The sequence below is a fragment of the Bradyrhizobium sp. genome, from assembly GCF_035935975.1.
Lineage (GTDB): Bacteria > Pseudomonadota > Alphaproteobacteria > Rhizobiales > Xanthobacteraceae > Bradyrhizobium.
This window is the reverse complement of the sequence record NZ_DASYWN010000030.1, coordinates 171,063-228,733: the sequence shown is the minus strand read 5'-3', so window position 1 is coordinate 228,733 and position 57,671 is coordinate 171,063. Positions and strand designations below refer to the sequence as shown.

General features: G+C 65.6%; 46 protein-coding genes and 2 pseudogenes (2 of these 48 cut by a window edge). 21 read left to right on the top strand and 27 right to left on the bottom strand.

All coding sequences use genetic code 11. The annotated features are described in order from the left end of the window. The 3 genes in view from fdhF to VGR99_RS16935 are tightly spaced (at most 4 nt apart) and all read left to right on the top strand, a layout consistent with a single transcriptional unit that may run on beyond the window. On the top strand, nt 1-2,802 hold the 3' portion of the coding sequence (fdhF, locus tag VGR99_RS16945; protein WP_326899762.1) for a formate dehydrogenase subunit alpha. 72 nt of this gene lie to the left of the window's left edge; 2,802 of the gene's 2,874 nt are visible here — the last part of the coding sequence; the start codon falls outside the window, past its left edge; it ends in the stop codon at nt 2,800-2,802. A gap of 4 nt (nt 2,803-2,806) precedes the next feature. Continuing rightward, nucleotides 2,807-3,637 (top strand): formate dehydrogenase accessory sulfurtransferase FdhD, encoded by an 831-nt coding sequence (fdhD, locus tag VGR99_RS16940; protein ID WP_326899761.1) that lies wholly within the window; start codon nt 2,807-2,809, stop codon nt 3,635-3,637. Next, complete coding sequence (locus tag VGR99_RS16935; RefSeq protein ID WP_326899760.1) at nt 3,624-3,860, top strand: formate dehydrogenase subunit delta; 237 nt, start codon at nt 3,624-3,626, stop codon at nt 3,858-3,860. Before fdhD ends, VGR99_RS16935 begins: the two co-directional genes overlap by 14 nt. On the opposite strand, the gene VGR99_RS16930 is transcribed toward VGR99_RS16935, so the two are convergent. Both VGR99_RS16930 and VGR99_RS16925 read right to left on the bottom strand, forming a co-directional pair. Next, nucleotides 3,835-6,804 carry a bifunctional [glutamine synthetase] adenylyltransferase/[glutamine synthetase]-adenylyl-L-tyrosine phosphorylase gene (locus VGR99_RS16930; RefSeq protein ID WP_326899759.1) on the bottom strand — a complete coding sequence of 990 codons (2,970 nt, stop codon included), beginning with the start codon at nt 6,802-6,804 and terminating at the stop codon, nt 3,835-3,837. The genes VGR99_RS16935 and VGR99_RS16930 overlap by 26 nt on opposite strands. Continuing rightward, nucleotides 6,801-8,261 carry a sensor histidine kinase gene (locus VGR99_RS16925; protein ID WP_326899758.1) on the bottom strand — a complete coding sequence of 487 codons (1,461 nt, stop codon included), beginning with the start codon at nt 8,259-8,261 and terminating at the stop codon, nt 6,801-6,803. The genes VGR99_RS16930 and VGR99_RS16925 overlap by 4 nt, the downstream gene beginning before the upstream one ends. A 413-nt stretch (nt 8,262-8,674) precedes the next feature. Between VGR99_RS16925 and VGR99_RS16920 the strand changes: the two genes are divergently transcribed. Both VGR99_RS16920 and VGR99_RS16915 read left to right on the top strand, forming a co-directional pair. Next, the gene (locus tag VGR99_RS16920) at nt 8,675-11,215 is read left to right on the top strand and encodes an arylsulfatase (protein ID WP_326899757.1); all 2,541 of its coding nucleotides are present in this window, start codon (nt 8,675-8,677) and stop codon (nt 11,213-11,215) included. Then, entirely contained in the window at nt 11,212-11,565 is a 354-nt protein-coding gene (locus VGR99_RS16915) for a hypothetical protein (protein WP_326899756.1), read from the top strand. The genes VGR99_RS16920 and VGR99_RS16915 overlap by 4 nt, the downstream gene beginning before the upstream one ends. Before the next feature lie 71 nt (nt 11,566-11,636). On the opposite strand, the gene VGR99_RS16910 is transcribed toward VGR99_RS16915, so the two are convergent. From VGR99_RS16910 to VGR99_RS16855, 12 genes are all read right to left on the bottom strand, one after another. Beyond that, the gene (locus tag VGR99_RS16910; protein WP_326899755.1) at nt 11,637-12,317 is read right to left on the bottom strand and encodes a response regulator transcription factor; all 681 of its coding nucleotides are present in this window, start codon (nt 12,315-12,317) and stop codon (nt 11,637-11,639) included. A gap of 288 nt (nt 12,318-12,605) precedes the next feature. Continuing rightward, nucleotides 12,606-14,186, bottom strand: a complete 1,581-nt coding sequence (locus tag VGR99_RS16905; RefSeq protein ID WP_326899753.1) for a Do family serine endopeptidase — start codon at nt 14,184-14,186, stop codon at nt 12,606-12,608. A gap of 222 nt (nt 14,187-14,408) precedes the next feature. Then, nucleotides 14,409-15,752, bottom strand: a complete 1,344-nt coding sequence (locus VGR99_RS16900; RefSeq protein ID WP_326899751.1) for a methyl-accepting chemotaxis protein — start codon at nt 15,750-15,752, stop codon at nt 14,409-14,411. Between the two features lie 105 nt (nt 15,753-15,857). Beyond that, nucleotides 15,858-16,340: a cytochrome c-type biogenesis protein gene (locus VGR99_RS16895; RefSeq protein WP_326899750.1), complete on the bottom strand. Its 483-nt coding sequence runs from the start codon at nt 16,338-16,340 to the stop codon at nt 15,858-15,860. A gap of 4 nt (nt 16,341-16,344) precedes the next feature. Next, nucleotides 16,345-18,327 (bottom strand): heme lyase CcmF/NrfE family subunit, encoded by a 1,983-nt coding sequence (locus VGR99_RS16890; RefSeq protein WP_326899748.1) that lies wholly within the window; start codon nt 18,325-18,327, stop codon nt 16,345-16,347. Further along, complete coding sequence (gene ccmE / locus VGR99_RS16885; protein WP_326899746.1) at nt 18,324-18,851, bottom strand: cytochrome c maturation protein CcmE; 528 nt, start codon at nt 18,849-18,851, stop codon at nt 18,324-18,326. Before ccmE ends, VGR99_RS16890 begins: the two co-directional genes overlap by 4 nt. A 37-nt stretch (nt 18,852-18,888) precedes the next feature. Next, nucleotides 18,889-20,004, bottom strand: a complete 1,116-nt coding sequence (gene ccmI, locus VGR99_RS16880; protein ID WP_326899745.1) for a c-type cytochrome biogenesis protein CcmI — start codon at nt 20,002-20,004, stop codon at nt 18,889-18,891. Nucleotides 20,005-20,135: 131 nt separating this feature from the next. After that, nucleotides 20,136-20,405: a hypothetical protein gene (locus VGR99_RS16875; protein ID WP_326899743.1), complete on the bottom strand. Its 270-nt coding sequence runs from the start codon at nt 20,403-20,405 to the stop codon at nt 20,136-20,138. 100 nt (nt 20,406-20,505) lie between these two features. Next, nucleotides 20,506-21,906: a hypothetical protein gene (locus VGR99_RS16870; RefSeq protein ID WP_326899742.1), complete on the bottom strand. Its 1,401-nt coding sequence runs from the start codon at nt 21,904-21,906 to the stop codon at nt 20,506-20,508. Between the two features lie 161 nt (nt 21,907-22,067). After that, the gene (locus tag VGR99_RS16865) at nt 22,068-23,444 is read right to left on the bottom strand and encodes a sensor histidine kinase (RefSeq protein WP_326899741.1); all 1,377 of its coding nucleotides are present in this window, start codon (nt 23,442-23,444) and stop codon (nt 22,068-22,070) included. Nucleotides 23,445-23,538: 94 nt separating this feature from the next. Continuing rightward, complete coding sequence (locus VGR99_RS16860; protein ID WP_211387494.1) at nt 23,539-24,213, bottom strand: response regulator transcription factor; 675 nt, start codon at nt 24,211-24,213, stop codon at nt 23,539-23,541. A 229-nt stretch (nt 24,214-24,442) separates the two neighbouring features. After that, nucleotides 24,443-24,598: a hypothetical protein gene (locus tag VGR99_RS16855; RefSeq protein WP_254117740.1), complete on the bottom strand. Its 156-nt coding sequence runs from the start codon at nt 24,596-24,598 to the stop codon at nt 24,443-24,445. A 234-nt stretch (nt 24,599-24,832) separates the two neighbouring features. Between VGR99_RS16855 and VGR99_RS16850 the strand changes: the two genes are divergently transcribed. The 8 genes from VGR99_RS16850 (at nt 24,833) to VGR99_RS16815 (ending at nt 31,504) form a co-directional block, all read left to right on the top strand. Further along, entirely contained in the window at nt 24,833-25,804 is a 972-nt protein-coding gene (locus tag VGR99_RS16850) for a Ku protein (protein ID WP_326899735.1), read from the top strand. Nucleotides 25,805-25,862: 58 nt separating this feature from the next. Continuing rightward, nucleotides 25,863-26,099 carry a hypothetical protein gene (locus tag VGR99_RS16845; RefSeq protein WP_326899733.1) on the top strand — a complete coding sequence of 79 codons (237 nt, stop codon included), beginning with the start codon at nt 25,863-25,865 and terminating at the stop codon, nt 26,097-26,099. A 195-nt stretch (nt 26,100-26,294) separates the two neighbouring features. Further along, entirely contained in the window at nt 26,295-26,471 is a 177-nt protein-coding gene (locus VGR99_RS16840) for a hypothetical protein (protein WP_326899732.1), read from the top strand. 192 nt (nt 26,472-26,663) lie between these two features. After that, entirely contained in the window at nt 26,664-26,831 is a 168-nt protein-coding gene (locus VGR99_RS16835) for a Flp family type IVb pilin (protein ID WP_326899731.1), read from the top strand. Between the two features lie 114 nt (nt 26,832-26,945). Next, on the top strand, nt 26,946-28,487 hold the full coding sequence (locus VGR99_RS16830; protein ID WP_326899730.1) for a thymidine phosphorylase family protein: 1,542 nt from the start codon (nt 26,946-26,948) through the stop codon (nt 28,485-28,487). Continuing rightward, nucleotides 28,484-29,404: a ribose-phosphate pyrophosphokinase gene (locus tag VGR99_RS16825; RefSeq protein WP_326899729.1), complete on the top strand. Its 921-nt coding sequence runs from the start codon at nt 28,484-28,486 to the stop codon at nt 29,402-29,404. The genes VGR99_RS16830 and VGR99_RS16825 overlap by 4 nt, the downstream gene beginning before the upstream one ends. Then, nucleotides 29,401-30,996 (top strand): MBL fold metallo-hydrolase, encoded by a 1,596-nt coding sequence (locus VGR99_RS16820; RefSeq protein ID WP_326899728.1) that lies wholly within the window; start codon nt 29,401-29,403, stop codon nt 30,994-30,996. The genes VGR99_RS16825 and VGR99_RS16820 overlap by 4 nt, the downstream gene beginning before the upstream one ends. Before the next feature lie 97 nt (nt 30,997-31,093). Next, nucleotides 31,094-31,504 (top strand): hypothetical protein, encoded by a 411-nt coding sequence (locus VGR99_RS16815; protein ID WP_326899727.1) that lies wholly within the window; start codon nt 31,094-31,096, stop codon nt 31,502-31,504. A 143-nt stretch (nt 31,505-31,647) separates the two neighbouring features. On the opposite strand, the gene VGR99_RS16810 is transcribed toward VGR99_RS16815, so the two are convergent. After that, a complete protein-coding gene (locus tag VGR99_RS16810) occupies nt 31,648-32,055 on the bottom strand; it encodes a nuclear transport factor 2 family protein (RefSeq protein ID WP_326899726.1) in 408 nt (135 codons plus the stop codon). A gap of 215 nt (nt 32,056-32,270) precedes the next feature. After that, nucleotides 32,271-34,784 (bottom strand): cation-translocating P-type ATPase, encoded by a 2,514-nt coding sequence (locus VGR99_RS16805; protein WP_326899725.1) that lies wholly within the window; start codon nt 34,782-34,784, stop codon nt 32,271-32,273. Nucleotides 34,785-35,130: 346 nt separating this feature from the next. On the opposite strand from VGR99_RS16805, the pseudogene VGR99_RS16800 reads away from it, so the two are divergent. The 3 genes and pseudogenes from VGR99_RS16800 to VGR99_RS16790 form a co-directional block, all read left to right on the top strand. Continuing rightward, a pseudogene (locus tag VGR99_RS16800) lies at nt 35,131-36,774 on the top strand (thiamine pyrophosphate-requiring protein); the annotation flags it as partial. Nucleotides 36,775-36,869: 95 nt separating this feature from the next. Next, nucleotides 36,870-39,356, top strand: a complete 2,487-nt coding sequence (locus tag VGR99_RS16795) for a GAF domain-containing sensor histidine kinase (RefSeq protein WP_326899724.1) — start codon at nt 36,870-36,872, stop codon at nt 39,354-39,356. Between the two features lie 78 nt (nt 39,357-39,434). Continuing rightward, nucleotides 39,435-41,084 (top strand): alpha/beta hydrolase, encoded by a 1,650-nt coding sequence (locus VGR99_RS16790; RefSeq protein ID WP_326899783.1) that lies wholly within the window; start codon nt 39,435-39,437, stop codon nt 41,082-41,084. 4 nt (nt 41,085-41,088) lie between these two features. Here the strand turns inward: VGR99_RS16790 and VGR99_RS16785 are convergent, their stop codons facing one another. Then, complete coding sequence (locus tag VGR99_RS16785) at nt 41,089-42,669, bottom strand: MDR family MFS transporter (protein WP_326899722.1); 1,581 nt, start codon at nt 42,667-42,669, stop codon at nt 41,089-41,091. 156 nt (nt 42,670-42,825) lie between these two features. After that, entirely contained in the window at nt 42,826-43,341 is a 516-nt protein-coding gene (locus VGR99_RS16780; protein ID WP_326899720.1) for a YcgN family cysteine cluster protein, read from the bottom strand. Between the two features lie 294 nt (nt 43,342-43,635). On the opposite strand from VGR99_RS16780, the gene VGR99_RS16775 reads away from it, so the two are divergent. From VGR99_RS16775 to VGR99_RS16765, 3 genes are read left to right on the top strand one after another with little or no spacing between them, the layout of a single operon-like run. Further along, on the top strand, nt 43,636-45,924 hold the full coding sequence (locus VGR99_RS16775; protein WP_326899718.1) for a PBP1A family penicillin-binding protein: 2,289 nt from the start codon (nt 43,636-43,638) through the stop codon (nt 45,922-45,924). A 23-nt stretch (nt 45,925-45,947) separates the two neighbouring features. Continuing rightward, a complete protein-coding gene (locus VGR99_RS16770) occupies nt 45,948-46,526 on the top strand; it encodes a DUF1214 domain-containing protein (RefSeq protein ID WP_326899717.1) in 579 nt (192 codons plus the stop codon). Next, nucleotides 46,523-47,107 (top strand): DUF1254 domain-containing protein, encoded by a 585-nt coding sequence (locus VGR99_RS16765; protein ID WP_326899716.1) that lies wholly within the window; start codon nt 46,523-46,525, stop codon nt 47,105-47,107. Before VGR99_RS16770 ends, VGR99_RS16765 begins: the two co-directional genes overlap by 4 nt. A gap of 273 nt (nt 47,108-47,380) precedes the next feature. Here the strand turns inward: VGR99_RS16765 and VGR99_RS16760 are convergent, their stop codons facing one another. The 5 genes from VGR99_RS16760 to VGR99_RS16740 all read right to left on the bottom strand — a co-directional run bounded on the left by VGR99_RS16760 (nt 47,381) and on the right by VGR99_RS16740 (nt 51,670). After that, the gene (locus VGR99_RS16760; protein WP_326899715.1) at nt 47,381-47,998 is read right to left on the bottom strand and encodes a class I SAM-dependent methyltransferase; all 618 of its coding nucleotides are present in this window, start codon (nt 47,996-47,998) and stop codon (nt 47,381-47,383) included. Between the two features lie 63 nt (nt 47,999-48,061). Next, nucleotides 48,062-48,910: an SDR family NAD(P)-dependent oxidoreductase gene (locus VGR99_RS16755; RefSeq protein ID WP_326899714.1), complete on the bottom strand. Its 849-nt coding sequence runs from the start codon at nt 48,908-48,910 to the stop codon at nt 48,062-48,064. Nucleotides 48,911-49,156: 246 nt separating this feature from the next. Beyond that, the gene (locus tag VGR99_RS16750; protein WP_326899712.1) at nt 49,157-50,173 is read right to left on the bottom strand and encodes an AraC family transcriptional regulator; all 1,017 of its coding nucleotides are present in this window, start codon (nt 50,171-50,173) and stop codon (nt 49,157-49,159) included. An 8-nt stretch (nt 50,174-50,181) separates the two neighbouring features. Next, a complete protein-coding gene (locus VGR99_RS16745) occupies nt 50,182-51,012 on the bottom strand; it encodes an oxidoreductase (RefSeq protein ID WP_326899709.1) in 831 nt (276 codons plus the stop codon). Between the two features lie 187 nt (nt 51,013-51,199). Then, nucleotides 51,200-51,670, bottom strand: a complete 471-nt coding sequence (locus VGR99_RS16740; protein WP_326899708.1) for a DUF2147 domain-containing protein — start codon at nt 51,668-51,670, stop codon at nt 51,200-51,202. Nucleotides 51,671-51,810: 140 nt separating this feature from the next. Here VGR99_RS16740 and VGR99_RS16735 point away from each other — a divergent pair. Together VGR99_RS16735 and VGR99_RS16730 are read left to right on the top strand one after the other, a co-directional pair. Further along, nucleotides 51,811-51,969: pseudogene (locus tag VGR99_RS16735) on the top strand (DUF1254 domain-containing protein); the annotation flags it as partial. 973 nt (nt 51,970-52,942) lie between these two features. Next, entirely contained in the window at nt 52,943-53,722 is a 780-nt protein-coding gene (locus VGR99_RS16730) for a sulfite exporter TauE/SafE family protein (RefSeq protein WP_326899782.1), read from the top strand. 7 nt (nt 53,723-53,729) lie between these two features. On the opposite strand, the gene VGR99_RS16725 is transcribed toward VGR99_RS16730, so the two are convergent. The 4 genes in view from VGR99_RS16725 to VGR99_RS16710 are tightly spaced (at most 49 nt apart) and all read right to left on the bottom strand, a layout consistent with a single transcriptional unit that may run on beyond the window. Then, nucleotides 53,730-54,902 (bottom strand): MFS transporter, encoded by a 1,173-nt coding sequence (locus VGR99_RS16725; protein ID WP_326899707.1) that lies wholly within the window; start codon nt 54,900-54,902, stop codon nt 53,730-53,732. A 28-nt stretch (nt 54,903-54,930) separates the two neighbouring features. Continuing rightward, nucleotides 54,931-56,151, bottom strand: a complete 1,221-nt coding sequence (locus tag VGR99_RS16720; protein WP_326899706.1) for an MFS transporter — start codon at nt 56,149-56,151, stop codon at nt 54,931-54,933. After that, nucleotides 56,148-57,512, bottom strand: coding sequence for an NAD(P)-binding domain-containing protein (locus VGR99_RS16715; protein ID WP_326899705.1), 1,365 nt, complete (start codon nt 57,510-57,512; stop codon nt 56,148-56,150). Before VGR99_RS16715 ends, VGR99_RS16720 begins: the two co-directional genes overlap by 4 nt. 49 nt (nt 57,513-57,561) lie before the next feature. Further along, nucleotides 57,562-57,671 carry the final stretch of a metalloregulator ArsR/SmtB family transcription factor gene (locus VGR99_RS16710; RefSeq protein ID WP_326899703.1) on the bottom strand. 208 nt of this gene lie beyond the right edge of the window, so the window shows 110 of its 318 coding nt (coding positions 209-318); its start codon lies beyond the right edge, outside the window — the gene reads right to left on this strand; it ends in the stop codon at nt 57,562-57,564.

The window sequence follows — 57,671 nt, the reverse complement described above, 5'->3', positions numbered from 1 at the left end:
GACGGCAACCAGGTCACGGTGCCCGAGGGCACCTCGATCATGCGCGCCGCGATGGATGCCGGCCACCAGATCCCGAAACTGTGCGCGACCGACATGGTCGACGCCTACGGCTCCTGCCGCCTCTGCCTCGTCGAGATCGAGGGCCGCGCCGGCACGCCCGCCTCGTGCACCACGCCTGTGATGAACGGCCTCGTCGTCCGCACCCAGACCGAGCGGCTCAAGAAGCTGCGCAAGGGTGTGATGGAGCTCTACATCTCCGACCACCCGCTCGACTGTCTCACCTGCGGCGCCAACGGCGATTGCGAATTGCAGGATATGGCGGGTGCCGTCGGCCTGCGCGACGTCCGCTACGGCTACGAGGGCGAGAACCACGTCTTCGCCAAGACGGACGGCTGCACCAACGACAACTGGATGCCGAAGGACGAGTCCAACCCGTACTTCACCTACGATCCCTCCAAGTGCATCGTCTGCTCGCGCTGCGTCCGCGCCTGCGAGGAGGTGCAAGGCACCTTCGCGCTGACGATCTCCGGCCGCGGCTTCGACAGCCGCGTCTCGCCCGGCATGAGCGAGAGCTTCCTCGGCTCCGAATGCGTCTCCTGCGGCGCCTGCGTGCAGGCCTGCCCGACCGCGACGCTGACGGAAAAGTCGGTGATCGAGATCGGCCAGCCCGAGCATTCCGTCGTCACCACCTGCGCCTATTGCGGCGTCGGCTGCGCCTTCAAGGCCGAGATGCGCGGCGAGGAAGTCGTGCGTATGGTGCCCTACAAGGACGGCAAGGCCAATCGCGGCCATTCCTGCGTCAAGGGCCGCTTCGCCTGGGGCTATACCAATCACAAGGAACGCATTCTCAAGCCGATGATCCGCGACCGGATCGAGGATCCCTGGAAGGAAGTCTCCTGGGATGAGGCGTTCTCTTTCGCTGCCGCCAAGATGCGCGGCATCCAGAAGAAATACGGCCGCGACGCCATCGGCGGCATCACTTCGTCCCGCTGCACCAATGAAGAAACCTATCTGGTGCAGAAGCTGATCCGCGCCGGCTTCGGCAACAACAATGTCGACACCTGCGCCCGCGTCTGCCACTCGCCGACCGGCTATGGCCTGTCGCAGACCTTCGGCACGTCGGCCGGCACGCAGGATTTCGACTCGGTGGAGAACACCGACGTCGCCGTCATCATCGGCGCCAATCCGGCCTCGGCCCACCCCGTCTTCGCCTCGCGCCTGAAGAAGCGGCTGCGCCAGGGCGCAAAACTGATCGTGATCGATCCGCGCCGCACCGAGATGGTGGAATCGCCGCATGTGAAGGCGCTGCACCTGCCCTTGATGCCCGGCACCAACGTTGCCGTCGTGACCGCGCTGGCGCATGTCATCGTCACCGAAGGCCTCGTCAACGAAGCCTTCGTGCGCGAGCGCTGCGACTGGAGCGAGTTCGAGGAATGGGCGGCCTTCGTCGCCCAGCCCAAGCACAGCCCGGAAGCGACCGCCATCCTCACCGGCGTCGATCCCAAGGTGCTGCGCGAAGCCGCCCGAATCTACGCCACCGGCGGCAACGGCGCGATCTATTACGGCCTCGGCGTCACCGAGCACAGCCAGGGCTCAACCACCGTGATCGCGATCGCCAACCTCGCGATGGCGACCGGCAATATCGGCCGTCCCGGCGTCGGCGTGAACCCGCTGCGCGGCCAGAACAACGTGCAGGGCTCCTGCGACATGGGCTCGTTCCCGCACGAGCTGCCGGGCTATCGCCACATCTCGGGCGATGCGGTGCGCGACCAGTTCGAGGCGCTGTGGAACGTCAAGCTCAACCCCGAGCCGGGCCTGCGCATTCCCAACATGTTCGACGCCGCGATCGAAGGCACGTTCATGGGCATCTACGTGCAGGGTGAGGACATCCTGCAGTCCGATCCCAACACTTCGCACGTGGTCGCCGCGCTGTCGGCGATGGAATGCGTCATCGTCCACGACCTCTTCCTGAACGAGACCGCGAACTACGCCCATGTCTTCCTGCCGGGCTCGAGCTTCCTCGAGAAGGACGGCACCTTCACCAACGCCGAGCGCCGCATCCAGCGCGTCCGCAAGGTGATGACGCCGAAGAACGGCATGGCCGACTGGGAAGTCACGATCGCGCTTGCCAAGGCGATGGGCTTCGAGATGAACTACAGCCATCCGTCCGAGATCATGGACGAGATCGCGGCGCTGACGCCGACCTTCACCGGCGTCTCCTACGCCAAGCTCGACGAGCTCGGCTCGGTGCAGTGGCCCTGCAATGAGAAGGCGCCGGAAGGCACGCCGGTGATGCATATCGGCGGCTTCGTCCGCGGCAAGGGCAAGTTCATCGTCACCGAATATGTCGCGACCGACGAACGCACCGGCCCCCGCTTCCCGCTGCTGCTCACCACCGGCCGCATCCTCAGCCAGTACAATGTCGGCGCGCAGACACGGCGCACCGACAACGTGGTCTGGCATGCCGAGGACCGGCTCGAGATCCATCCGCACGACGCCGAGCAGCGCGGCGTGCGCGACGGCGACTGGGTGCGGCTGGCGAGCCGCGCCGGCGAGACCACGCTGCGCGCGGAGATCACCGACCGCGTGTCGCCGGGCGTCGTCTACACCACCTTCCACCACCCGGACACGCAGGCCAACGTGATCACGACCGACTATTCGGACTGGGCGACCAACTGTCCGGAGTACAAGGTCACGGCGGTGCAGATCTCGCCGTCGAACGGGCCGTCCGACTGGCAGAAGTCCTACGACGAGCAGGCGCGGCACTCCCGCCGCATCGCCCCCGCCGAAGCCGCGGAGTAACCGCATGCACGTGCCGGTCCAGGCGATCGACCGCGAGATCTGGCGCGACGGTGTCGCGTCAGACGGCACTCGGCTGATCCCCGAGGAGACGCCGCTGGCGCTGACCTATAATGGCGGCACCTACGCCGTCATGATGGGGACGCCGCAGAACCTCGAAGATTTCGCGGTGGGCTTCAGCCTGGACGAAGGCATCATCAAGTCGGTCGACGACATCAAGTCGCTCGATGTGGTCCGCCTCGACGACGGCATCGAACTGCGGATGTGGCTGGCGTCGGAAGATGCCGCGCGCATCAGCGAGCGGCGGCGGCACATCGCAGGTCCAACCGGCTGCGGCATCTGCGGCATCGACTCGATTGCGGAGGCAATACGCCCGGCCGCCATCGTGCCCCAAGGCACCAGTTTCACGCCGCAGCAGATCATGACCGCGATGCAGGCGATCGCCCCCCTGCAGGCGATCAACATGCAGACCCGCGCCGTCCATGCCGCGGCGTTCTGGTCACCGACGAACGGCATGGCCGCGCTGCGCGAGGACGTCGGCCGCCACAATGCGCTCGACAAGCTGGCCGGCGCGCTCGCGCGCAGCCGCACCGACGCCAGCGGCGGCATGGTGCTGCTGACGAGCCGCGTCTCGATCGAGATGGTGCAGAAGACGGCTGCGATCGGCGCGCCCGTGATGGTCGCGGTCTCCGCCCCCACCGCGCTCGCGGTCCGCACCGCCGCCGCCGCCGGCATCACGCTGATTGCAATCGCCCGCAGCGACGGGTTTGAAGTGTTCACGCACCAGGGCCGCATCACGGCCCTCCGTGCCCAGGAGATCGTCGATGTCGTCGCCTGACCGCCTCGTCTACATGGCCAACCAGATCGGCACCTTCTTCCGCAGCCAGGGCCACGACAAGGCCGTGCCGGGCATAGCCGACCACATCAAGAAGTTCTGGGATCCAAGGATGAAGAAGGCCATCTTCGCCCATCTCGATGCCGGCGGCGCGGGCCTCGAGCCGAACGTGCGCGAAGCCCTGACCTCGTTGAAGCCGACTACTTCGCTTCCAACAACGCCGTAAACACGCGCCGCACCTCGCCCTGCGTCTCCTTCACACGCGCCTCCAGCGACGAGAAGTCCGGCGCATCGCCGGCGCGGGCCATGACGCGCAGGAGATCGGTGCCGGCGGTATCAGGCTTGAAGCCGTCGCTGACACAGAGCCGCAGGATCTGCGTCAGATCGTGATAGAGCCGCGCCGCGGCGCGCAGGATCTCCGCCTCCGACTGCGGCAAGACACCGAGCTTGGCGGCATTGTCCAGCACTTGCAGGGTACTGACATCGAGAATCTCGGGCTTGTCATGGGCATGCACGAGCTGGAGATATTGCGCGATGAAGTCGATGTCGATCATGCCGCCGGCGGCGTATTTGAGATCCCAATGATCGGTCTCGCCCTTCTCCTGCGCGATCGCGCCGCGCATGTCGGCGACGTCATTGGCGATGATCGCGCGGTCGCGGCGGCGGGTCAGGACTTCGCGAATGACGCGCTCGATCCGCTCGCGGAATTCGGCTGAGGACGACACCACCCGCGCACGCGTCAGCGCCATGTGCTCCCAGGTCCAGGCTTCATTGGCCTGATAATCGGCGAAGGAGGCAAGGCTGGACGCCACGGGACCGGCGCGCCCCGACGGACGCAGCCGCATGTCGATCTCATAGAGCACGCCGTAATTGGTGCGCGTCGTGAAGGCGCTGATCAGGCGCTGGGTGAAGCGGGCGAAATAATGCGCACCTTGCAGCGACTTCGACCCATCCGAGTCCGGATTCTCGCCGTCGAAATCGTAGAGCAGGATCAGGTCGAGATCGGACGAGGCCGTCATCTCGCGGCTGCCGAGCCGGCCCATCGCGACGATCGCGGTCTCTTGCCCCCGGATGCGGCCGTGCTGGGCGGCAAAGCGGTCGGCAACGAGGCCATGCACGGTGTGGACGACGCCCTCGGCGACGTCCGCGAAGGCCGTGCTCGCCTGCTGCGCCGAGACGGTCCCGGAGAGGATACGCGTGCCGATCAGGAACAGGCTCTCCTGCCCGAACAGGCGCAGGCGATCGAGGAATTCTTCGTAGGAGGCCGCGTCCTGCACCGTAGCGGCAAGCCGCGCCGACAATTCCTGCCGGTCGGGCATCGCTCCGAAGAAGCGCGGATCGATCAGGCCGTCCATGAGTTGCGGCTGGCGCGCCAGCATCTCGCCGAGCCGCGGGGCCGCGCCCAGCACCAGCGCCACCAGCGCGACGAGGTCGCGGTTCTGGCCGAGCAGCGTGATCAGCCGGCCGCCGCGCTGGAGCGCGCCGAGGAAATGGTCGAATGCCACGACGGCGCGGTCGGGCTCCTCGGCATGCGCGAGGCCGTCGATCAGGGCCGGCACGAATTCGATGAAGGCGTTTCGCGTCGCCTCGTTGCGGAAGACGCGGTAGTCGCCGGTGATCCAGTCGCGCACGGTCTGCGCCACGGCGGCCGGCTTCTTGAAGCCGAGCGTCGCGATGTGCTGCAGCAGGCGCGGATCATCGGGACCTGCACGGTAATCGAGCGCCGGCAGCTTGGCCGTGCCGGTCGGATCATCGCCCTCGAACAGTTTTTCGTAGTGTCCCTGCACGATCTCGAGCTGCCGCAGCAGGTCGCTCGCAAAGGCTTCGCGGTCGGGATAGCCGAAGAAGCGGGCGAAGCGCTCGACGGCCTCCTTGTCTTCGGGGAGCGCATGGGTCTGCTCGTCCGCGACCATCTGGAGACGATGCTCGACCCGGCGCAGGAATTCGTAGGCGATGGTCAGCTCGTCGCGTGCGGCAGAGGTGATCCAGTTGCTCGAAGCGAGCACGTTGAGCGCGGCGAGCGTCGGCCGCACCCGCAATTCCGGATGGCGGCCGCCGGCGATGAGCTGCTGGGTCTGCGCGAAGAACTCGATCTCGCGGATGCCGCCACGGCCGACCTTGACGTTATGGCCTTCGACCGCGACCTCGCTCTGGCCGCGATAGGTCTGCATCTGCCGCTTCATGTCGTGGACGTCGGCAAGCGCGGCGAAGTCGAGATGCTTGCGCCAGACGAACGGCGCGATCTCGGCGAGCAGCGCTTCGCCCGCCTTGGCGTCACCGGCGCAGGCGCGCGCCTTGATCATCGCGGCGCGCTCCCAGGTGCGCCCTTCCCGCTCATAATAATGCAGCGCGGCGTCCCGCGAGATCGCAACCTGCGTCGAGGACGGATCCGGCCGCAGCCGCAAATCGACGCGGAACACGTAGCCGTCATAGGTGCGCTGCTGGAGGACGCGCGCGATGCCCTGCGTCACCCGGACGAAGAACGGCTGCGGCTCGATGTCGGGCGCGAGCGTTGTATTGTCGGGATCGAAGAAGACGATGAGATCGATGTCGCTGGAATAGTTCAGCTCGCCCGCGCCCATCTTGCCCATGGCGAGCACGATCAGGCCGCAGCCTTCTTCCGGCACATCGGGATTTGGCGGCAGGATCTTGCCACGTGCGGCTTCCTGCCGCAGCTGGTACTGGAGCGCCGCCTGCACCGAGGACACCGCGACATCGGTCAGCGCTGCCGTCACCCGCATCACCGGCCAGACCCCGCCGATGTCGCACAGCGCGGTCAGCAGCGCCGCCTCGGCCTTCATGCGGCGGAGCAGCCGCATCACCTCGGCCTCGTCCGCCGCGGCAAGCACCGCGTTTCTCGCCTCGGCGATCAGGGCGGGCAGATGCAGGTCGGGATCGCATTCGAGCAAACGGATCAGGCGCAGCGCATCGGCGCGCACGAGGTCGAACAGATAAGGCGAGAATTCCGCGATTCCGGCCAGAATATCCCGCGCGAAGGGATGAGCCAGCAATGCCTCAAGACGGGCCAATTGTGCCGGCTCGAGCTCGGCCAGCCAACTTTCAAAACGTCGTTCGTCGGTTGCGGAAGCGGCAATATGGGGGGCCTCCGCGAACCGCGCGGCGAGGCCCTCTCCAGTCTTGTCCGCGTTTCCCGGCGCGGAGTGGTTCATGCCACCTTCTGTGGCACATCCGGTATTGGAGGAGCAACCCTGTCGCCGGCACCCGCGCGCGCCGGCAGCGCCAATGTGGCGACGAGCCCGGGATTGGCATCGCCCAGCCGCAATTCGCCGCCATGGAGCGTCGCGACTGCGGAGGCGAGGCTGAGGCCGAGGCCGGAGCCCGGCAGCGTGCGGCTCGCCTCCAATCGGACGAATCGTTCGATGGCGTGCTTGCGGTCGCCTTCGGGAATACCGGGTCCGCGATCGGTGACGCTGAGCAACACCTGATCACCCTCGCGTCGCGCCTCGATGGTGATCTGCCGCGCGTCCATGCTGACCACGGTTCCGCCGGCCTGCGCCACCGGCTTGCCGTATTTGATCGCGTTCTCGACGAGATTGGCGAGCGCCTGGCTGATCAGCTCGCGGTTGGCATGAACCGGCGTCGGATCGGCCTTGACCTTCAAGGTCATGCCGTCGTCCTCGGCGAGCGGCTCGTAGAGCTCGTGGATGCCGTGGGCAACGTCGGCCGCGTCGAAATCGTCCATGTTGCCGCGCGCCTGGCCGGATTCCGCACGCGCGATCATCAGCAGCGCGTTGAAGGTGCGGATCAGGCCGTCGGACTCCTCGATCGTCCGCTCCAGCGCGGCGCGGTAATCGGCCTCGGTGCCCGATTTCGCCAGCGCCTCCTCGGCACGGTTGCGCAGGCGCGTCAACGGCGTCTTGAGATCGTGGGCGATGTTGTCGGAGACCTCCTTCAGCCCCGCCATCAGCGCCTCGATCCGCTCCAGCATGGCGTTGAGATTTTCCGCGAGCCGGTCGAGCTCGTCGCCGCTGCGCCCCACCGGCAGCCGTCCGCTGAGATCGCCGGTCATGATGCGCTGCGCGGTGCCGGTCATGGCGTCGATGCGCGTCAGCACCCTGCGCGCGACGAACACGCCGCCGCCGAGACCGAGCACCACGACGATCAGCACCGACCATTGCGCCGCCTTCGCCACGATGCCGAACAGGCGCCGCCGCTCGTCGAGATCGCGGCCGATCAGCAGACGAAAACCGTTCTCCAATTCAGTGACGCGCACCAGCGCGCGGTGGTCGCGTTCGTCGGCGTCCTCGATCCGCCTGTAGGCCGTTTCCGACCAGCCACGCGTCGCCATCACGCCGGGGGCCAGCGAGCCGACATTGCCGGCGACCGCCTGCCCGGTCGGCGTGGTCACGAGGTAGAGGTTGGCGCCAGGCCGTAGCGCCCGATACTCGATCGTGCGCACGAGGCCGAACATGCCGCGGCGCGCATAGATCTCGTTGATCTCGGAGGTCTCGGAATTGACCGTCTGCGTGATCTCTTCGGTGATCAGCCGCCGCGTATTCCAGGCGAAATAGCCGAGCAGCGAGGCCGCGAACATCGCGAACAGCAGCAGATAGACCAGCGTCAGCCGGAATGCCGTGGTGCGGACGAGTTTACCGAATGCCGTCACGGATCAAGTACCGTTGAGAAAACTGGTCATTGCGAGAACCATTTGCTTGCTGTCCCTGATGAATACCAAATGGTCGTTCGCAGGGCGCGCACAATGTCTTATCGGCCCCGCGAAATAGCGGCATCAAGATTCACAATATTAGGGACCAGCCAAGGCACGACCTAGTTAAATCTCGGCAATCTCGCGCTCCTCCGGCTCATTAAGGATAGGATTGAAGCGAACTTGTCCAGTTGCGGCTGCGTTCCGGCGGGATATTGGATGCTCAATGTTCTAGCTTTGGTTCGCTTTCCGAGCGGCTGGCCGGCGCCGGCATCTCCGGCCCCGGCCGAACCAGCGCATTTGACCTAAATCAAGCATGCATCGCTTGGCGGTGACAGCCTCGCCCCGCCAAATGGACAGCGGGAGGTCGGACTATGAAAATCCGGTGCCGCACCCTTGCGACCACAGTCAGTGTTCTCGCCCTCGGCTGCATCTCCGCTTCGGCTCAGCAGGCCACGGGCATTCCAGGCTCGCCTGCCGCCACGACGACGATTGACGGCAAGGTGCTTCCGCCGCTCCCTCCAGAATTTGGAGGCGTCATCAACGAGAGAGCCTCGGACTCGAAGGCATGGTGGGCACCGCGTGTCGTGCCGCCGAAGGGCGCACCGAATGTGCTGCTCATCATGACCGATGATCAGGGCTTCGGAGCACCGAGCACCTTCGGCGGCGTGATCCCCACGCCCGCGATGGACCGTATCGCTGAACAGGGCCTGCGCTATACGAATTTTCATTCCACCTCGCTGTGCTCTCCGACGCGGGCAGCGCTCATCACCGGCCGCAATCATCATTCGGTCGGTTTCGGCGTAGTCGGCGAAATATCGACGGGATTCCCAGGTTACGACTCGATCATTCCGATCGAGAAGGGAACCATCGGCACCACCCTCAAGGCAAATGGCTACGCCACCTCATGGTTCGGCAAGGACCACAACACGCCGTCATACCAATCGAGCCAGGCGGGGCCATTCAATCAATGGCCCAATGGCATGGGGTTCGAGTATTTCTATGGTTTTGTCGGCGGCGATGCCAGCCAGTGGCAGCCGAATCTGTTCCGCAACACCACGGCGATTTATCCATTCCAGGACAATCCCAGCTGGAACCTGACGACTGCGATGGCCGACGAGGCCATCCAACACGTGAAGCAGCTCAAGGAGATTGCGCCCGACAAGCCGTTCTTCGTTTATTACGTCCCCGGTGGCACCCACGCGCCGCATCATCCGACGCCGGAGTGGATCAAGAAGATCAGCGACATGCACCTGTTCGACCAGGGCTGGAACAAGCTACGGGAGACGATCTTCGCCAACCAGAAGCGATTGGGCATCATGCCCGACCACGCCAAGCTGACTCCGTGGCCGAAGGAATTGCCGCAATGGGATACGATCGGCGAGTTGGAGAAGAAGCTCTTCATCAAGCAGGCAGAAGTCTATGGCGCCTACCTCGCCTACACCGATCATGAGATCGGCCGCGTCATTCAAGCCGTCGAAGACCTCGGAGAGCTCAACAACACATTGATCATCTACATCGGCGGCGACAACGGCGCGAGTGCCGAAGGCATGATCAACGGAACGCCCAACGAGTTCACGACCTTCAACGGCGTCCCGGTGCCGGTGAAGGCTCAGTACCTCTGGTATCCGTTCTGGGGCTCGGACAAGACTTTCCCGCATTTTGCCGCGCCGTGGGCGTGGGCGATGGACACGCCATTCAAGTGGGTCAAGCAGGTGCCGTCGCATTTCGGCGGGACCGCCCAGGGCGTCGCCATGTCCTGGCCCGGCCATATCAACGATGTCGGAGGCATCCGTCGCCAATTCCATCACGTCATCGACATTGCCCCGACCATCCTCGAAGCAACCGGCATTTCACAACCCGACACGATCGACGGGATCAAACAGAGCCCCATGGAAGGGGTGAGCATGGCGTACACGTGGGACAAGGCGAACGCCAATGCCAGGACGACGCACACGACCCAATATTTCGAGATGCTCGGCAATCGCGCCATCTATCACGATGGATGGGTCGCGGCCACGACGCCGATCACGCTTCCATGGGAGCTCAGCAGCGCGCCCCCGCCAGATGTGATCACGGGATACAAGTGGGAACTCTATAACGTCCAGGAAGACCCCACCCAGTTCGATGATCTGGCCGCCAAGATGCCGGAGAAGGTCAAAGAGCTGCAAGCCATCTTCGACGTCGAGGCGAAGAAGTACAACGTGCTGCCGCTCGACAACACGACGCTCGCGCGCTGGAATACGCCGCGCCCAAGCCTGACGGCCGGGCAGACGGTGTTCACCTATTCGGGCGAACTGACCGGTGTGCCGGCGAGCGCCGCGCCGAGCATCCTCAACAAGTCCTATACCATCACCGCCGAGGTCGAGATTCCCAAAGGCGGCGCTGAAGGGATGATCGTCACCGAAGGCGGACGTTTCGGCGGCTACGGGCTGCTTCTGAGCAAGGGTGTGGGTGGCCTTCGGCGGGGCAAGCCCGTGTTCCTCTACAACCTGCTCAACCTCAAGCGCACGATCTGGTCGGGACCGGAGTTGGGCGCGGGCAATCACACCATCGTCTTCGACTTCAAGTCGGATGGGCCGGGACTGGGCAAGGGCGGCACAGGCGTACTTTCAGTGGATGGCAAGGAAGTGGACCGGAAATCCATCGAACACTGTACGCCCATCACGTTCCCGGAGGACGAGACCTTCGACGTCGGCCAGGACACCCGCACGGGGGTCGCGATGCTCGAGTATCGCTACGATCCTCCGTTCAAGTTCACGGGCAAGATCAACAAGCTGACGTTCAAGCTCGGACCGGAGTTGAAGGACTCGGCACAGGCCAAGGCAGAACTCGGACCCATGCCGGCGCCGGAGCCGGATCCCATCGAAGAGCCGAAGTCTCAAAAGCGATCCGCGAACGTTGGGAAGAGATGAAAGGCGCCCTGGCGTTCGCTGCCGTCAGCGAAGCTGCAACGGGATTGGCGCTGTTGATCGCGCCGTCGCTGGTCAGCCAGTTGTTGCTGGGCGAGCCGCTCTCTGGTGTCGCAACGCCAGTCGCGCGTGTCGCCGGCATTGCGTTGATTGCCTTGGGAATCGCCTGTTGGCCAGGGTGGCCGCCACTCCCGGGCATGTTGATCTACAGCGGAGCGATCACCCTATTTCTGGCCTATGTCGGTTTCGCAGATCGATTGGGCGGCGTCCTGCTGTGGCCGGCGGTCGCCCTTCATCTCGTACTGACCACGCTCCTGATGCGCGGCGGCCTGCAAAGCCGCCACCGTCGGTAGACACCTGACGTCGACGCCTTGAAGCGCGATGAGACGGGATGAATGCCTTAGGTATCGAAGATCATCCGGGCTCAGCGTATCCCATCCCGGATCATGTACCCGGCGCCGCGGATCGTGTGCAGCAGCGGCCGCTCGAATCCCTTGTCGATCTTGGAGCGCAGCCGCGAGATGTGCACGTCGATCACGTTGGTCTGCGGATCGAAATGATAGTCCCAGACGTTCTCCAGCAGCATGGTGCGCGTCACCACCTGGCCGGCGTGCTTCATGAGATATTCGAGCAGGCGGAATTCGCGCGGCTGCAGCGTCAGCTCGTCCTTGCCGCGGGCGACGCGGTGCGAGAGACGGTCGAGCTCGAGATCGCCGACACGATAGAGCGTGTCCTCGGCCGGGCCGCCGCGGCGGCGCGACAGCACCTCGACCCGGGCCAGCAGCTCGGCGAAGGAATAGGGCTTTGGCAGATAGTCGTCGCCGCCGGCACGCAGGCCCTTGATGCGGTCATCGACCTGGCCGAGCGCGGAGAGGATCAGCACCGGTGTCGTGTCGTCATTGGCGCGCAGCGCGCCGATCAGCGACAGGCCGTCGCGCTTGGGCAGCATGCGGTCGACCACCAGCACGTCGTACTCGCCGTTCTCGGCCATGGCGAGGCCTTCCTCGCCGTCGGCGGCGTGGTCGGCAATATGCCCGACTTCGCGAAACGCCTTCACGAGGTAGTCGGCGGATTCGCGGTCGTCTTCGATAATGAGGAGGCGCATCGTGCGTTCGGCGACGGTCAAGGAAGTCAACCCTTCTCTAAACATGGCGCGAGCGGCTATCGCATGCAAGCCAAGCGAACGGGACTGAGGTAGGCAAAAAGGGCGGGCGGTGAAGCTGGGGGGACCTCACCGCCCTAGGCCTTCCGACGGAGGGGGGCGTAATTCCACCGGAAGGTAGGCTGGGGAAGCCATCGTTACGCAGCTCCCCCGAAGGGCGTCGGCGGCGGGGGCGACTGATGCCGGCGACACCCCTCATTTCGTAAGCCTCCTGTGCGTTGACCCTTCGCCTTAACCCTTGGCGATGGGGATGGCGACGAAGCGCGACTGGCCGCCGCTCTTCACGCGCATCAGGACGCTGTTCTTGTTGTCGGTCCGCGCCGCGTTGATGGCGTCGCGGACTTCGCCGGCGGTGGCCACGCTCTTGCCGCCGACTTCGAGGATCACGTCGCCCTCCTTGAAGCCGCGTTCGGCCGCGGCGCTCTTCGGATCGACTTCGGTGACGACGACGCCTTCCTTGCCGGCGCCGGCGACGGAGTTGGCGGGGGCGACGGTCATGCCGAGCTTCGGCACGTCGGTGCCCTTGCTCGCGCCCTTGCCGCTGTCATTGTCGGTGTCGGCCTTGGCCTCGACCGTGTTCGGCAGCTGACCGAGGGTGATGTTCACGACCTTATCCTGGCCCTTGTGCAGCACGTTGAGCTTCACGGTCGCGCCGGGCGCCATGCCGCCGATGGTGCGGGCGAGCTCGCGGGCGTCCTTGACGGATTCGCCGTTGACCGCGGTGATGACGTCGCCGGACTCGATGCCGGCCTTGGCGGCCGGACCACTCGCCTGCGGCTCCGCAACCAGCGCGCCCTCGGCCTTCTTCATGCCGAGGCTGTCGGCGATATCCGACGTCACCGGCTGAATCTGCACGCCGATCCAGCCGCGGCTGACCGAGCCCTTGTCCTTGAGCTGCGCCACCACGCTCTTCACGGTGCTGGCGGGGATCGAGAACGCAATGCCGACGCTGCCGCCGGAGGGCGAGTAAATCGCGGTGTTGACGCCCATCACCTCGCCGTTGGTGTCGAAGGCCGGACCGCCGGAATTGCCCTTGTTCACGGGCGCGTCGATCTGGATGAAATCGTCATAGGGACCGTTGCCGATGTCGCGGCCGCTGGCCGAGACGATGCCTGCGGTCACGGTGCCGCCGAGGCCGAAGGGATTGCCGACCGCGAGCACCCAGTCGCCGATCCGCGGCTTGCTGTCCGCGAGCTTGGCAAACGGGAAGTTCGAGCTGCCCTCGACCTTGATCAAAGCAAGGTCGGTACGCTGGTCGGTGCCGATCACCTTGGCGGTGTAGGTCTTTCCTTCGTCGGTGGTGACCTCGACCTTGTCGGCGCCGTCAACCACGTGGTTGTTGGTCACGGCAAAGCCGTCGGCCGAGATGAAGAAGCCGGAGCCCTGGCCCTGCACGACGCGGCCGCGACCGCCGCCCTTCTGGCCGGGGAACCCATCGGGACCGCCGAAGCGACGGAAGAAGCGCTCCATCGGCGACCCCGGCTGGAACGGCGACTGCGCGTCGTCGCCATCATCGTTGCTCGCGGCCTTCTCCTTGATGTTGACCTTCACCGAGATCACCGAGGGCTTCACCCGCTCGACGATGTCGGCGAAACCGATCGGACGCTCGACCTTGCGAACCTCGTTGTTGACCTGCGCATGCGCCGGACTCGAGAACAGGTCGGCCGGCGACATCGACGGGCCGAGGCCGTAGACGGCGACGCCAAGGCCGGCGACGACCGAAGCCATCAGCGCGATCCTGCGGGCCGAGAACACCGACCGGCGCTGCGGCCGGTAAGACGGAAGGTTCGAGAGGTCGATACGGTCGTTCATGCAGAGATCTCCAGGGCCTTGAAATCCTTTTGGTGCCGGCTGCCAGCACCTTACGGACCTAAAGATGGGGGCTCCCGCCTTACCGTGCGCTGGCGGCGGGGTTAAACTTTTGTAATAAAGGGGCGCGGCGCATGCGGCGGTTTAGCGCATGCCGAAAATCATGGTCTGACAGGAACTTAGCCGGGTTCCCGTAACGGCGTCAGACCGCGCCGTTGGGCCGCTTCAGCTGGCCCTGACGCTGGTGATGAACTCGTCAACTTCCCGCTTCAGGGTCGCGGCCTGCTGCGACAGATCGACGGCGGAATCACGGGCCTCGGCCGCCATGCGACCGGTCTCGGCGGAGGTCGAGGTGATCTGCACGATGTGATTGGAGACATCCAGCGTGCCCTGTGCGGCGTCCTGCGCGCTGCGTGTGATGTCCTGCGTCGCGTTGCGCTGCTGGGCGGTATCGACCTCGATGCCCGACATGATCGACGAGATCTCCGACAGCGTCTTCGAGATGCCATCGATTGCGCCGCGCGTCTCCGCGGTGATGCCCTGGATGCTGGCGACGTGCGAGGTGATCTCTTCGGTGGCCTTGCTGGTCTGGTGCGCGAGGCTTTTCACCTCCGACGCCACCACCGCAAAGCCCTTGCCGGCCTCCCCTGCCCGTGCCGCCTCGATGGTGGCATTGAGCGCGAGAAGGTTGGTCTGCGAGGCGATCGCCTGCACGAGCTGCACGACCTCGCCGATCTTGTCGGCGGCGTCCGACAGCGTGTGGATGGTGTCGCGGCTCTTCTCGGCCTGCGTCGCTGCGCCCTCGGCGCGCTGGGTCGCATCGGTGACGCGGCGGCTGATCGTGCCGATCGAATTCGTCATCTCCTCGGCCGAGCCCGCGACCGTCTGGACGCTGGTGGAGGCCTGGCTTGCCGCACTCGCGACCGCATTGGCCTTGGTGCTGGTGTCGTTGGCCGTCCGCGACAGCGTTTCCGCGTTGCTCTTCAGATGCACGGCCGAGGTCGCCACGCTGTCGACCACGCTGGCGACGAGATCGTTGAAGCGTCTGATCCGGTCGTCGAGGAACTTAGAGCGCTCGGCCTGATGCTGCGCTTCATGCAATTGCTGCTCGGTGAGGCGGCGCCGCTCGAGGCCGCTGGTCTTGAACACCTCCAGCGCACCGGCGAGCAGGCCGATCTCGTTGCTGCCGCCGAGGCCCGGGACGGGCGTCTCGAACTTCTGGTCGGCGACCTCGCGCATGGCATGCACGATCGCGGCCAGGGGATTGAGGATGCCGTTGCGCACCGCGAACCAGGTCGTGATGCAGATCGTAACCGCCACCACGGCGATCACGCCGCACGCCATCAGGAAATAGGAGAACGCGGTCTGCGCCTGCTGATAGATCAGCATCGCATGGTCGCGCGCCGGGCCGTTCAGCGCCGCGAAGTCCGACGACAGGCTGGTGATCTCGTTGTTGAGATAGAGCACCGCCACGAAGCCGGTGCCGCCGCCGATGCCCAGCAGGAATAATAATGCAGCGACGACGGCGCCAACCAGGAAGCGGATCGTCAGATTGCTGTTCGCGAACATCGAGGGACTCAAAGTCTGGAATCAAATCTCGCGACAAGCTTCCAGACAAAGGTCAACAGAGCATGAAACAGGCGGCGCGAGAGGGCCTACGTATCATTACGTAGGCTAGGACGATTTCGCTTCGTCCGACATCAGCGCCGCGAGCCTCGCCTCTTCCTCAGGCGTCAGCGGCGGCGCCGGTAGATCCGCACCGCTTCGCGCGCGCCGGCGGATTTGCAGCCACAGCGCCAGGCCGCCGCCGATCAGCAGCACCGGCGCGAGCAGCCACAACAACATGGTCTGACGCTCGAAACGCGGCTTGAGCAGCACGAATTCGCCATAGCGCGCGACCAGGAAATCGAGCACCTGCGAATTGCTGTCGCCGGCCGCGATCCGCTCGCGCACCAGCAATCGCAGATCGCGCGCCAGCGGCGCATCGGAATCGTCGATCGACTGGTTCTGGCAGACCATGCAGCGCAGCTCGCGCGACAGATCGCGCGCGCGCGCCTCCTTGGCGGGATCGGACATGATCTCGTCGGGCTGCACGGCGTGCGCCGCCGGCAGAGCCAGCAGCATCAGCGCGAGGATCGTGGCCATCATCCGCCGCATCGGATCATTCCGCCGGCTGGAGGCGCTGCTTGGCCCGCGCCGGCTTCGGCGCGCCGACCCGCAGGCGACGGTCGGACAGCGACAGCACGCCGCCGAACGCCATCAGCACCGGTCCCCACCAGATCATGAGCACCAGCGGCTTGTGATAGATGCGCACCGCGATGGCGCCCTCGGCGGTGGCGTCGCCGAGCGAGACGTAGAGCTGGCTCGCGCCGCGCGTCAGCAGCGCGGCCTCGGTGGTCGAGGAGCCGCGCGTGGTAAAGCTGCGCTTCGACGGCGTCATGACGCTGATCTTCTCGCCATCGCGGCTGACGTCGAATTCCGCGATCATCTCGCGGAAGTTCGGGCCCTGGCGCGAGAACAGGCCGTCGAGCTTGAGATCGTAGCCGGCGACATGGGCAACGTCGTTCTGCTTCATCGTCGCGATATATTCGCTGTTCCAGGTGGTCTCGCAGACGATGCCGATCAGCGCGACGCCGAGGCCGGCATGCGCGAACGCGGTGCCCCAGGCCGAGCGCGGCAGGCCGCGCGCGCGATGCAGCGCTGTCGAGAACGGCAGCCGCACGAGACCGGTCCGTTCCACGATGTCGGTGACGGCGCCGGCGATGACGAAGATGCCGAGCCCGATCGCGAGCGGCGCCAGCGTGGCGCCGCCACTCGTCCAGCCCCAGACGATGGCGACCGCAACGAGCCCGGCAACGCCGGCCGCAAGCAAACGCTGCGTCACGCCGAGCAGATCGCCGCGCTTCCAGGCCAGCATCGGCCCGAACGGCACCGCCAGCAGCAGCAGCGTGAACAGCGGCACGAAGGTGAGATTGTAGAACGGCGCGCCGACCGACATCTTGAAATCGGCCAGCACTTCCATCGCCAGCGGATACAGCGTGCCGAACAGCACGACCGCGCAAGCCACCGCCAGCAGCAAATTGTTCAGCACCAGCGCGCCCTCGCGCGAGATCGGCGCGAACAGGCCGCCCTGCTTCAACGATGTCGCGCGGCCCGCGAACAGCGACAGGCTGCCGCCGATGAACAGGCAGAGGATCAGGAGAATGAACACGCCGCGGGTCGGATCGGTGGCGAAGGCGTGCACCGAGGTGATGACGCCGGAGCGCACCAGGAAGGTGCCGAGCAGCGACAGCGAGAAGGTCAGGATCGACAAGAGGATGGTCCAGACCTTGAGCGCGTTGCGCTTCTCCATCACCAGCGCCGAATGCAGCAGCGCGGTGCCGGCCAGCCACGGCATCAGCGAGGCGTTCTCGACCGGATCCCAGAACCACCAGCCGCCCCAGCCGAGCTCGTAATAGGCCCAGTAGGAGCCCATCGCGATGCCCAGCGTCAGGAAGATCCAGGCGACCAGCGTCCACGGCCGCACCCAGCGTGCCCAGGCCGCATCGATCCGCCCCTCCATCAGCGCCGCGATGGCGAAGGAGAACGAGATCGAGAAACCGACATAGCCGAGATAGAGCATCGGCGGATGCACGGCGAGGCCGATGTCCTGCAGCACCGGATTGAGATCGCGCCCCTCGATCGGCGGGTTGAGGATGCGAAGGAACGGATTCGAGGTCATCAGGATGAAGAGATAGAACGCGCTGGCGATCCACGCCTGCACCGCGAGAACATGAGCACGCAGCGACAGCGGCAGATTGTTGCCGAAGGCGGCGACCAAGCCGCCGAACAGCGCCAGGATCGACACCCACAGCAGCATCGAGCCTTCATGGTTTCCCCACACGCCGGTGATCTTGTAGAGCAGCGGCTTCATCGAGTGGGAGTTCTCGTAGACATTGGCGACCGAGAAGTCCGAATTCACGTGCAGCGTCACCAGCGCGATGAACGAGGCGCCGACGAACAGCAACTGGGCCAGCGCGGTCGAGCGCGCCACGTTCATCAGCGCGGCATCCTGCAGGCGTGCGCCGATCAGCGGCACGATGGACTGGATCAGTGCCAAAGCGAGCGCCAGCACCAGCGCGTAATGTCCGGATTCTGCGATCACCGCACGGCTCCCTGCGGATTGCCCTGCGCGGTCGTCGCCGCAGGCTTTGCATCACCAGACGGCTTGGAACCGCCAGAGGCTTGCGCGCCATAATCGTCCTTCCAGTGCCCCTGCTTCTTCAGGGCATCGGCGACGTCCTTGGGCATGTAGGTCTCGTCGTGCTTGGCGAGCACGGTGTCGGCCTTGAACACGCCGTTGGCGTCGAGCGCGCCTTCGGCGACGACGCCCTGCCCTTCGCGGAACAGGTCGGGCAAAATGCCCTTGTAGGCGACCGGCAGTTTTGCGCCGCCGTCGGCAACCTCGAAGGTCACCGCGAGATTGTCGCCGCGCTGGAGCGAGCCGGGCTGCACCAGGCCGCCGAGGCGAAACCGCTTGCCCGGCGCGACGTGCTTCTCGGCAACCATGGTCGGGGTCGAGAAGAACACGATGGAGTCGCGCAAGGCGTTGAGCACCAGCGCGGCCGCGAGCGCGAGCACGGCGAGCGAGCCGCCGATGATGGTCATACGTCGCTGCTTGCGCGTCATGGCGTATCCGTTCCCTGCTCGTCTCGCCGCAAAATCATCATCCGTCGAGTCCGAGCGTCTTGAGGCCTTCGTTGAGCTGCTTCAGCCGTGCGGCATCGTTGGCGACGGCCTGCCGGGCATCGCTCGATGCGCCGACCGCCTTGTCGCGATCGCCCATCACGAGATAGGCGCGAACCAGGCGCAGCCAACCCTCGACGTCGTCGCCGTTCTGCTTGAGGCGCGTGGCGAGACGCTCGACCATGCCGCGAACCATCGCGTTGCGGTCACCCTCGTTCATGTCCCTGGACGCAGCGATGGTCTCGTCCGACAGCGCCGGCATCGTGACGCTGCCGCCGCCGACCCGCGCCAGCGAGGACTGCACGAGGGAACGCCACGGCGCATCCGCCGGCGCCTTCGTCAGCAGCGCGCGCCAGATATTGGCGGCGTCGTCCTTGCGGCCGTCCTGCTCGGCGGCAAGGCCGAGGAAGTAGTTCGCCTTGGGATCATCGGCGTTGAGCGCATGGGCGCGTTCGAACTCGCCCTTGGCCTCGGCGGTCACGACGCCGCCGGCCGCAGCCGACATCGCCTCGCCGAGATCGGACCTGCGCTCGGCGCTCTCGCCGTTATAGGTGAGCGAATTGCGATAGGCGCGCACCGCATCGTCGAAGCGGCCGAGCCGCTCCAGCACCGGCGCCAGCACGTTCCAGCCGCGCCCGTCGGTCGGATTCTTTTCCAGGTGTTGCTCGACCTGCACGACGAGGTTTTCGAGCGATTGCGCCATGCCGGAGCCGGCCCCGCGCTCCCGCTGCGCCAGCGGAAAATCACGCAGCAGGGGCGAACCCAGCGGCATGTAGACGCCGATCGCAACCAGCGGCAGGCCGACGAGCGCCAGCACGGCGGCCGCGCGGCGCCATTTGAGGCTCGATTTCGGCTCCGATACGGGCTCGCTGCCGGCGGCGGCGAGCAGCCGGCGGCTGATCTCGACACGCGCAGCCTCGGCTTCGGGTGCGGCGATCAGTCCTGCGGCGAGATCACGCTCGATCTCGGCCAACTGGTCCTTGTAGACCGCGACCTCGCTGCCCTGGGCTTGCGCGCGTCCACTGCGGCCGAGCGGCAAGAGCACGGCGAAAATCGCCGCGACCGTCATCAGCGCGAACACGAACCATAGCGTCATCTGGCAAGCTTCCGGCAGCGCGCGAACCGCGCCTGTAGGTGGCTTTACACCACGGCCGGACGATGCGGCAATTGACAATTGTCAATTCGGCGCGACCGCTCACAGTCCCGAAACGGTGATAATCCAACGGCTTAGCGGATCTCGAAATCCGCGCTGCGGGCGGCGTCCTCGCCGTGCCCGTTGAACGCCCTGAGGAAGTATGTTCCGGGCTCGATCGCCTCGGGCAATCTGATGCGCACCGCCCCGACCGGAACCGGAGACGCAACCCTGGTGACGGTCTCGGGCAGCTGCCGGCCGCTTGCCTTCTCGACCAGCACGACCTTCGCACCGATCATCAGCCTTTGATACTTGGCAACAATGACCCGGTTTTCAATTTCGATGGAGCTGATAATGGGTTTCATGCGCCCACAGATAGAAATTCCAAAAACTTGCACGGCGACCGTAGGGCTCGCCACCGGCAGCGTCAACCTCAAATTGTGATCACGAAAATATGCGACTGAATCAGCTTGCGCGCGACGATTTGCGCTCGCCCGTGACGGCGTTGTCCGCGGCACGGCTCATCAGCGAGGCGTAATCGTCGCCGAACAGCACCTGGCAGAACCGGATTGCGGCCTGCATCTGCTGTTGCCGGTAGATGCGGACCTTGTGATCGGCGACGCGCAGCGACTGCACCAGCTGTTCGGTCGAGCGCTCGACATATTGCTGGAGGTCGGAATAGGTACGCAGCGTCACCTCGTTGATCGCGAGCTCACTGGCGTAGTTGCGGCAGGTCGCGACGAAATCGATCAGCGCCGCGGTTTCCTCGACCTCGGTGCTGTCGATCTGCGCGCCCGGCGGAATGTCTTTCTCGGCGCGCTGGCGCAGGATGCGGCGCACGCGGCCGGGAACGCTGTCGATCTCGGATTGCAGCGCGTTGGAGATGTCGGCCCGGATCGAGGTCAGCTGCTTGCCCCAGGCAGAATCGTTGCGCAGGTCGAGTTCCGTGCGCAGGCCGCGCACGCCGTCATGCAGCGACTTGAGATTGTCGGCAACGGTCTCGAAATGCCCGCGCTTGATGTCCATGCGCAGGATCGCGGCCACGCATGACAGATCATGCAGGGCGATCGTGACGGCCACGCCATAAGGCGTCGCCGCGACGCGGATCTCGTCGTCGGAGGCGGCAATCTTGATCGCAAGGCGAATGATCTGCCAACGCGCGGTCATGCGCTGCACGACGATCGACAGCGCGAAGGGCAGCATCTGCGGCGTCTGCAGAACGGGAATGTTGAGCGCCTGCGTCACCGAGGCGATCTGGGGCTCGCCGAAGGTGCGCAGGAAGCGCGGCAGCTTCTCGTTCAGGGTGGCGATGGCTTCGCGGACCTGGAGCACGGCCCCGATCGAATAGAGATCCTCGATCACACTGGGCGGGCCGACGCGGGCGAGCGCACGCGACTTGTCGCCACCACCAGGCCCCGTCAGTGCGAGAATGGCATCGGCGGCCACCACCTGGAGCTTTTGCGCGAGCGCCTCGACCTGGCCGGCACTGTCCACCGGCATGCGCGCCAGCGCCGCTTCGAATTCGGTCACCTTCTCCGGAGCACCGTCACGGCCGAGCCATTGCCAGATCGGCTGAAGCGAGGCGCGCCGGATCTGTCCGACCCGCATCGGGGCGCCCGCCTCGACCAGGAACGGTTCCAGCACCTGGAACAGCAACCGGGACAAATCGTCCGTGCGCGGCGGCTGGGCTTCGTCGGCTTCGGCCTTGCGCACGATCTTGCGCAGCTGCTCGAGCACGAGGGTCGCCACGGCCGTGTCCTGGCCGCGTTCGAGCGCGCGCTCGAACTCCCGCATCAGCAGCGCCTGCGACTGCGGCGGGAGCTGCGCGAGATATTCCCTCAGCCGCTCGATCGATGTCTGGCTCATGCGCCCGGGTAATGCACGGTAAGGTGGCGGACGTAGGATGCGTCCGGGCGCGATCATAGGTGGTTGCGCCTTAAGAAGCCGTTGAGGACGTTGCCTCGAATGCCCCCGTTTTGCTCCGGATCGGCATCCCGCGGGCCAAATAACCCTTTGGGAACAGAGGATTATATTCCGGGGAGCACAAGTTCGGCCCGCAGGCCTCCGATCGGGGCGCCACTGAGCGAGAGGCTGCCACCATAGAGTGCGGCCAGGTCGGTCACGATGGACAGGCCGAGCCCCGAGCCGGGCTTGGACTCATCCAGCCGCTGGCCGCGCCGGGAGACCTGGGCGCGCTCGGCCTCCGACAGGCCGCGGCCGTCGTCGTCGACCAGGATCCGCAGCCGCGGGCCGGCCCCCGCCTGCTGTGGCGGCTCCACCAGAACCTCGATGAAGACGCGCGAGGCCGCCCATTTGCAGGCATTGTCGACGAGATTGCCGACCATCTCTTCCAGATCCTGCCGCTCGCCCCGGAATTTCGCCGACGGATCGGCCTTGGCCTCGACCATGATGCCGCGGTCGCGGTGGATCTTCTCCATGGTCCGCCGCAGCGCCTCGATGGCGGGCGCGACCTCCGTCACGGTCGCGACGATCGAGACCCGCGCAGCAATCCGCGCCCGCTCCAGATGATGGGCGAGCTGGTCGCGCATCACGTCCGCCTGCTCCATCACCTTGGCCGCGAACGGCTCGGCAGCGTGGCTGCCGGCCTCGTTCACGATCACGGAGAGCGGCGTCTTGATCGCATGGGCGAGATTGCCGACATGGGTGCGCGCGCGCTCGACGATCTCGCGATTGGCGTCGATCAGCGCATTGGTCTCGCGCGCCAGCGGCGCGATCTCGACCGGGAATTCGCCCTCGAGCCGCTCAGCCCGCCCCGAACGGATGTCGGCAATGGACTCCGAGATGCGCTTGAGCGGCGCGAGGCCGTAGCGGACCTGGAACACGGTGGTCAGCAGCAGCACGATGCCGAGCGCGGTGAAGGTGCCGCCGAGGTAGTAATCGAAGCTGCGCGTCTCGTCGAAGATCTCGGTGTCGTCGCCGGCGACACTGACGAGGAATTTGCCGTCGGCGCCGAGATCGACGGGCCGCTCGACCATGCGCAGATTCTGCCCCTCGGGCCCGTCGACATAGGCAAGCCGGATGCCGGCCGCGGTGAGCTCGGCACCCTGCTCCTCCAGCTTCGGCAGCTTCTTGTCCCAGAGCGAGCGCGAGGAGCGCACCTCCGGCTTCTCGGTGTCGGTGCGCGTGATCTGCCAGTACCAGCCGGACAGCGGCAGCTCGAACAACGGCTCGCCGAGCGACTGGAACTGGCGGTCCGGCGGCTCGTCGGGGGTCGCAACCTCGGCAATGAGGGTGCGGAGATAAAGATTGAGCCGGCGGTCGAAAGCGCGCTCGGTGGCGTTCTTGTAGACCGACGACAGCACCACGCCGGTGATCGCCAGGATCACCACGAGCCAGGCCGTCGCCGACAGGAACAGGCGGTTGGCAAGCGAGCTGGCGGGCATCGGAATGATCCCGGGGGCGCGAGGTGGCATGGCGTCGGCGGTCATAACCGGACCAAGGCCCCTGTTCGGCCGCCCGTCAAGCCCGACAGGGCGCTCAGGCGCCCGGCGCGGGCGGCGGGGTCAGGAGATAGCCGAGGCCGCGGACGGTCTGGATGATGTCGACGTCGAGCTTCTTGCGGATGCGGCCGACGAAGACCTCGATCGTGTTGGAGTCGCGGTCAAAATCCTGGTCGTAGAGATGCTCGACCAGCTCGGTACGCGACACGACGCGCCCGGAATGGTGCATCAGGTAGGCCAGAAGCCGATATTCGTGCGAGGTCATCTTGACCGGATTGCCTGACACGCTGACCCGGCCGGTCCGGGTGTCGAGCGTGACCGGACCGCAGCTGAGTTCGCTCTGGGCATGGCCGGCGGAGCGGCGCAGCAGCGCTCGGATGCGTGCCAGCACCTCCTCGAGGTGAAACGGTTTGGCGACATAGTCGTCGGCGCCGGCGTCGAAACCCTGCACCTTGTCGCTCCAGCGGTCGCGCGCGGTGAGGATCAAGACCGGCATGGTGCGACCGTTGCGGCGCCAGGCCTCCAGCACCGAGATGCCGTCCTTCTTGGGCAGGCCGATGTCGAGCACCACGGCATCGTAGGGCTCGTTGTCGCCGAGATAATGTCCCTCCTCGCCGTCGAAGGCGCGGTCGACGACGTAGCCGGCGTCCGTCAGCGCCTTGGTGAGCTGGCGATTGAGATCGGGGTCGTCCTCAACAACAAGCAGGCGCACGCTTCTCTCCAAATATAGGCTGCACGAACACCGCCATAGATGAGCAATTCCGGCGTGAACTGAATATGAACGCCGGGAACCGGCCTGCGTTACTTTTTTGTCATTTACGATTTGTCGGCCGCAAACGCGACTGCGCCCGCCAGGCCAGCGGACGAGCCGCGGCATGGCGGGCGCAGTGTGCCGCGTACTGCGGCGAGTCGGAAGGTCCGCCCTTCCCGCTAATTCGGCGTCAGGTCCGGAAGAACACGAACCAGATGACGGCAAGGATCAGAATCGCGAGCCCGGTCGAGATGGCGAGGAGAGCTGCCACCGACGGCCCAGGTTCGCCCTGGCGCGCCTCGGTTGCGGTCTCGACGATCTGATCGTGCTCTCGCGTGGCTGCCATGATGCCCTCAATCCTTGCGTGTCGCCTCCGATGACCGCGACCTCCTCGCGGCCTTGTGTCCTGAGCCAACGCCCGATCCGATATGATGTTCCGGCATTTGCCCACCGGATCGGGCCGAACCGCACGGTCAGCGACTGGTTAACGCAGTTGCAAGAATCCGCACTGAGCCGTGTATGATTCGGTGTTCCCCGATGGTACTATTGTCAGCTGTCCCCGTTGCGTTTGGAGTAGCCCATGGCCCCCCGCGCCAATTGGAAGGGTTTTCTGCGTCTGTCGCTCGTGACCTGCCCGGTCGCGCTGTATCCGGCCACTTCGGATACGGAGAAGGTCTCGTTCAACCAGATCAACCGCAAGACCGGCCACCGGATCAAGTATCTCAAGGTCGACGCCGAGACCGGCGACGAGGTGACCTCCGAGGACATCGTCAAGGGCTACAAGGTCGACACCGACACCTATATCGAGGTCACCAAGGACGAGCTCGACGACATTGCGCTCGACTCCACGCACACGATCGAGATCGACGAGTTCGTGCCGAAGGCCGACATCGACAACCGCTATCTGATCCGCCCCTATTACCTCGTGCCCGACGGCAAGGTCGGCCATGACGCCTATGCGGTGATCCGCGAAACCATCCGCAGCATGGACAAGGTCGCGATCGGCCGCGTGGTGCTGACCAACCGCGAGCACATCATTGCGCTCGAACCGCTCGAGAGCGGCCTGATGGGCACGCTGCTGCGCTACCCCTACGAGGTCCGCAGCGAGAGCGAATATTTCGACGACATCCAGGACGTGAAGCTGACCAAGGACATGCTCGACCTGGCCAAGCACATCGTCGAGAAGAAGTCCGGCGCGTTCGAGCCCGAGCTGTTCGAGGATCATTACGAGACCGCGCTGATCGACCTCATCAACAAGAAGCGCTCGGGCGCGCCGATCGCCGCGAAGTCCACGCCGAAGACCGGCGGCAACGTCATCAACCTGATGGACGCGCTGAAGAAGAGCATCGCGAACGAGAAGGACGCTGCTCCCGCGGCGAAGGTTGCCAAGGAGACCGTCAAGGCCAAGAAGCCGAAGAAGCGCGTCGAGGGCCAGCGCGAGATGCTGCTGCCGATCTCCGGCAAGGGCGGCAAGGATGCCGCGGCGAAAGCGGCTCCGAAGAAGGCAGACAAGCCGGTGCGCGCCCCGGCGCGGGCGAAGAAGGCTGGCTAGTAGAATACGCCGCTCGATTGCACCGTGATCTTTCCCCTCGCCGACCGGCCGGCCTGAGATGCCCTGGTCGGCGGCATTCGACGATCCCATCTCCTTGCGCGACGGGCGCAAGCTGCGGACGCTGCAGCAGGCCGCCGATCATATCATGCAACTGCCCGAGGACGCGCAGCACGCGAGCCATTGGCAGACCGCGGTCGAAACCCTGATCAATGCGGCCGAAACCGGCGGCGGCTGGATGCTGTTCGCCCGCATCGCGATGTTGCGGGCACTCAACGCGGACGCCGGTCGCAAATAGGCCGTGCGCGGCATTGGCGTTGCGGAGCTGACTGTCCTTCACCGCCCCATAGCCTCAACAATTCGTTAAGCCGCAGCGTTGTCTTCAGCGCCAGCCGCGCGGCGCTACGTAGTCCTACGGAAGACAAAATTAACTGTCGATTCCCATTGCCTGCAACAAGGTCGCGCTCTCGATTGAACCCAGGGGTTGCACGCCGTGCAGCAGCTTGACGCCAGGAAAAACTATATCGGCCTCGTCAGCGACGCGACGGAAGACAAGCGTCTTACCGATAGCGCTGCGCAGGCACGACCGCGCGTCATGAACTATCTGGTCGGGCGCCTTGCAGCAGCGCTGAAGCGGCCGGGCAAGGCCAAAGTCGCGATCAAGCCCTGAGCGGACCACCCGTTAAATCCGGCTCAATTGGGTGACGAAACCTTAAGTCAACAAATGGCAGCATATAAGAGCCGAGGCCGGGACCATTCCCGCCCGCACTTTGGCGCGTGCTCGCCGCAAAATGTTAGTGAATCAATTTACCAATCCGAAAACGGCACCAGCCTACGTTGGACGGATGAACAGGAGTTGACGATGGCCTTCTTGCTCAGGTCCTTCCTCGCCGATGAACGTGCAACCACCGCTATCGAATATGCCCTGATCGCCGCCGGCATCGCGCTCGCGATCGTCACCATCGTGAACAACACGGGCAGCGCCCTCCTGAACAACAAGTTCAACTCGATCGACGCCGCCACGAAGTAAGCGGCATATCCGGCCGGCAGGTCTGCGGACAGCGCAGACCATGATCTGGGTCAAAAGCATCGGGACAACGACGGTTAAGCATGGAGGCCGAGCCCTCCCTCTGCTGGCCTGTCCATGCATCCTGACCTTCCCCACTCCCAACTGAAAGTCCGCCGCGTCCGGCTTGATACGGGCCGCGAGAACGTCGTCGTCATCTCCAGGCAATCGAAGGCGCTGCGCGCCGAGATCTTTCGCGGCTTCAGCCGCGTCGAGCTCCGTCTCAATGGCAAGGTGCTGCTTGCGACCCTGCTGATCACCGACGACGACACGCTGGCGGCGCAGGACGAGATCGGCCTCTCCGAGCCCGCATTCCGCCGTTTCGCCGAACCGGTCGGCACGCTCGTCACGGTGACGCCCGCCTCGCCGCCGGAAAGCCTGGAAGCAGTGCGCGCGAAGATCCGCGGGCGAACCCTGAGCCAGGCCGAGATCGGCGCGATCATCAACGACCTCGCGCATTATCGCTACTCCGACATGGAGATCGCCGCCTTCCTGATCGGCTCGGCGAGCTTCATCACCAGCGACGAACTTCTCGCGCTCACCGGTGCGATGGCGCAGGCCGGCACGCAACTGGTCTGGCCCGACCCTGTCGTCGTCGACAAGCACTGCATCGGCGGCATTCCCGGCAATCGCACCTCGATGGTGGTGGTGCCGATCGTTGCCGCGCACGGCCTGCCGATCCCCAAGACCTCCTCGCGCGCCATCACCTCGCCCGCCGGCACCGCCGACACGATGGAGGTCCTGGCGCGGGTGAATGTCGGCGTGGAGGAGATGAAGGCGATCGTCTCGGCCTGTAGCGGCTGCCTGATCTGGGGCGGGCACGTGAATCTGTCGCCCGCCGACGACGTGCTGATCTCGGTCGAGCGCCCGCTCAGCCTCGATACCCGCGAGCAGATGGTCGCCTCCATCATGTCCAAGAAGATCGCCGCCGGCTCGACGCATCTGTTGATCGACATTCCGGTCGGGCCGACCGCGAAGGTCACCGGCGCCGTCGAGGCGATGCGGCTGCGGAAGCTGTTCGAATTCGTCGGCGACCGCTTCGGCCGCAGCGTCGAGGTGATCACGACCGATGGAAGCCAGCCGATCGGCAACGGCATCGGCCCGGTGCTCGAGGCCAATGACGTGATGGCCGTGCTCGGCAACGACAAGGATGCACCGCGGGACCTGCGCGAGAAATCGCTGCGGCTCGCCGCCCATCTGCTGGAATACGATCCGAAGCTGCGCGGCGGCGCCGGCTATGCGCGGGCGCGCGAGCTGCTCGACAGCGGCGCGGCGCTGAAGCAGATGCAGAAGATCATCGACGCCCAGGGCCCCTCGACATGCAGCACCGAGCTGGGCTCGCTCAGCTTCGACGTCAAGGCGGCGCATGACGGCACGGTATCGGCGATCGACTGCCTGCGCCTCAATCGCCTCGCCCGCACCGCCGGCGCACCGCTCGACAAGGGCGCCGGCATCCGCCTGTTCAAGAAGATCGGCGACCGTGTCGAACAGGGCGAGCCGCTCTACCGCGTCTACGCCTTCGACCGGCCCGAACATGATCTGGCGGCGTCCGCGGCCGCGGCGGACAACGGCTACGCCGTCAACGGTCACGACGTCCCCCGGGGCAAGCGTGCATCGTGAGCACGATCGCACTCCAGACCCTGCCGTTCGGCACCGACGCGGCGCAGCGGCTCGCGGCGCGCCTCGGCGTTGCCTGCGACGAGATCGCCCTGCACCGTTTTCCGGATGGCGAGCTGCGCGTCACCGTCGCGCCGGCGGCGGAGACCACCATTCTCTACGCCGCGCTCGATCAGCCCAACGACAAGCTGATCGCGCTGCTGTTCGCCGCCGAGGCGCTGCGACGCGGCGGCACGAGGCGGCTGGTGCTGGTCGCGCCCTATCTCTGCTACATGCGGCAGGACATCGCGTTTCATGCGGGCGAGGCCGTCAGCCAGCACGCCATGGGTACGCTGCTTGCGACGATCGTGGACCGCGTCGTCACCGTGGATGCGCATCTGCATCGCACCCATGACATCGGCGCCGTGTTTCCCGGCATCGAGGCCGAGAACCTGTCCGCGATGCCGGCGATTGCCGGCGCGCTGGCCAGGTCCGGCACCGACCCCGCGACCGTCGTGATCGGCCCCGATGCCGAGTCCGAGCCCTGGGTCAAGGACCTCGCGGGGCGGCTGGGCTTGCAGCACACGGTTGCGCGGAAGACGCGACGCGGCGATCGCTCGGTAGAGATCGATTTTGCCGACGCGGCCCTGCTCGCAGGCCGGCCCGCGCTGCTGGTCGACGACATCGTCTCCTCCGGGACGACGCTGATGGTCGCGGCGAAGACATTGCGCGCGATGGGCGCAAGCGCCGTCGATTCCGTCGTGACTCACGCGCTGTTTCCGCCTGCGATGATCGCGGCATTCACCGACGCCGGCATCCGCTCGATTCGCTCGAGCGACAGCGTGCCGCATCCGACCAACGCGATCGCACTCGACGACATGCTCGCCGCGACCCTCGCGCGCGAGTTCAACCCGACACTTCCGCCGGAGACCACGACATGAGCGTGACCGTTCGATTTTGCGGCGCCGCCCGCACCGTGACCGGCTCGAGCTATTTGTTCCAGACCGCGACCGGGCGCTTCCTGGTCGATTGCGGCCTGTTCCAGGGACAGAAGACGCTCAAGCAACTCAATTACGGCGCCTTCCCGTTCCGTCCCGCCGACATCCAGGCGGTGCTGCTGACGCATGCCCATATCGACCACAGCGGCCTGCTGCCGAAGCTCGTGCGCGAGGGTTTTGCCGGACCGATCCTGGCGACGCGCGGCACCATCGACCTCTGCTCCTGGATGCTGCCGGACGCCGGGAGCATCCAGGAATCGGAGGTCGCGCAGCTCAACCGGCGCAGCGCGGCGCGCCGACAGAAGGAAGTCGCGCCGATCTACACCCAGGCCGACGCGACCGCATCGCTGCAATCGTTCCGTCCTGTCGACTATGAGCGCTGGGCCGACGTGATCCCCGGCGTTCGCGCGCGCTACTGGAATGCCGGCCACCTGCTCGGCTCCGCCTCGATCGAACTCGAGTTCGACCAGGCCGGCCGGGAGCGCCCGTTACGCGTGCTGCTCTCCGGCGACGTCGGACCGGAGGCAAAACTGCTGCAGCCCGATCCGCAGGCGCCTTCCGACCTCGACTACGTCATCTGCGAATCCACCTATGGCGACCGTGTCCGCGCCGCCACCTCGCCCGAGCAGCGCCGGCAGCATCTCGCCAGCGAGATCCGCGAAGCCGCCGCCGCGCGGGGCGCGCTGCTGATCCCGGCCTTCGCGGTCGAGCGGACGCAGGAGCTGATCGTCGACATCGTCCACCTGATGGAGCGCGGCGAAGTTCCGGCTGCGCCGATCTTCCTGGATTCTCCGCTCGCGATCCATGCGACCGAGGTCTTCCGTCAGCACGCAGCCAGCCTCGATCCCGACGTCGACGTCGATCGCCTGCTCAACTCGCCACATCTCAAATTCACCGAGACGGTCGCCGAGAGCAAGGCGATCATGCGCCTGACCGGTTTCCACATCATCATCGCCGCCAGCGGCATGTGCGATGCGGGCCGCATCCGCCATCACCTCAAGCGCTGGCTGTGGAACGAGCGCGCGACCGTTCTGCTCTCCGGCTTCCAGGCGCACGGCACGCTCGGCCGCTTCCTGCAGGAGGGCGCCAAGGCCGTGCGGATCCAGGGCGAGGAGATCAGGGTCGCCGCGCGCATCCGCATGATCGACGAATATTCCGGACATGCCGACGCCGTCGGCATCGCGGGCTGGATCGCGGCGCGCCGCCCGATCGCGCGCGGCCTGTTCCTCACTCATGGCGAGCAGGATGCGATCGCGGGCCTCGCCGAACGGCTGTCGGAACGCATTGTTCCGGCCGCAAAGATCTATCAACCCGTGCTGGACGACATCTACGAGCTCGCGGCGGCCGAGCCCCGCGTCCTCGACGTCGACCACCGCCGCCGCCTCGCGCCCGAGGCCGTCACGCATCTGGACTGGCACAACGAGATGTCGGAGCTGGTGCTCGACATCAGCGACAAGGTCGCAGCCGCCGCCGACGACCGCGCCCGCGGCGTCATCATCCGCAGGCTGCAGCGGGCATTGCAGGAGACGGAGTAGCCGGAAGGCGGGCGACGTTGGCCTTGCTCCGACCCGTTGGCTCCATCCAGCCTACGGTGCTATGAAGGGCCGGACCAAAACCGCCTGAAGGAAACGGATGAGAATCGCGACGCTCTTGGCTCTTGGCCTCATGCTTGTCGGCATCTGGCCACAGGACGGTGCGAGGGCACAGACCTCGTCCGCGCCGCCGGTTTCGCTTGCGCCGCCCAAGGCATCGCCGCCGCGCGCAAGCGCCAAAAACTCGCCGGCCGCGTCGGACAGGGTGCCATCGACACCGATGCCTGGCGGACTGCCGCAAGCGCCGAATCCTGCCGCCGACTATGACGGCTTCAGCGTCGGCAGCGAAGTCAATGACACGCCGGATCAGGCGCCGCGACCCGCGACCTCACGCGCAGCAAAGGGCGCCAGGTCCGATCCGGATCCGAAGGGCAACGCGGCTCAGCAATTGATCGATCAGGAAGACGAGGCGTTGAAACGCAAATTGTCCATCTGCAAGAACTGCAAGTAGGGCAGTTTGGTAGCCCGGATGGAGCGCAGCGAAATCCGGGACCGCTCCCGCTGATGCAATTTCCCCGGATTGCGCTGCGCTCCATCCGGGCTACGGCAGCTCGCTCGCAACGAACTCAGACCGTAACGCGGCTACGGATGTTCTCATCCCTTGTGACGGGTCCATCGCTCCTGGGGCTCATCGGCCCATGTGGTGCCAAGGCCAAGCATCGTGATCCAGGTCTCTGCCAGCTTTCCGTCCTCAATGCGATAGGCCTGCATACCGGCGCGGCTGCGCGTTTCGCCGGTCGCGGAATCAGGCCAGACAAATGCAAAGCGGAACCAGGCGCGATCGACCGTGAAGGAGTGATCGTAGACCACGACCCGGATTCCGGGACGGTCCTCGTGAACTGCCTGCAATTCCGTCGCGTATTCGTCGCGGGTCACGGTCCGGTCGCCCTTCTCGTCGTGCCGGATGTAATGCGATGCGACGCAGTCCGGGATCAGGCCATGCTGCCCTTCATGCCAGACCCGCTCCCAACGATCGAAGAGATCGCGCACAGTATCGGTCATGTCACCTCCGGAAATTCAAGCGGGCCCAGGACTCCCGCGCTACGTTGCAAAACTCTTGCCGAAATCCGGATCGTGCAAGCCTCCGAAAACCCGGCAGCAAGCTCGTAGCCCGGATGCAGCAAGCTCGTAGCCCGGATGGAGCGCAGCGAAATCCGGGACCGCTCCCGCTGATGCAATTCCCCCGGATTGCGCTGCGCTCCATCCGGGCTACGGGTCTAAGCTTTCCCCGACGCAGGCCAGCGCCGGCGCAACGGGTATTTCGACAGCTCCAGCAACACCAGGGATACCAGCGCCGCCGCCACCGTGACCGCGAGATCGTCGGCATGCAGCGGGCCAAACCGAAACAGGTCCGCTGCGGCCGGCCACGCAAGGCTCAGGGCAAGCACGGTCGTCACGAACACCACGATGATGGCCAGTGTCCGGTTCGGCCGGGTGAAGGCTTCGACGAGCGACGTCGAAAACGAGCGGTTGACGAAGATCAGGCTCACGATCACCAGCACCAGCGAGAAGAACGTCAGCGCACGCACCTCGTCTGCCGGCATGCCGTAGGCATTCGCCGTCACCATCACGCCGCCGGTCAGGATCAGTGCAAGCCCGCCCTGCAGCGCCGACCAGACCAGGAGGGACCTTGGCAACAGTGGCTCGTCCGGCGCGCGCGGCGGCCGCCGCATCACGTCGCGCTCTTCGGTCTCGGCCTCGAACACCAGCGAGCAGACGGGATCGATGATCATTTCGAGAAACGCGATGTGAACCGGCCCGAACAGCAGCGGCATTCCGGTCAGCAGCGGCAGCAGCGCAAGCCCTGCGATCGGAACGTGGACCGCGAGAATGAAGCTCATCGCCTTGCGAAGATTGTCATAGATCCGGCGGCCGAGCCGGATCGCCTTCACGATCGAGCCGAAATCGTCGTCGAGCAGGACGATCGAGGACGCTTCACGCGCCACGTCGGTGCCGCGCCCACCCATGGCAATGCCGATATGGGCGGCCTTCAGCGAGGGTGCGTCGTTGACGCCGTCGCCGGTCATGGCGACGATCTCGCCGGCGCTTTTGAGCGCATTGACGATGCGCAGCTTCTGCGCCGGCGCAATTCGCGCAAAGCCGGCTCGCCTCCGCGCCGCCTCGGCGAGCTCGGCATCGGTCATGCCTGCGAGATCCGATCCTGTCAGGATGCGCTCGGGATCGAGCCCTGCCCGCGTCGCGATCGCAGATGCGGTCGCCGGATAGTCGCCAGTGATCATGACCACGCGGATGCCGGCGGAACGGCATTCGGCGACGGCGGCCTTTACTTCGGGCCGTAGCGGATCGGCAAAGCCGGTCAGCCCGCAGAAGCGGAAGGAGAAGCCGCGCTGCGTCTCGGGAAGATCCGTCTCCGCACAAGTCGCCCGCGCCACGCCGAGCACGCGAAGCCCTTCCCGCGCGAGCGCGTCGACACGTGCCCGCAAATCAGCCAGCTCTTCCGCGCTCATGCCGCAGAGCATGCCGATCGTCTCGGGTGCGCCCTTTGCCGCGACGATGCTTTCGTCACCGCTTCCCCGCCACACGTTCGACATGGCGAGAAGATCGGGACGCAGGCCATAGCTCTGCACGAGCCGCCAAGCGGTGCCGGTACTTTGGCGGAGCGAATGCAGCGCCTTTTCCATGGGATCGAACGGCTCCGGGGCGCAGGCCAGGACGCCCGTTTCAATCAATGGATCGAACGCAGGCTCGGCGCGCACCGCAGCATCAGGCACGTATCGTGCGCCATCGGGCAGCATCAGGCACGCGACCGTCATGCGGTTCTCCGTCAGCGTGCCCGTCTTGTCCGTGCAGAGCACGGTTGCCGCGCCCAGCGTTTCGATGGCCGAGGCCCGCCGCGTCAGGACACGGGCCTGCGAGATGCGCCAGGCCCCCATCGCGAGGAACACCGTCAGGACAACAGGAAACTCCTCTGGAAGCATCGACATGCCGAGCGCAATGCCGGCAAGAACGCCCTCCAGCCAGCCGCCGCGGTAGAGTCCGTACAGGAGCACGGTCAACGCGATGACGAATGCGCTGACAACGGCAAACACGGACACCAGACGCGCGGTCTGCTGCTGCAGGCGGGGCGTTTCGGTGGTGAAGGAACTGAGCGACTGTCCGATCTTGCCGATCTCGCTCCGGACTCCCGTCGAGGTGACCTCCGCCATGCCGCTGCCGCGGACGACCAGCGTGCCGGAGAACACGAAGGGCTGGTCGTCGCCGCCCGCATGTGGCGGAAGTGGCTGTTCAAGGGAGGGACTCGCCTGCTTTCGGACCGGAACGGACTCTCCCGTCAGCAACGATTCATCCAGCAGGAGATCATCGCATTGGACGACCGTGGCGTCCGCCGCCACCCGGTCCCCCTCGGAGAGCACGATCAGATCGCCGCGAACCACCTCGCGGCCGGGAATACGGATGCGGTCGCCGGCGCGGATCACGAGCGCGCGCGGGCTGGTGAGATCCCGCAGCGATTCGAGCACCCGTTCGGTGCGCGCCTCCTGCACGATGGTGATGACGATCGAGATCGTGGCCAGAACGAGGAGCAGCACGGCCTCGCCGAAATCGCCCAGGGCGAAATAGATCAGCCCGCCCGCCAGCAGCAACAGCAGCATGGGCTCGCGCAGCACCTCGAGGATGAGGCGCACGACCGTCCGCCGGCTCGAGCGAGGCAGCTCATTGAAGCCCTCGGCCTTCAACCGGGCCTGTGCTTCGGACGCGGTCAGCCCGTGCATCGCGGGCGATCAGTGCTCGCAAGGTTCAACAACAGGTCCTCGTAGCTCATGCGGGTCCCCAAGGAGCCATTGAACGGTGCGCGTGCGTCATTTTCACCACCGCCGCCATCATGCCATGCCGCAGCCTGTCGCCGGCTTGACCTGAGTCAAGCGTCCGCCTGGCAACGGGACAAAATCGCCACAGCCATTCGCCCGGAAGCATTTCACCAACGCCCGTGACGTCGATCGGTGACGCCGTCCCGCATAGCAGACCTACCGCGCACCTTGCCGGCGCGCGCTTTACGTCTTCGCAATTTCCTGATCCTCTCTCCCCCAACCAGCCGGATCAACCGGCCTTGCCAGGGAGAGAGACGCCATGAAGCTCGGCACCGCGATTGCGGAAATCATGCGGCGCGAGGGGATCGAGATCCTTTGCGGCTACCCGGTCAACCATCTGATCGAGCACGCGGCGAAGGCCGAGATCCGGCCCGTGATGGTGCGGCAGGAGCGCGTCGGCGTACACATGGCGGATGCGATCTCGCGGGTGACGTCGGGGCGCACGATCGGCGCGTTCTGCATGCAGCATGGACCCGGCGCGGAAAACGCGATGGGTGGCGTGGCGCAGTGTTTTGGCGAATCCGTGCCCGTGCTGGTGCTGCCGATGGGCTATCAACGCAGGCTCGCGCATATCGAGCCGAACTTCAATTCCAGCGAGGCGATGAAGCCGTTCTCGAAATCCTCCGAGCCGATCATTTTGGCGGCCGAGGTCACCAACATCTTCCGCCGCGCCTTCACGAAACTGAAGAACGGCCGCGGCGGACCGGTCATCGTGGAAATTCCCTCCGACATGTGGAACGAGGAGGTGCCGGAGCCGCTGAACTATACGCCGGTGCTGCGCACGCGCTACGGCGCCGATCCTGTCCACGTAAAGGAAGCAGCCAGCTTGCTGATCAACGCCAAGCGGCCGGTGATCTATGCCGGCCAAGGGGTGCATTACGCGCAGGCCTGGCCGCAATTGAAGCTGCTGGCCGAGCGGCTCGCGATTCCCGTCACCACCAGTCTCGGCGGCAAATCCTCGTTTCCGGAAACGCACCCGCTCTCGCTCGGCTCGGGCGGCCTCGCGGTGCCGCGCGCGGTGCCAAAATTCCTCGCGGAGGCCGACGTCATTTTCGGCATCGGCTGCTCCTTCACGGAGACCAGCTTTGGCATTGCGATGCCGAAGGGCAAGACAATCATCCACTCCACGCTTGATCCCAATCATCTGAACAAGGATGTGGAAGCGAAGATCGGCCTCGTCGGCGATGCCGGCCTCGTGCTCGATGCGCTGCTGGAGGAGATCGGCAAGACTGTCACGAGGGACCGCGACGCCTCCGCCGTCGCCGCCGAGATCGCGGCCTCGCACAAGGAGTGGCTGGCGAAATGGATGCCGAAGCTGACCAGCAATGACGCGCCACTCAGCCCCTATCGCGTGCTGTGGGACCTGCAGCACACCGTCGACATCGCGAACACCATCATCACGCATGATGCCGGCAGCCCGCGCGACCAGCTCTCGCCGTTCTGGAAGGCGGTGGAACCGCTGTCCTATCTCGGCTGGGGCAAGACGACGCAGCTCGGCTACGGCCTTGGGCTGGCGATGGGCGCAAAGCTCGCAAAGCCCGACAAGCTCTGCATCAATGTCTGGGGCGATGCGGCCATCGGCTTTACGGGGATGGATTTCGAGACCGCGGTGCGCGAGCGCATCCCGATCATGTCGATCCTCCTGAACAATTTCTCGATGGCGATCGAGCTCAAGGTGATGCCGATCTCGACCGAGAAGTATCGCTCGACCGACATCTCCGGCGACTATGCCGCGATGGCGCGCGCCTTCGGCGGCTATGGCGAACGCGTGACCCGGCCTGAGGACATCATCCCGGCGATCAAGCGCGGTATCCAGAAGACGCAGGAGGGCGTGCCGGTGCTGCTGGAGTTCATCACCGGCAAGGAGACCGAAGTCTCCCGGCCGGGCACCTGAGGCGACCTCAAGGCCGTGAGCGCTGGCTCCAGCCGCGGGAAATGTGATAATCCGGCCGGGTGCCGCGCCTGCCGCAGCATTCAGCCGGAATGCGAATGACCACTCCCTCGAACGAGGCTGCCGGGATCGACGAGCTCAAGCGGCAATTGCAGTTGGCCGCAGCGGAGAACGCGCGGCTGCGCGATCGGCAAAACGCCAGCGCCGAGATCTTGCGCACCATCGCGGCCTCCCCCTCCGATGCCCGGCCGGTATTCGCGGCGATCGCCTCCAGCTCGAAACGCCTGCTCGGCGGCTTCTCCGCGACCGTGCTCCAGTTCATCGGCGACGAACTGCACCTCGTGGCGTTCACGCCGACCAGCCCGGAGGCCGACGAGGGCCTGAAGGCGTCGTTCCCGCGCCGGATCGAGGAATTTCCGACCTTTGCCCTCGTGCGCAACGGCGAGACGATCCAGTTTCCGGACAGTGAAGCCGACGGCGTTCCGGAGCTGAACCGCGACCTGGCGCGACTGCGCGGTTTCCGCAGCGTGCTGTTCATGCCGCTGATGAACCGGGACACGGCGGTCGGCATGATCAGCGTCACGCGCGCCGAGACCGGGGCGTTCGCGCCAGATCTCGTGCAGCTGCTCCAGACCTTTGCCGACCAGGCCGTGATCGCGATCGAGAATGCACGCCTGTTCAACGAGACGCGCGAGACGCTCGAGCGCCAGACCGCCACCGCGGACATTTTGAAAGTGATGGCGGCCTCACCGTCCGACGTGCAGCCGGTGTTCGACGCCATCGCCGCCAATGCCAACCGGCTGATCAGCGGCTTCTCCACCGCGGTGCTGCGCTACATCGACGGCGCGGCGCATCTTGTCGCCTTCACGCCGGGCGATCCCGAGGGCGATCGCGTGCTGCAGGCCTCGTTCCCGGTGCCGTTCGCGCAGTTTCCTGCCTACCAGCTCACGGTCAACGGTGAATCGGCGCAGCTCCCCGACACCGAGCTCGAGCCGGCCGCGCGCGACATCGCGCGCGCCCGCGGCTTCCGCAGCATGCTGTTCACGCCGCTGATGAGCGAAGGTGAAGCCAAAGGCATCATCATCGCCACGCGGCGAACGACCGGCAATTTCGCCGAGCATCATGTCCGGCTGCTGCAGACGTTCGCCGACCAGGCGGTGATCGCGGTCAAGAATGTCAGCCTGTTCAACGCGACCAGGGAGGCGCTGGAGCGGCAGACCGCCACCGCCGATATCCTCAAGGTGATCGCCGCCTCGCCCGCAGACGTCTCGCCGGTGTTCCAGGCGATCTCCGACAGTGCCAAGGCGCTGGTCGGCGGACATTCCTCCACCGTCACCCGCGTCATCAACGGCATGCTGCATCTGGCGGCCTTCACGACAGACAATGAGGCCGGCAATGCGGAGCTGTTCCGCACGTTTCCGGCGCCGCTGGCCTCGTCGGGCATTCACAGCCGGGTCGCGACCAGCGGTGAATACGCCTTTCGCAGCGACATGCAGAACGAGCCTGATCTGACCGACGCCATGCGGGAGCTGGCGCGGACGCGCGGCTATCGCAGCATCCTCGTGATCCCGATGCTGCGCGACGGCGTTGCGATCGGCACCATCGGCGTGACGCGGCCCGAAGCTGGTCCTTTCCCGGACAAGGCGATCAGCCTGCTCAAGACCTTTGCCGACCAGGCCGTGATCGCGATCGAGAACACGCGCCTGTTCAACGAGGTGCAGGACCGCACGCGAGAGCTCGCGAAGTCACTCGACGATTTACGCGCCGCGCAGGACCGGCTGATCCAGACCGAGAAGCTGGCCTCGCTCGGCCAGCTCACAGCCGGCATCGCGCACGAGATCAAGAACCCGCTCAACTTCGTCAACAATTTCGCCTCGCTCTCCGCCGAGCTGACCGACGAGCTCAACGAGGTGCTGGCGCCCGTCCCGCTCGCGGGCGACCTCCGCAAGGAGGTCGACGAGCTGACCGACCTCCTGAAGGACAATCTCGGCAAGGTCGTGCAACACGGCAAGCGCGCCGATTCCATCGTCAAGAACATGCTGCTGCATTCGCGCGAGGGCGGCGGCGAGCACCGGCTGAGCGACATCAATGCGCTGGTCGAGGAAAGCCTCAGCCTCGCCTATCACGGCGCACGCGCCGAGAAGCCGCAGTTCGACGTGACGCTGAAGCACGAGCTCGATCCTGCGGCCGGACAAGCCGAAGTGTTTCCGCAGGAGATCACCCGGGTGTTGCTGAACCTGATCTCGAACGGGTTTTATGCCGTGAACAAGCGCCAGGCGGAGAACGGCGCGGGCAATTACGAGCCGGTGGTGACGGCCACGACGCGCGACCGCGGCGACAGCATCGAGATCCGCATCCGCGACAACGGCACCGGCATTCCGGACGAGGTGATGGCAAAGATGTTCAATCCGTTCTTCACCACCAAACCGGCCGGCGAAGGCACCGGCCTCGGGCTGTCGATGAGCCACGACATCGTGGTGAAGCAGCACGGCGGTCGGATCGACGTGGCGACCGAGCCGGGCAGGTTCACGGAATTCACGATCCTGCTGCCGCGCAAGAGCAGCTTTTCGGACAACAAGAGGTAGCGTCACCCGGGGGGTATCTTGAAGAGTCTCGCGTGGTTCATTCGGAGGCAACTGCTGTCGCTGTCCGGCGTCGGCCTCATGCTCGGCGCCCTGTTCTTCGCGGCGTCGCTGACGCCGACGCTGATCCCGCGGAGCTATCTCACGCAAGGCGCCATCGCCGGCGCCTGTTTCGCGATCGGCTATCTCGCCGGCAATGTGTGGCGCTGGCTGTGGCACTATCTCGAACTGCCCGAACCGTCGGCGCGGCTGCGATCCGGCGCGAATGCGCTGGTTGCGGCCGGCTGCCTGATCGTCGTCATCGTCTATCTGTGGCGGGCCGCCGGATGGCAGAACTCGATCCGCGCCGTGATGAAGATGCCGCCGGTCGAGACCGCGCATCCGCTCAAGGTCTGTGCCATTGCCTTGCTCACATTCATTGTGCTGCTGGTACTGGCGCGGCTGTTCGTGCTCGCCGCGCGCTTCGTCGCCACGCGCACGCGGCGTGTCATTCCGCGGAAGGTCGCCAACGTCATCGGCGTATTCGTGGCAGGCCTGCTGTTCTGGTCGATCGCCAGCAACGTCCTGATCCGCACGGCGTTCAACGCACTCGACTCCTCGTTCCGCGAGCTCGATGTTCTGTTCGAGCCCGAACGGCCGCAGCCGACGGCGCCCGAAAGAACGGGAAGCCCGGCGTCGCTGGTGAAGTGGAAGGAGCTCGGGCGCATGGGGCGGCGGTTCATTGCCGCAGGCCCGACCGCGACGGAGATCAGCGCCCTTACGGGACTGCCCGCGCAGAATCCCGTCCGCGTCTATGTGGGCCTCGGAAGCCGCGACACGGCACAGGCACGCGCCCGGCTTGCGCTCGACGAGCTCAAGCGGCAGCACGGATTTGAGCGCTCGACCCTCATCGTCGTCACGCCGACCGGCACCGGCTGGATCGATCCGTCCGCAATGGATACGGTCGAATATCTCCACCATGGCGACGTCGCCAGCGTCGCGATGCAGTACTCCTATCTCAACAGCCCGCTGTCGCTGCTGTTTCAGCCCGAATACGGCGCGGAAGCGGCGCGCGCGCTGTTCGCCGAAATCTACGGCTACTGGACGACGCTGCCCAAGGACCGGCGGCCGAAGCTGTACCTGCATGGGCTCAGCCTCGGCGCCATGAACTCGGAAAAATCCGCGGAGCTGTTCGAGATAATCGGCGATCCCATTGCAGGCGCGCTGTGGAGCGGCGCGCCGTTCGAAAGCCGCATCTGGCGCTCGATCACCGCAAACCGCAATCCGGGCTCGCCGGCCTGGCTGCCGGAATTCCGCGACGGCCGCCTCGTGCGCTTCATGAACCAGAATGGACCGACGGTCCCGGCGGATGCGCCCTGGGGGCCGATGCGCGTCGTCTATCTGCAATATGCCAGCGACGCGATCACGTTCTTCGACTACCGCGACGCCTATCAGGCTCCGGCCTGGATGAAGGCCCCGCGCGGCCCCGACGTGTCACCCGAGCTGCGGTGGTATCCCGTCGTCACGATGCTGCAGCTGGCGCTCGACATGGCGGTCGCGACCAACACGCCGATGGGCTTTGGCCATGTCTACGCGCCCGAGCACTATGTCGATGCCTGGGTCGCCGTCACCGATGTCCATGACTGGTCCGCCAACGCGCTGGCGCAGCTCAAGGCCTATCTTGCGGCAAGGGCGCGAAAGGCGGCCCCAGGCAACGTCGCAGAGGATCCTTACGCCGACCGCGGCGGCTAGCGCCCTACTCCGCCATCTCGACGTGCTTGGCGACGGTAGGACCGGCCAGCGGCCGCTCCTCCATCAAGATCAGGCAGAGCGCGGCGGTGGTCATCAGCGCGGTGGCGGCGCCGAACACGTAGCGGAAGGCGTGGCGCATGTCGTCGGCGGGAATTGAAACCGCTCCGGCAACGTGATGCTCGCCGGCGAGCGGAACGTCGGTGCCGAGCGCGATCAGCAGGATCGCCGCGAAGGCCGCGACCGTGAACGAGGACATCAGCGAGCGGAAGAAGTTCATCGCGCCGGTGATGGTGCCGACCTGGGGACGCGCGACCGAATTCTGCAGCGAGACCACGCAGACCGGGAACGTCGTGCCGAGGCCGAGCGCGAACGCAGCCATCAGCGTCAAGAGGCCCCACAGCGGCAGGGTCGTCAGCGTGAGGCCGAGACCGCAGAACGCGGCCCAGGAGGTGCCGACGATGGCGACGCGCTTGTAATGCTTGGCGCGGGCCATGGTGCGGCCGGCCACGGCGGCTCCCACCGTCGAGACCGCCGCGAGCGGGATCAGCGCAAGTCCCGCCTCGCTGGCGCTGAGGTGATAGACCGTCTCGTAATAGAGCGGGAGCTGCACGGTGAGGCCGGTGATCGCACCCAAGCCGCAGCCGCCGGCCGTCAGCGCGAACGGGGCGACCCGGCCCGTCAACAGCTTCAGCGGCAGGAACGGCTCGTCGGCGCGGCGGGCGTGCCAGACGAAGGTGACCGCGAGCGCGACGGCCGCGCCGATCATCGCCAGCACGGTCGGCGACAGCCATGGATAGCGCGTGCCGCCCCAGGTCAGCACCAGCATGAAGACGACGGCGGAGGCCATCAGCAAGACGCCGCCGAGCCAGTCGACCTTGCGCTTGCGGTGGAACACCGGGATCTTCTTCATCTTCGGCAGCAGCAGCGCGATCGCGGCGGCCGCGAGCGGCAGGTTGATCCAGAAGATCATCGACCAGTGCAGATGCTCGGCGAACACGCCGCCGATGACGGGGCCCAAGATGCCGCCGACCATCCAGACGCTCGAGAAATAGGCCTGGTACTGCCCACGCTCGCGCGGGCTCACCACGTCGGAGATCACGGTCTGCACGACCGGCATGATGCCGCCGCCGCCGAGGCCCTGCAGGCCGCGCGCGAGGATCAGCATCGGCATGTTCGGCGCGATCGCGCACAGGATCGAGCCCGCGACGAACAGGCTGAGCGAGGTGGTGATCATCGCCTTGCGGCCATAGATGTCGCTGAGCGTGCCGAACACCGGCGCGACCGCGGTCGAGGCGAGCAGATAGGCGGTGATGACCCAGGACAGGTTCGAGACGTCCTGGAACTGGCGCCCGATGGTGGGAAGCGCGGTGGCGACGATGGTCTGGTCGAGAGCGGCCAGGAACATCGTCAGCATCAGGCTGATGACGATGGTCCGCACCTCGTCCTGCGACAGCGGCGCCGGCGGTGCGAGCGAGGGGGCGTCATCGACGCTCAAGACTTCGCCGGGAAGTCGGGACAGCTCTTCGGCGATATCGTCAGGCAACGCCTGGACGTCGGCAGTGCCCTGCCGTTCGAACTTGTTCATCTCGATCGGAAGCCGTGGAGCGGCGCAACGCCGCGAAGGATTCGTTCTATGCAGGCCAATGTAGACAGCAAAGTTCTTCCCAGGCAGGCACCGCGGCGCATGGGTGCATCCCACCCCCGGCGTCTCCCGAAGACGTGACCACAGAATCGCGGCGGATCAGTCCTTCGGGCGTCGCTTCAGGCGTGCCCGTTTCGGCAGCACCGCCGGCCACTGCACGATGTGGTCCTCGAGATCCTCGTCCGGGATCTCCTCCTCGCTGCCCTCGACCCGGCCGCGCACGGAGACGCCGGCTTCATGAACGGTGTTGGGATCGCCCGAGACCAGCGGATGCCACCAATAGAGGTCGCGCCCCTCGGCGACGAGCTTGTAGCCGCAGCTCGGCGGCAGCCAGTTCAGGGTGCGGACATTGGCCGGGGTCAGGCGGACGCAGTCCGGAACCTTGTCGGAGCGATTCGGGTAGTCCTTGCAGGCGCATGTTCCGGCATCGAGCAGCTTGCAGCCGACATGGGTGAAATAGATCTGGCCGGTGTCCTCGTCCTCGAGCTTGTTCAGGCAGCAGCGGCCGCAGCCGTCGCACAGGCTTTCCCATTCGGCCGCCGACATCTCTTCCAACGTCTTGGTTTTCCAGAAGAATCCTTCCTGGCCTGAAGGTCGTTTGGGAGCTGCGGTCATGCGTCTCAACAAGGTTCGAAAGAGCTACGGTTAACCCCATCTAGGGCGCGCGGGCATTGCACTGCAAGCAACGCCCCCGTGAGGCCCGTAATGAACCGGGGTTCAATTAGGCCTGTTGTTCAAAATACCGAGCCTGACCATTGGTTTATAGGCCCTGCTCGGCTAGAAGGAACAGCAAGTCCCCTCGGACGCGAACCGGGCGCCTTGGGTTTGCCGCAACATTCCCGCAAGACGTTCCGATGCCGCCCCGGCCGGGTGCTTGAACGCTGTCGAAGCGAGCCGCAAGGGTTCTAGGTGGTTCAGAACACACCATCCAATTGGAAGAGCCGTGTCCGGAATTTCTTTCTGGACCTCGACGCGCGCATCGACTCCTCGCTGTTCTCCTCGGCCAAGGGCATTCGCGAGCTCTACGAGCGCTACTCGACCTTCATGGACCGGTTCTATGTCGGCCGCTGGAAGCGCTGGGTGTTCATCGAGCCGCTGTCGGAGGCCGCGACCCTCGGCCTCGGCGGCCTGGTGCTGATGCTGACGCTCGCCATCCCCGCCTTCCGCGAGACCGCGGACGAGGACTGGCTGAAGAAGTCCGACCTCGCCGTGAGCTTCCTCGACCGCTACGGCAACCCGATCGGCAGCCGCGGCATCAAGCATAACGACTCGATCCCGCTGGAAGATTTTCCGGACGTGCTGATCAAGGCGACGCTGGCGACCGAAGACCGCCGCTTCTACGAACATTTCGGCATCGACATCGCCGGCACCGCGCGCGCGCTCGTCACCAACGCGCAAGCCGGCGGCGTCCGCCAGGGCGGCTCCTCGATCACGCAGCAGCTCGCGAAGAACCTGTTCCTGAGCAACGAGCGCACCATCGAGCGCAAGGTCAACGAGGCCTTCCTCGCGGTCTGGCTGGAATGGCGCCTGACCAAGAACGAGATTCTGAAGCTCTATCTCGACCGCGCCTATATGGGCGGCGGCACCTTCGGCGTCGACGGCGCCGCGCACTTCTATTTCAACAAGTCCGCGCGCGACGTGACGCTGGCGGAAGCGGCGATGCTCGCCGGCCTGTTCAAGGCGCCGACCAAATACGCGCCGCACATCAACCTGCCCGCGGCGCGTGCCCGCGCCAACGTCGTGCTCGACAATCTCGTCGATGCCGGCTTCATGACCGAGGGCCAGGTGTTCGGCGCCCGCCGCAACCCCGCCTTCGCCGTCGACCGCCGCGACGAGGCTTCGCCGAACTACTATCTCGACTATGCCTTTGACGAGATGCGCAAGCTGGTCGACACCTTCCCGAAGTCCTACACCGAGCGCGTCTTCGTGGTGCGCCTCGCGATCGACACCAACGTGCAGAAGGCCGCCGAAGACGCGATCGAGAACCAGCTCCGCCAGTTCGGCCGCGATTATCACGCGACGCAGGCCGCGACCGTCGTCTCCGATCTCGACGGCGGCATCCGCGCCATGGTCGGCGGCCGCGATTATGGCGCCAGCCAGTTCAACCGCGCCACCGACGCCTATCGCCAGCCCGGCTCGTCGTTCAAGCCTTACGTCTACACCACGGCGCTGCTGAACGGCTTCACGCCGAACTCGATCGTGGTGGACGGGCCGGTCTGCATCGGCAATTGGTGTCCGCAGAACTATGGCCATTCCTATTCCGGCTCGGTGACGCTGACGCAGGCGATCACGCGTTCGATCAACGTCGTGCCCGTCAAGCTGTCGATCGCGATCGGCCAGAAGGAGCAGCCGAAGGCGCCGAACCCGGCCAAGATCGGCCGCGCCAAGATCGTCGAGGTCGCGCGCCGCTTCGGCCTCAAGGCGCCGCTGCCCGACACGCCGTCGCTGCCGATCGGCTCGGACGAAGTCACCGTGCTCGAGCACGCCGTGGCGTACGCGACCTTCCCCAACCGCGGCAAGTCGGTGACGCCGCATTCGGTGCTCGAAGTGCGCACCGGCGCGGGCGATCTGGTCTGGCGCTGGGACCGCGACGGTCCGAAGCCGAAGCAGGCGATTCCGCCGAACATCGCCGCCGACATGGCGGGCATGATGAGCCACGTCGTCAGCGAAGGCACCGCGCGCCGCGCCGCGCTCGACGGCATTCCGACCGCGGGCAAGACCGGCACGACCAACGCCTATCGCGACGCATGGTTCGTCGGCTACACCGGCAACTTCACCTGCGCGGTGTGGTACGGCAATGACGACTATTCGCCGACCAACCGCATGACCGGCGGCTCGCTGCCGGCGCAGACCTGGCACGACATCATGGTCGCCGCGCATCAGGGCGTCGAGGTGCGTGAGATTCCCGGCATCGGCATGGGCCAGAAGCTGCCGCCGCAGCCGAAGGACGCGAACGCTCAGGCCAGCGCCGCGCCGAAGGTGCTGGAGACCAAGCCCGGCCCGCCGCCCGTGCTGACCAAGCGCGGCGCCGACATCCTGGTGCGCGTCGAGAAGCTGCTCGACGACGCGGCCAAGACCGCGAACAAGTCGTCGGCCGACGACAGCAAGCAGACGAAGCCCGCGTCGGCAACGAGCGCGCTCGCCTTCCCGCAGAATTATGCGGAGGAGAACGTGAACTCCGTCCCGCGCAAGAACTGACAAGCAAGAACTGACAAGATCCCGTGCGGCTGATCCTGATCACATTGACGACCCTTCTGCTCGCGACCGTGGTCGGCGTCGGCGCGACATGGATGACGACGACGCGCGGCACCGAGATCGGCGCGCTGACCATCGGCGCCTGGACCGCACGTCCCCGCACCGGCACCGCCGACGTCGATCCCTATTCGCGCGCCACCATCGTGCGCAACGGCGAGCTGCCGATCGGCACCGGCGACGGCGTCGCCTTCACCGCCACCGCCGACGACAAGAAGAAGGCGCTCGACGGCCGCTGCGACGTGGTCGTCTCCGGCGTGACCCCGCCGGCGCGGTTCTGGACGCTGACGCTCTACGACCGCAAGGGCCACCTCGTGGCCAATTCGCTGCAGCGCTACGGCTTCACCAGCCAGGAGATCGTGCGGCAGTCGGACGGCACGTTCGAGATCCGCATCGCCTCGCGCTCGCGCGCCGGCAACTGGCTGCCGACCGGCGGCATCGAGCGCTACGCCCTGATGCTGCGCCTCTACGACACCCCCGTCGGCGTTGCGACGCGCACCCAGCGCGATGCGCCGATGCCCACGATCAGCACGGTGGGCTGCTCATGATCCGCCTGGCGTTCACCATCGTTGCCGGCGTGGTGCTGGGCCTCGTGGTCCATCTCGTCAGCGTGCTGGCGCTGCCGCGGATCGCGACGCAGGACGCCTATTCACGGCTGACGCCGATGACCAAGCTCAATGGCGTGACGCAGCTTCCCCTCGCCGATCCCAACACCTCGCCGATGCCGTTCATGGACCCGGCGTTCGCGATCGCGATCTGCCGCTACGACCTCACGAGCGGGCCGATCAAGCTCACCGTGCCGGTGAGCCAGGCCTACACGTCGGTGTCGTTCTACACCCGCAACGAGATCGCCTATTACGCCATCAACGACCGCTCCGCCGGCAAGAAGGTGATCGAGCTCGACCTGATGACGGAAGCGCAGCACAACGAGCTGCCCGAGGACGAAGAGGTCACCGCGGCCGACCGCCTGATCATCGATTCCCCTGCGACCACCGGCCTGATCGTGATGAAGGCCCTCGCCGCCGAGCCCGGCCTGATGCCGCAGGCCCAGACGACGCTCGCCGCGGCCACCTGCGGCCCGCAGACCGAGCAGCCCGCCAAGGCCGAAGCGCCGCGCGGACGGCGCTGAAGCGAACCTTTTCGGCGAGCTCTCAACAAAAAGCGCGAAAACAACCCCATGCACAGTAGCGGGGGCATTGAAATCATTGAGCTCTTTAAGTGGCGATTGGAGGCTGCCGCGCCGCACGCGCGGCTTTGACTCGTCGGGCAAAACAGGAGCATACTGGCAACGTCGAAAGTTCACCCGCGCGGAAGCAATCCGTCGCGGGTGTTTTCATTTCGGAGCACAGACTGTCGTGATCGACGGTTTCGCCGACGCGACGATCGCTCCCGCCCGTGAAGATCACCCCATCCTGATGTCGTCGTCATCGCGAACGACGCGCAGCCTCGGACGCCGCCGGATGCGGTAGACCGACGCCGGGGGAATGTTGAGCCCCGTTCGTCCGACCAGGCTCGCCTTCAACCCGAGCCGGTCAAGGATTGGCCGGGGCACGGGGCAGCGCGGTCCGTAGGTGAACTGGTAGAGCGTGCCGCCCTCCTTCATGTGACGGAACGCTCCGGTCAGGATCGCGATCACCTTGCGCGGCGACATCGACAGCAATGGCAGGCCGCTGACGACGGCAGAGGCCGGCGCCATGAACGGCTCGTATTGCGAGAGCTGGCGTGCATCCATCCAGAGCACGCGCGCTTTTGGAAATCGCTCCTGCAAAAGGCGGACGAAGTCCGAACCGTATTCGACCAGCAACAGATCGCGCTCTGCTAAGCCGCGCCGGAGCAACGCCTTGGTGAAGATACCGGTGCCCGGTCCCAGCTCGATCACCGGCCCGGCTCCCGGCACGATCTCCTGCGTCATCAGACGCGCCAGCGACTGTCCTGATGGCGCAATCGCGGAGACCTGCCAGGGATTGGACACGTACGAACGGAAGAAATGGAAAAAGTCCGCAATTGCTGTGGCGTTCATCACGATCCTCTTTCCGTTCGCCTCGAGGGAACGGACGCGTTTCAGGGACAACGGCCGCGCGGCTTACGACGCGATGTTGTGTTGCCTCGACTCGCCTTGAGCGGCGTTCGACACGGCCTCCCACGCTTCCCACGTCGCGAGACGATCGGCATAAGCGGCGCGGGCGCGCGGCAACCCTTCCGTGCCGACAAAGAACCGCAATGGCGGGTTCTCGGCGTCGACGATCCTCAGGATCGCATCTGCCGTCGCTTCCGGTTCGCCAAATGCGAGCCTGGCGCCCGCCGCAAACACCTCCGCCCGCGTGTTGCTGTAGGCGCTGATGACGGGCGAGATCCTGAGAGAGGCCATGCTGGCAAACCCCGTCGCGTAGGCGCCCGGCTCGAGCAGCGTGACCTTCACCCCGAAGTCCTTGACCTCCTGCGCCAGGCTTTCATGAAGCGCTTCGACCGCAAATTTCGACGCGTTGTAGAATCCGGTGATCGGACCGGCGACGACGCCCGCGACACTCGACACGCCGATGATATGACCGCTCCGCTGCCGCCGCAGCAACGGAAGCGCGGCCTGGATGACGCGGAGCGTGCCGAAAAAATTCGTATCGAACTCCGCGCGGACATCGGCCTCGAGCGCCTCTTCGATCGCCCCGACCAGCGCATAGCCCGCGTTGTTGAGGACGACGTCGAGTCTTCCGAAATGGGCGTGGGCCCTGGTTACGGCATTCTGCACCGCCCGGGCATTGGTCACGTCCAACACAATCGGCAGTATCGCGTCGCCGTAACCTTCTACAAGGTCGACCATGTCCGCCAGAACGCGAGCGGTGGCTGCCACTCTGTCGCCGCGCTTGAGGGCCGCCTCGGTCCAGACGCGGCCGAAGCCGCGGGATGCCCCGGTGATGAACCAGACTTTACCAGACATGCAATATTCCTCGGTGAGTTGACTAAAGCGCGATGAGATTTGGATGAATCGTCATCGCGCTTCAGGTTGTTGTTTGAGCATGATCTTTTCGGAAAACCGCTGCGCACTTTTCCGGATCATGCTTCAGGTCTTGCCTGCCTGTCGTATCGCCGTCGTTTGCGATCGGCAGTAGCAAGGTGCGCCAACGAAGTTGCCGCAGGCGCCAAGGACGGCACAGAAGCGAACCGGATTCCGTGGTCCGGACCGTCAGTGAATCTTGTTGCCGTGCAGCTCGCGCCATCGGCTCGGCGTCACGCCTTCCCAATATCGGAAAGCGCGGTAAAAGGAGCTCGCATCCTGGTAACCCAGCAGGCACGCGACCTCGTCGATGTCGGCCGTCGGATCCGACAGGAGCTGCCGCCCGAGCTCCTGCCGAGCCTCGACGAGAAGCTCGCGGAAGCTCGTGCCTTCTCCGGTGATGCGGCGTTGAAGCGTCCGCTCGCTCACTCCGAGATCGCGCGCCACGTCGAACAGTTCCGGCCGTCCGCTCGCAAGACTCCTCTTGAGCACGACCTTGACCTGCTCCCTGATCGAGCTGCGCGCCTGAAGCTCGCCGAGGGCAGAGGCCAGTGCCGGCGTCAGAATTTCGAGGAGTTCCTGATTATGGCCGGGAAACGGGCGATCCAGATCACCGGAGTTCAGGACGAGACGGCTCCGTTCGGCGCCGTAGCGAATCGGACACTCAAAGTAGTTCTGATAGACGTCGCCCTTGGGGCGAGGACGAACAAGCTCGACACGCTTCGGGATCAGACGCTGCCCGGTGCCGCGGCGCCCCAGTTCCACAAGGGACGCAAAGGTCACGTCCGTCGAAATCGCAGGCTCGGGACCGGTTGCGTAGGGCCATTCCACCGTGATCCTGCATTCGTCCTTGCCTTCTTTGATCTCGACCTGCTCGGGCGAACAAAGCCGCTTGAAACGCGCGATGCGGAGCAAACCGTCACGATAATCGCGCGCATAGAACGCAGCCAGGCTCGACGGTGGATGCACGGCCGTATCGGCGCTCTGAACCATCGCGAGGCCAAGGCCCGGCTCCGGCTTCAGCTCCTCGAGCGCTTTCCAGAGGGCGAAGTACTGCGCCGTCGTGACCTGTCCCTGTTCGTTCAAGTGCAGCGTCAGGGGCAACTTCGCCTGCCGCAACAGCGCCGCCGGCGGCACCCCGAGATGCCCGAGAGCCAGCCAAAAGGCTCGGGGGACCTTGCACCTGTCTGCCGCTGCTCCGCTCATGGCTGATCCTAACGCATCTGGCTCATGATCACGCGGTCGAACATGCGGTCGCCGAACCATTCGCGAATCTTGATCATGGGTAAAGCATATTTGCCGGCGACGTAGCGCGTCCGCGGCTTCGACGCTTTCACGACCCGGGACACGACGTCGGCGATGACGCTTGGATTGGTGCCGCGTCCCTGTCCATAGGCTTGGCGGGTCGATTTCGCGACCATCTGCGTGAGCCTGGCATAAGGACCTGTCCCCGATCGCTTGAGCAGGCCATTGGCGACCACATCGCCAAATCCCGTCTCGATCAAGCCCGGCTCGACGACCACGACCTTGATGCCGAACGGGGCGAGTTCAAGTCGCAGGCAATCGGACCAGCCTTCGAGCGCATGTTTGGTTGCGTGATACCACGCCCCCAGGAGCGTGTAGATCTTGCCGCCCATCGAAGTGATGTTGATGATCGTGCCGGCGCGCTTCTCCCGCATCTTCGGCAGCAGCAGCTGTGTCAGCCTGGCGGCGCCGAACAGGTTGACATCGAACTGGTATCGCGCTTCGTCGATGCTGACGTCCTCGACGGGGCCATAGAGACCGAAGCCGGCGTTGTTGACGAGCACGTCGATACCGTCCACTTCGCCGAGGATGGTCTCGACCGTGGCCTCGATCTCGGCCTCGTTCGAGATGTCCATGCGCAAGGATCTCGCCCCGAGCTTGACGAGATCGTCCATCCTGTCGACGTGGCGCGCGGCGACAAAGACCTGGAAGCCGTCCGTGATCAGGCGCCTCGCGATTTCCTTGCCCATGCCGGAGGAAGCTCCGGTGACGAGCGCTGTTCTTTTCGACCTGTCGAACATCTCAACCTCTCTTTGCTCTGATCCTTGTTCTGCTGCCTCCGTGGACCGAATTGACTAACCGAACGCGCCACTAGACTTGCACATCGCGCCAATCCTGACGACGGGTCCAGGCGGCTGTTCTGTAAAGACAAAACGCGGCACCGGGGCCGCGCTTTGGCAGGATGGCTGCGGATTGACGGAGATCCGCTCATCCGCGGGCGCGGTGGAACGAGCGGGTTTGGCCCATTGCTGGCAAGCCGAGATAGCCCCGCAGATGCATCTTGCCGTCCTTGACGGAGGCCTTGCAATTGTAGGTGCGCCCGGACGAGGCGTCGTAGATCGAGCCGCCGCTCCACTCGCCGTCCTCCCAGCGCAAGCCCGTGATGAAGACGATGTTCTTCAGCGATCGCGAGCGCAGCGCCGGGTCGGGGTTCCTGGCGTCCTTCTTGAAGGTGACGTTGTCTGCTTCCACGATCTCGTTGCCGTAGAGCATGCGTGCCTGGAATTCCGTTCCGGTCTTGAACATGTCGAGCTTCACGGTGCCGTCGTCCGCCTCCCACGTCCCGACGATCGCATCGGGCGCCGGCGCCTCGCCGTGAGCCATCGGAATCAGACCGACGTTCAGGGTCGCCATCAGCAGAAAGATCGCGGATCGACGGGAAAGCGGAGACGTTTGCATGGCGTGTTCCTTGGTTTGCGGAAGGGAGGAGCGATCGAGCCGCTCGCTGGTCTCGCAAATGTCTCTAGATTTCGGGATCGGTCCTGGCAGCGGCGGAAAGCGCCAGCGGAATTGCCAGGTACGCCAATCGATGCCGGGCCATCCCGTTCATGGACCGGGCCTTCGCGATCGCGATCTGCCGCTACGACCTCACAAGCGGACCGATCAAGCTCACCGTGCCGGTGAGCCAGGCCTACACCTCGGTCTCGTTCTACACCCGCAACGAGATCGCCTATTACGCCATCAACGACCGCTCGGCGCCCGCGCGGCTTTGACCCGTCGGGCAAAACAGGAGCATACTGGCTTCATTGAAAAGTAGGTCATACCCGCGCGGAGAAATCCGCCGCGGGTGTTTTCACGTCTGATCCCCGCCCTGGAGTGAGGGCCGCCTTCGCGCGGTCCGGTCCGCGCGCTGCGCGACGCCCCGATTGGCGCCAGGCCGCCTGCTGCTTCCGATCCTCGATGGTGGTGCGCAGGGCCTGTCACTCCGGGCGATGTTCAATTCTTCTCTGCCGCGCGCCGTTAGCTCCATCACGTGTTTGCCGTCACACACGACGCCCTTCTCGATGAAGCCGCTGCGACGCACGTTGTGCAAAGCCCGGGAGCCGACAGTTGCGCAAATCAGCGCGCCCTGCCTGCCGGTTGTTTGATACAACTCGCCGCGTTCGGCGGCTTCAAGAGCACGAATCTCCGGTTCCGTGAGGTGACTCTGGCGCAAACGCTGACGCGGCATCTCGAACTCCTGGCATCGGCCACAGCTCACACTTGGTGCCGATGGACCCTGTCTCTTGATCTGGATCAAAGGTCTGCCCCGTCCCTCAGATGCGCATAGCTCGTGTGAAGGGCGACGAGGAAGCCGTCGCGGCCGCATGCGCGGCTTTGACTCGTCGGGCAAAACAGGAGCATAGTGGCACCGTCGAAAGTTCGTCGCACCCGCGCGGAGAAATCCGCCGCGGGTTTTTTCATGTCGCAGCCAGCGCGCCAGCAAACCCGGAGACTGCGGCCACGCTGCCGCGCGTCGATCCTGCGACGGTAGGAGTATTGCGTCACGTCAAGGCGCCTCTGCGACAACCATTGCCAAAACCCAACGAGCGCAGGTTTGCATCTGACGAAATTCCGGCCTAAGCTTTCCATCAGCCCCACGCCCTGCCGTAAGCAGGTGTGAAGCTCCCCGCCACGACGGATTACGGGCAAGTTTGGTTTTGCGCATTCGCGCATCTTTCCGTCGTGTCCATGCGGAACAATCCTGCCGCGTTCGGTTCGGGCGCAATCATAGGTACTCTGGGCGGCCTCATCGGCCTCGGTGGCGCAGAATTTCGGCTGCCACTACTCATCAGCTTGTTCGGATTTCGCGGCCTTGAGGCCGTGGTTCTCAACAAGGCGACGAGCCTGATCGTGGTGGCGAGTGCACTGCCATTTCGCGCGCGCGCCGTTCCGTTCGCGGAGATCTTTGCCCATTGGCCGATCATGCTGAACCTGCTGGCTGGCAGCCTTGTCGGCGCCTACGCCGGGGCATCCTGGGCGACGCGCCTCAAGTCCGGAACGCTCTACAAGATCATCGCCGTCTTGTTGCTCCTGATCGCCGGCGTGCTTCTGCTCGCGCACAATGCGGCAGTAACCGCACCCGCGCTGACGGGCGCGAGCCTGACTGTCGCGGGCGTCGCAGCAGGCTTTGCTATCGGCATCGTGGCGTCGCTGCTCGGCGTTGCTGGAGGAGAGTTTCTGATCCCCACGCTGATCCTGCTGTTCGGCGCAGACGTGAAGCTCGCGGGCAGCCTCTCACTCGCGGTGAGCCTTCCGACGATGCTGGTGGGATTTGCGCGCTATAGTCGTGATCAGAGCTTTTCAGTGCTCCGCACCAACTGGCCGTTCATGCTCGCGATGGCAATCGGATCCATCGTCGGCACATTCATCGGCGGCTTGCTTCTCGGCATCGTCCCGAATTCGATTCTCCTGCCGGGATTGGTCGCAATCTTGGTCATCTCGGCCGTAAAGGTTTGGAGGCACGAATAGAGCTTGCTCAGGCGTAGGGGGTTCGAGTTCTCCGTGCCCAGAGCAGCGCGAACGGACCCACTGCAATTCCGGCGGCGAGGACGACGAAGGCCAGCAGCCAGCCGTTCGCGCTCTGCGGGCCGCCAGCCGCGTCGAGCGCGGCGCCGGTTCCCCAGGCTCCAAGCGCCGACAGGCCGAAGCCGACCGTCGAGTGCAAGGCCAGCGTCGCGCCACGATGCTCGGACACGGCCGCGGCCGACATGCCGGCCGTCAACGCTCCTGAATCGGCCGGCACCGTCAGGCCGTAGACGAGCAGCAGCAGGGCAAGCAGCCATGCCGGCGCCGTCGCGCTGAGCCCGATGACCAGCGCAACGCAGGCCGACGCGATCATCACGACCGTGATGGCGCGATGCCGGCCGAATTTCAGTGCGGCCTCGTTGCCGAGAACGCTCGCGGGCATCGAGATCACCGCAAAGCAGAAGCTCAGCACGACGGGACTCAGCCACGACGGTGCGCCCTGGTGCGTGACGACGAAGGTCCAGAACCCGACCAGCCAGGTGCGGATGCCGTAGAGCTCGAAACAATGCGCGCCGTAGCCGAGGATGTAGCCGAGCGCTTCGCGGTTGGCGAAGACCGGTGCGAAGTTCAACAGGCGCCCGGCCTTCGGCGCAGGGCGCCGCGCGTCGATCAGGAGGCACGCAATGACCATTGCGATCGGACCGAAGCCGGTGACGAGGAAGGCGGTCCGCCAGCCCCAGCGGTCCGCGATCAATTGCGCCACCAGGAACGAAAGGCCGACGCCAACCGAGAAACTCGACGTGTACAGCGTGACGGCCCGCGAGGTGTCCCCGGCGGGAAGCCGGTCCGTCAGCGCCTTCAGGCCCGGCATGTAGGCGCCGGCAAACCCAAGCCCCGCGAGCGACCAGGTCGCGGTTCCCGACCAGAACCCTTGCGCGAAGATGCCGAACGCTGCGGTCGCCAGCCCGCTCAGGATCGAGCCGCAGAGCAGCACGAGCCGCGCATCGATCCTGTCGGTCAACGTCGTCAGCACGGGCACCGCGAGCATGTAGCCGAATGCATAACCGCTCGCCATCAAACCGCCTTCGGCGGCCGAGAGCCCCCACGCCGGCATCAGGTGCTGCGCAAGGTTTGCAGACAAGGTCACATGCGGCAGCAGATTGCCGACCTGGCCGATGCACATCACCGCAATCAGGGACCGGCCGCTCAGACTACGAATGTTGTCCTCCCGCCTGAAGCGGCGTTGATGTTGCCTGCTCCGCACGGAGCAGCAAGAGCGCCAGGAAGGCCGAGAGCGAAACCAGCGCGCTGATCCACAGCGCATTGCTGCCGATGTGTTCCACCATCAGCCCCAGCGCGAGCGGTGCAGCGGCACCCGTTACCCTCGAAGGCAGCGAGATCATACCGACACGCCTGCCAAAGCCGGCCGGCCCGAACAGCGCCAGGGGAAGCGTTCCGCGGGCAATGGTGATGATGCCGTTGCCCGCTCCGTACAGCACGGTGAAAGTCGTCGCGAGCAAAGGGCCGCCCGCAACCAGCGCAACGACGCCGATGGGATTCATCAACATGGCCAGTCTCGCCGAGAGCAGTGGATGAAATCGGGCGAGCCATCCAGCTTCCAGAAGACGGGCGCCGACCTGCGCAGGACCAACCAGCCCGCCCGCGAGCAGGGCCTGCGCCGGAGTCGTGCCGAACGCAACCAGCATGGTCGGCAGAATGGCCGAGATTCCGGAGCTGACGAAGCTTGCTGCCGCAAACATGTAGGCCAGCAGCACCATCGCGAATGTCTCGCTCTGGCGTCCGGCGGGTTGGCTCCCTCGCACATTTGGTTGTGGCATCTGGTCCAATGGGACGGCGCGCGGCAGGGAGAGATTGAGCGGCAACGCGAGGGCGATATGGATCGCCGCCCATACCTGGCAGGCGACACGCCAGCCGTACTCCGAAGCGAGCCACGTCGTGAGCGGCCAGCCGAGCGTGCTGGCGAAACCGGCGATCAAGGTGATGCCGGTGATGGTTCGTCGCGCATTGGTGCCGTAGATCCGAGCGAGCGTCGCGAAGGCCGCCTCATAGAGGCCCATGCCCATGCCGATCCCGAGCAGCACCCAGGCTGCAATCAACACAGCCACGCCATGGGCCACGGACAGCAAGAGCAAGCCCGCCACGAAGACGAGGTTCGAGATCGCAAGCAGACTGCGCCCGCCGAACGTATCGATGGCGTGCCCGACGCGCGGGCCGAGCAGACCGGAGATCACGAGCGCGCCCGACAGCGCCCCGAACACATAAGTCGGTGCAAGGCCGAGATCGCGCGCGATCGGCGCGGCCAGGATGGCAGGGAGATAGTAGCTCGACGCCCACGCAACGGTCTGTGCGGTGCCGAGCGCGACGACGACAGTGAGCGGACCTGCAGCCTGGCCCGCGGCGACCTGCTTCATGAGCAACCGCACCCCGCAGCGCCTGCCGTCCTGGCCGTTTCATCAGCGGCGCAGCAGGCGGACGTCTCCTCCTGTGCCGGGCCGCCGCAGCATCCTGCCGCGGCCCCTGTCTCGACGCCGCCGCGCGTGCAGACGCCGGTCTCAGGCAGCACGAGTTCGACGCGAGCCGCGGCCTCCTTGTCGCCGGCGATGTCGGCGGCGATCGAGCGGACCTGCTCGTAGCCGGTCATCATCAGGAAGGTCGGGGCACGGCCGTAGGATTTCATGCCGGCCAGATAGAAGCCCGGCTCGTCATGCGCGAGCTCTCGCGCACCATGAGGACGGACCGTGCCGCAGCTATGCTCGTTGGGATCGATCAGCGGCGCGAGCGCGGCGGGCGCCTCGATGGCTGGATCGAGCCGCAGCCGCAGCTCGGACAGGAACGACAGATCGGGACGAAAACCGGTCGAGACGACCAGCTCGTCCGCGACCACGCTCCGCGCACCGCAGCAGCCACCCGCGGAAATCTTGAGACGACCTTCCGAGTCCGACAGATGCGTGACGCCAAATCCGGTCTCGACCTTGATTTTCCCGGCCGCCACGAGCGCGGCGAAGGTGGAGCCCAGTTCGCCGCGTGCCGCCAGCTTGTCATTGCTGCCGCCGCCAAAAGCCTTTGCCGGATCGGCGCCGCGCAGCAGCCAGATCGCTTCCGTGCCGTGCACCTCGCCTGCGAACTGCACGAGATCGATCAGCGTGCCCACCGCGGAATGGCCGGCACCGAGCACGGCAACAGTCTTGCCGGCATACCTGGCGCGATCGGCGCCGCGCACATCCGGCATGCCATAGGCGATGCGGTCCGCGCGCTCGCGCTCACCGATCGCGGGCAAGCCGTTGCTCCCGGCGGGATTGGGTGAGAACCACGTGCCTGAAACGTCGATGACGGCATCCGCGCGCAACACCTCGGGGCCTTTGCCGTTCTGATAGCGGATTTCGAAGGGCGCCTGTGCCCGTCCCTTTGTCTTGACCTTGTCGAAGCCCGCCCGGCTGATGCCCGTGACGCGGCTGGATGTCCGGATCGCCTCGCGGAGCGGGGTGCGTGTTGCGAGCGGATTGAGATATCCATCGATCAGTTCGCCGCCGGTCGGATACGACTGAGGATCCGGCGAATTCCACCCCGTCGGCGCAAGCAGGCGCGCCGCCGCCTTATCGACATTGTATTGCCACGGCGAGAAGAGCTGGACGTGCTGCCACCGGCGGACTGCGTGTGCGGCTTCGGGTCCGGCCTCGAGCACGATCGGAGACATGCCGCGTTCGAGCACATGCGCGGCCGCAGCGAGACCGACCGGCCCTGCCCCGATGATCGCTACCGTCCTGGCGTTCATTCCGGCTTCTCCCATCTTTCTAGAACCATCGAACAAGTGGTCAAAAAAATCACGCCGCCGTCTGCGCGTCCTTGCAGCCGACTTCGTCCGCACAGCACTCCGCCGCAAGAAAATCGACCAGCCCCCGCATCGCATCGAAGTTCGCGTGGCAGATCAGGG

Coding starts and splice junctions, on each gene's coding strand:
- VGR99_RS16920 (WP_326899757.1), top strand. CDS start 8,675: ATGAAAATCCGGTGCCGCACCCTTGCGACCACAGTCAGTGTTCTCGCC.
- VGR99_RS16850 (WP_326899735.1), top strand. CDS start 24,833: ATGGCCCCCCGCGCCAATTGGAAGGGTTTTCTGCGTCTGTCGCTCGTG.
- VGR99_RS16760 (WP_326899715.1), bottom strand. CDS start 47,998: ATGAACGCCACAGCAATTGCGGACTTTTTCCATTTCTTCCGTTCGTAC.
- VGR99_RS16740 (WP_326899708.1), bottom strand. CDS start 51,670: ATGCAAACGTCTCCGCTTTCCCGTCGATCCGCGATCTTTCTGCTGATG.
- VGR99_RS16895 (WP_326899750.1), bottom strand. CDS start 16,340: ATGCGGCGGATGATGGCCACGATCCTCGCGCTGATGCTGCTGGCTCTG.
- VGR99_RS16870 (WP_326899742.1), bottom strand. CDS start 21,906: ATGAGCCAGACATCGATCGAGCGGCTGAGGGAATATCTCGCGCAGCTC.
- VGR99_RS16935 (WP_326899760.1), top strand. CDS start 3,624: ATGTCGTCGCCTGACCGCCTCGTCTACATGGCCAACCAGATCGGCACC.
- VGR99_RS16875 (WP_326899743.1), bottom strand. CDS start 20,405: ATGAAACCCATTATCAGCTCCATCGAAATTGAAAACCGGGTCATTGTT.
- VGR99_RS16795 (WP_326899724.1), top strand. CDS start 36,870: ATGACCACTCCCTCGAACGAGGCTGCCGGGATCGACGAGCTCAAGCGG.
- VGR99_RS16845 (WP_326899733.1), top strand. CDS start 25,863: ATGCCCTGGTCGGCGGCATTCGACGATCCCATCTCCTTGCGCGACGGG.
- VGR99_RS16910 (WP_326899755.1), bottom strand. CDS start 12,317: ATGCGCCTCCTCATTATCGAAGACGACCGCGAATCCGCCGACTACCTC.
- VGR99_RS16720 (WP_326899706.1), bottom strand. CDS start 56,151: ATGAAGCAGGTCGCCGCGGGCCAGGCTGCAGGTCCGCTCACTGTCGTC.
- ccmE (WP_326899746.1), bottom strand. CDS start 18,851: ATGACGCGCAAGCAGCGACGTATGACCATCATCGGCGGCTCGCTCGCC.
- VGR99_RS16830 (WP_326899730.1), top strand. CDS start 26,946: ATGCATCCTGACCTTCCCCACTCCCAACTGAAAGTCCGCCGCGTCCGG.
- VGR99_RS16750 (WP_326899712.1), bottom strand. CDS start 50,173: ATGAGCGGAGCAGCGGCAGACAGGTGCAAGGTCCCCCGAGCCTTTTGG.
- VGR99_RS16765 (WP_326899716.1), top strand. CDS start 46,523: ATGATCCGCCTGGCGTTCACCATCGTTGCCGGCGTGGTGCTGGGCCTC.
- VGR99_RS16865 (WP_326899741.1), bottom strand. CDS start 23,444: ATGCCCGCCAGCTCGCTTGCCAACCGCCTGTTCCTGTCGGCGACGGCC.
- VGR99_RS16805 (WP_326899725.1), bottom strand. CDS start 34,784: ATGCACGGGCTGACCGCGTCCGAAGCACAGGCCCGGTTGAAGGCCGAG.
- VGR99_RS16915 (WP_326899756.1), top strand. CDS start 11,212: ATGAAAGGCGCCCTGGCGTTCGCTGCCGTCAGCGAAGCTGCAACGGGA.
- VGR99_RS16835 (WP_326899731.1), top strand. CDS start 26,664: ATGGCCTTCTTGCTCAGGTCCTTCCTCGCCGATGAACGTGCAACCACC.
- ccmI (WP_326899745.1), bottom strand. CDS start 20,004: ATGACGCTATGGTTCGTGTTCGCGCTGATGACGGTCGCGGCGATTTTC.
- VGR99_RS16900 (WP_326899751.1), bottom strand. CDS start 15,752: ATGTTCGCGAACAGCAATCTGACGATCCGCTTCCTGGTTGGCGCCGTC.
- VGR99_RS16745 (WP_326899709.1), bottom strand. CDS start 51,012: ATGTTCGACAGGTCGAAAAGAACAGCGCTCGTCACCGGAGCTTCCTCC.
- VGR99_RS16755 (WP_326899714.1), bottom strand. CDS start 48,910: ATGTCTGGTAAAGTCTGGTTCATCACCGGGGCATCCCGCGGCTTCGGC.
- VGR99_RS16905 (WP_326899753.1), bottom strand. CDS start 14,186: ATGAACGACCGTATCGACCTCTCGAACCTTCCGTCTTACCGGCCGCAG.
- VGR99_RS16725 (WP_326899707.1), bottom strand. CDS start 54,902: ATGTGCATCGGCCAGGTCGGCAATCTGCTGCCGCATGTGACCTTGTCT.
- VGR99_RS16930 (WP_326899759.1), bottom strand. CDS start 6,804: ATGAACCACTCCGCGCCGGGAAACGCGGACAAGACTGGAGAGGGCCTC.
- VGR99_RS16815 (WP_326899727.1), top strand. CDS start 31,094: ATGAGAATCGCGACGCTCTTGGCTCTTGGCCTCATGCTTGTCGGCATC.
- VGR99_RS16785 (WP_326899722.1), bottom strand. CDS start 42,669: ATGAACAAGTTCGAACGGCAGGGCACTGCCGACGTCCAGGCGTTGCCT.
- VGR99_RS16730 (WP_326899782.1), top strand. CDS start 52,943: ATGCGGAACAATCCTGCCGCGTTCGGTTCGGGCGCAATCATAGGTACT.
- VGR99_RS16790 (WP_326899783.1), top strand. CDS start 39,435: ATGCTCGGCGCCCTGTTCTTCGCGGCGTCGCTGACGCCGACGCTGATC.
- VGR99_RS16715 (WP_326899705.1), bottom strand. CDS start 57,512: ATGAACGCCAGGACGGTAGCGATCATCGGGGCAGGGCCGGTCGGTCTC.
- VGR99_RS16780 (WP_326899720.1), bottom strand. CDS start 43,341: ATGACCGCAGCTCCCAAACGACCTTCAGGCCAGGAAGGATTCTTCTGG.
- VGR99_RS16820 (WP_326899728.1), top strand. CDS start 29,401: ATGAGCGTGACCGTTCGATTTTGCGGCGCCGCCCGCACCGTGACCGGC.
- VGR99_RS16855 (WP_254117740.1), bottom strand. CDS start 24,598: ATGGCAGCCACGCGAGAGCACGATCAGATCGTCGAGACCGCAACCGAG.
- VGR99_RS16810 (WP_326899726.1), bottom strand. CDS start 32,055: ATGACCGATACTGTGCGCGATCTCTTCGATCGTTGGGAGCGGGTCTGG.
- fdhD (WP_326899761.1), top strand. CDS start 2,807: ATGCACGTGCCGGTCCAGGCGATCGACCGCGAGATCTGGCGCGACGGT.